The organism is Streptomyces sp. SCSIO 30461, from assembly GCF_037023745.1.
GTDB lineage: Bacteria > Actinomycetota > Actinomycetes > Streptomycetales > Streptomycetaceae > Streptomyces.
This window is the reverse complement of the sequence record NZ_CP146101.1, coordinates 5,640,687-5,697,162: the sequence shown is the minus strand read 5'-3', so window position 1 is coordinate 5,697,162 and position 56,476 is coordinate 5,640,687. Positions and strand designations below refer to the sequence as shown.

General features: G+C 66.3%; 61 protein-coding genes (2 of these 61 only partly in view). 51 read left to right on the top strand and 10 right to left on the bottom strand.

All coding sequences use genetic code 11. The features are described from left to right. From V1460_RS25550 to V1460_RS25430, 25 genes are all read left to right on the top strand, one after another. Window positions 1-31 carry the end of a hypothetical protein gene (locus V1460_RS25550; RefSeq protein WP_338675960.1) on the top strand. 107 nt of this gene lie to the left of the window's left edge, so 31 of the gene's 138 nt are visible here — the last part of the coding sequence; its start codon lies beyond the left edge, outside the window; its stop codon occupies window positions 29-31. Window positions 32-94: 63 nt separating this feature from the next. After that, a complete protein-coding gene (locus V1460_RS25545) occupies window positions 95-646 on the top strand; it encodes a hypothetical protein (protein WP_338675959.1) in 552 nt (183 codons plus the stop codon). Window positions 647-734: 88 nt separating this feature from the next. Beyond that, window positions 735-1,193, top strand: coding sequence for a hypothetical protein (locus V1460_RS25540; protein ID WP_338675958.1), 459 nt, complete (start codon window positions 735-737; stop codon window positions 1,191-1,193). Next, window positions 1,190-1,498, top strand: a complete 309-nt coding sequence (locus tag V1460_RS25535; protein ID WP_338675957.1) for a hypothetical protein — start codon at window positions 1,190-1,192, stop codon at window positions 1,496-1,498. Before V1460_RS25540 ends, V1460_RS25535 begins: the two co-directional genes overlap by 4 nt. Before the next feature lie 88 nt (window positions 1,499-1,586). Next, complete coding sequence (locus tag V1460_RS25530) at window positions 1,587-1,883, top strand: hypothetical protein (RefSeq protein ID WP_338675956.1); 297 nt, start codon at window positions 1,587-1,589, stop codon at window positions 1,881-1,883. A gap of 75 nt (window positions 1,884-1,958) precedes the next feature. Then, complete coding sequence (locus V1460_RS25525; protein ID WP_338675955.1) at window positions 1,959-2,165, top strand: hypothetical protein; 207 nt, start codon at window positions 1,959-1,961, stop codon at window positions 2,163-2,165. After that, complete coding sequence (locus V1460_RS25520) at window positions 2,162-2,689, top strand: hypothetical protein (RefSeq protein WP_338675954.1); 528 nt, start codon at window positions 2,162-2,164, stop codon at window positions 2,687-2,689. The genes V1460_RS25525 and V1460_RS25520 overlap by 4 nt, the downstream gene beginning before the upstream one ends. Then, entirely contained in the window at window positions 2,686-3,033 is a 348-nt protein-coding gene (locus V1460_RS25515) for a hypothetical protein (RefSeq protein WP_338675953.1), read from the top strand. The genes V1460_RS25520 and V1460_RS25515 overlap by 4 nt, the downstream gene beginning before the upstream one ends. A 55-nt stretch (window positions 3,034-3,088) precedes the next feature. Next, a complete protein-coding gene (locus V1460_RS25510) occupies window positions 3,089-3,997 on the top strand; it encodes a hypothetical protein (RefSeq protein ID WP_338675952.1) in 909 nt (302 codons plus the stop codon). Window positions 3,998-4,150: 153 nt separating this feature from the next. Further along, window positions 4,151-4,642, top strand: coding sequence for a hypothetical protein (locus V1460_RS25505; RefSeq protein ID WP_338675951.1), 492 nt, complete (start codon window positions 4,151-4,153; stop codon window positions 4,640-4,642). Window positions 4,643-5,518: 876 nt separating this feature from the next. Then, window positions 5,519-6,763 (top strand): MFS transporter, encoded by a 1,245-nt coding sequence (locus tag V1460_RS25500; RefSeq protein ID WP_338675950.1) that lies wholly within the window; start codon window positions 5,519-5,521, stop codon window positions 6,761-6,763. A gap of 191 nt (window positions 6,764-6,954) precedes the next feature. Further along, the gene (locus V1460_RS25495; RefSeq protein WP_338675949.1) at window positions 6,955-7,359 is read left to right on the top strand and encodes a hypothetical protein; all 405 of its coding nucleotides are present in this window, start codon (window positions 6,955-6,957) and stop codon (window positions 7,357-7,359) included. Between the two features lie 107 nt (window positions 7,360-7,466). Continuing rightward, entirely contained in the window at window positions 7,467-8,252 is a 786-nt protein-coding gene (locus V1460_RS25490) for a hypothetical protein (protein ID WP_338675948.1), read from the top strand. Between the two features lie 734 nt (window positions 8,253-8,986). Further along, complete coding sequence (locus V1460_RS25485) at window positions 8,987-9,769, top strand: hypothetical protein (RefSeq protein ID WP_338675947.1); 783 nt, start codon at window positions 8,987-8,989, stop codon at window positions 9,767-9,769. 95 nt (window positions 9,770-9,864) lie between these two features. Next, on the top strand, window positions 9,865-10,938 hold the full coding sequence (locus V1460_RS25480) for a hypothetical protein (protein ID WP_338675946.1): 1,074 nt from the start codon (window positions 9,865-9,867) through the stop codon (window positions 10,936-10,938). 15 nt (window positions 10,939-10,953) lie between these two features. Then, a complete protein-coding gene (locus V1460_RS25475; protein ID WP_338675945.1) occupies window positions 10,954-11,868 on the top strand; it encodes a hypothetical protein in 915 nt (304 codons plus the stop codon). A gap of 351 nt (window positions 11,869-12,219) precedes the next feature. Continuing rightward, window positions 12,220-12,774: a hypothetical protein gene (locus V1460_RS25470; RefSeq protein ID WP_338675944.1), complete on the top strand. Its 555-nt coding sequence runs from the start codon at window positions 12,220-12,222 to the stop codon at window positions 12,772-12,774. After that, window positions 12,771-13,040, top strand: a complete 270-nt coding sequence (locus V1460_RS25465) for a hypothetical protein (protein WP_338675943.1) — start codon at window positions 12,771-12,773, stop codon at window positions 13,038-13,040. Before V1460_RS25470 ends, V1460_RS25465 begins: the two co-directional genes overlap by 4 nt. A gap of 55 nt (window positions 13,041-13,095) precedes the next feature. After that, window positions 13,096-13,233, top strand: coding sequence for a hypothetical protein (locus V1460_RS25460; protein ID WP_338675942.1), 138 nt, complete (start codon window positions 13,096-13,098; stop codon window positions 13,231-13,233). Further along, a complete protein-coding gene (locus V1460_RS25455; protein ID WP_338675941.1) occupies window positions 13,230-13,436 on the top strand; it encodes a hypothetical protein in 207 nt (68 codons plus the stop codon). The genes V1460_RS25460 and V1460_RS25455 overlap by 4 nt, the downstream gene beginning before the upstream one ends. 166 nt (window positions 13,437-13,602) lie before the next feature. Beyond that, on the top strand, window positions 13,603-13,830 hold the full coding sequence (locus V1460_RS25450; RefSeq protein ID WP_338675940.1) for a hypothetical protein: 228 nt from the start codon (window positions 13,603-13,605) through the stop codon (window positions 13,828-13,830). Window positions 13,831-13,875: 45 nt separating this feature from the next. Continuing rightward, window positions 13,876-14,088, top strand: coding sequence for a hypothetical protein (locus V1460_RS25445; RefSeq protein ID WP_338675939.1), 213 nt, complete (start codon window positions 13,876-13,878; stop codon window positions 14,086-14,088). A 205-nt stretch (window positions 14,089-14,293) separates the two neighbouring features. Next, window positions 14,294-15,013, top strand: a complete 720-nt coding sequence (locus tag V1460_RS25440) for a hypothetical protein (RefSeq protein ID WP_338675938.1) — start codon at window positions 14,294-14,296, stop codon at window positions 15,011-15,013. Window positions 15,014-15,147: 134 nt separating this feature from the next. Beyond that, entirely contained in the window at window positions 15,148-16,827 is a 1,680-nt protein-coding gene (locus V1460_RS25435; protein ID WP_338675937.1) for a hypothetical protein, read from the top strand. Between the two features lie 185 nt (window positions 16,828-17,012). After that, window positions 17,013-17,477, top strand: a complete 465-nt coding sequence (locus V1460_RS25430) for an NADAR family protein (RefSeq protein ID WP_338675936.1) — start codon at window positions 17,013-17,015, stop codon at window positions 17,475-17,477. Window positions 17,478-17,645: 168 nt separating this feature from the next. On the opposite strand, the gene V1460_RS25425 is transcribed toward V1460_RS25430, so the two are convergent. The 6 genes from V1460_RS25425 to V1460_RS25400 form a co-directional block, all read right to left on the bottom strand. Next, the gene (locus tag V1460_RS25425; RefSeq protein ID WP_338675935.1) at window positions 17,646-17,855 is read right to left on the bottom strand and encodes a hypothetical protein; all 210 of its coding nucleotides are present in this window, start codon (window positions 17,853-17,855) and stop codon (window positions 17,646-17,648) included. A gap of 85 nt (window positions 17,856-17,940) precedes the next feature. Beyond that, window positions 17,941-20,478, bottom strand: coding sequence for a hypothetical protein (locus tag V1460_RS25420; protein ID WP_338675934.1), 2,538 nt, complete (start codon window positions 20,476-20,478; stop codon window positions 17,941-17,943). Beyond that, a complete protein-coding gene (locus V1460_RS25415) occupies window positions 20,475-21,233 on the bottom strand; it encodes an N-6 DNA methylase (RefSeq protein WP_338675933.1) in 759 nt (252 codons plus the stop codon). The genes V1460_RS25420 and V1460_RS25415 overlap by 4 nt, the downstream gene beginning before the upstream one ends. After that, window positions 21,230-21,526 carry a hypothetical protein gene (locus V1460_RS25410; RefSeq protein WP_338675932.1) on the bottom strand — a complete coding sequence of 99 codons (297 nt, stop codon included), beginning with the start codon at window positions 21,524-21,526 and terminating at the stop codon, window positions 21,230-21,232. Before V1460_RS25410 ends, V1460_RS25415 begins: the two co-directional genes overlap by 4 nt. Window positions 21,527-21,537: 11 nt before the next feature. Then, complete coding sequence (locus V1460_RS25405) at window positions 21,538-22,824, bottom strand: ParM/StbA family protein (RefSeq protein WP_338675931.1); 1,287 nt, start codon at window positions 22,822-22,824, stop codon at window positions 21,538-21,540. A 58-nt stretch (window positions 22,825-22,882) separates the two neighbouring features. Then, the gene (locus V1460_RS25400; RefSeq protein WP_338675930.1) at window positions 22,883-23,347 is read right to left on the bottom strand and encodes a hypothetical protein; all 465 of its coding nucleotides are present in this window, start codon (window positions 23,345-23,347) and stop codon (window positions 22,883-22,885) included. A 2,074-nt stretch (window positions 23,348-25,421) separates the two neighbouring features. Here V1460_RS25400 and V1460_RS25395 point away from each other — a divergent pair. After that, complete coding sequence (locus tag V1460_RS25395) at window positions 25,422-25,727, top strand: hypothetical protein (RefSeq protein ID WP_338675929.1); 306 nt, start codon at window positions 25,422-25,424, stop codon at window positions 25,725-25,727. 9 nt (window positions 25,728-25,736) lie between these two features. Continuing rightward, window positions 25,737-26,480 carry an SLOG family protein gene (locus V1460_RS36495; RefSeq protein ID WP_407077525.1) on the top strand — a complete coding sequence of 248 codons (744 nt, stop codon included), beginning with the start codon at window positions 25,737-25,739 and terminating at the stop codon, window positions 26,478-26,480. Here the strand turns inward: V1460_RS36495 and V1460_RS25385 are convergent. Further along, a complete protein-coding gene (locus V1460_RS25385; RefSeq protein ID WP_338675927.1) occupies window positions 26,434-26,769 on the bottom strand; it encodes an Lsr2 family protein in 336 nt (111 codons plus the stop codon). The two genes, V1460_RS36495 and V1460_RS25385, sit on opposite strands and share 47 nt — an antisense overlap. Window positions 26,770-26,976: 207 nt before the next feature. Between V1460_RS25385 and V1460_RS25380 the strand changes: the two genes are divergently transcribed. The 10 genes from V1460_RS25380 (at window position 26,977) to V1460_RS25335 (ending at window position 39,042) form a co-directional block, all read left to right on the top strand. Beyond that, a complete protein-coding gene (locus V1460_RS25380; protein ID WP_338675926.1) occupies window positions 26,977-28,830 on the top strand; it encodes a DHH family phosphoesterase in 1,854 nt (617 codons plus the stop codon). 20 nt (window positions 28,831-28,850) lie between these two features. After that, window positions 28,851-29,654: a CPBP family intramembrane glutamic endopeptidase gene (locus V1460_RS25375; RefSeq protein ID WP_338675925.1), complete on the top strand. Its 804-nt coding sequence runs from the start codon at window positions 28,851-28,853 to the stop codon at window positions 29,652-29,654. A gap of 182 nt (window positions 29,655-29,836) precedes the next feature. After that, on the top strand, window positions 29,837-30,229 hold the full coding sequence (locus tag V1460_RS25370) for a hypothetical protein (protein ID WP_338675924.1): 393 nt from the start codon (window positions 29,837-29,839) through the stop codon (window positions 30,227-30,229). A gap of 1,361 nt (window positions 30,230-31,590) precedes the next feature. Next, window positions 31,591-33,411 carry a phage/plasmid primase, P4 family gene (locus V1460_RS25365; protein WP_338675923.1) on the top strand — a complete coding sequence of 607 codons (1,821 nt, stop codon included), beginning with the start codon at window positions 31,591-31,593 and terminating at the stop codon, window positions 33,409-33,411. A 7-nt stretch (window positions 33,412-33,418) separates the two neighbouring features. Next, entirely contained in the window at window positions 33,419-33,652 is a 234-nt protein-coding gene (locus tag V1460_RS25360) for a hypothetical protein (protein ID WP_338675922.1), read from the top strand. Between the two features lie 66 nt (window positions 33,653-33,718). After that, on the top strand, window positions 33,719-36,892 hold the full coding sequence (locus tag V1460_RS25355) for a hypothetical protein (RefSeq protein WP_338675921.1): 3,174 nt from the start codon (window positions 33,719-33,721) through the stop codon (window positions 36,890-36,892). A gap of 282 nt (window positions 36,893-37,174) precedes the next feature. Then, complete coding sequence (locus V1460_RS25350; RefSeq protein ID WP_338675920.1) at window positions 37,175-37,576, top strand: hypothetical protein; 402 nt, start codon at window positions 37,175-37,177, stop codon at window positions 37,574-37,576. Beyond that, window positions 37,576-37,929, top strand: coding sequence for a VRR-NUC domain-containing protein (locus tag V1460_RS25345; protein WP_338675919.1), 354 nt, complete (start codon window positions 37,576-37,578; stop codon window positions 37,927-37,929). Before V1460_RS25350 ends, V1460_RS25345 begins: the two co-directional genes overlap by 1 nt. A 19-nt stretch (window positions 37,930-37,948) precedes the next feature. Then, the gene (locus tag V1460_RS25340; protein WP_338675918.1) at window positions 37,949-38,128 is read left to right on the top strand and encodes a hypothetical protein; all 180 of its coding nucleotides are present in this window, start codon (window positions 37,949-37,951) and stop codon (window positions 38,126-38,128) included. Beyond that, window positions 38,125-39,042, top strand: coding sequence for a hypothetical protein (locus V1460_RS25335; RefSeq protein ID WP_338675917.1), 918 nt, complete (start codon window positions 38,125-38,127; stop codon window positions 39,040-39,042). Before V1460_RS25340 ends, V1460_RS25335 begins: the two co-directional genes overlap by 4 nt. Before the next feature lie 39 nt (window positions 39,043-39,081). On the opposite strand, the gene V1460_RS25330 is transcribed toward V1460_RS25335, so the two are convergent. Beyond that, window positions 39,082-39,228 carry a hypothetical protein gene (locus V1460_RS25330; RefSeq protein WP_338675916.1) on the bottom strand — a complete coding sequence of 49 codons (147 nt, stop codon included), beginning with the start codon at window positions 39,226-39,228 and terminating at the stop codon, window positions 39,082-39,084. A 340-nt stretch (window positions 39,229-39,568) separates the two neighbouring features. Between V1460_RS25330 and V1460_RS25325 the strand changes: the two genes are divergently transcribed. The 4 genes from V1460_RS25325 to V1460_RS25310 all read left to right on the top strand — a co-directional run bounded on the left by V1460_RS25325 (window position 39,569) and on the right by V1460_RS25310 (window position 43,632). Next, complete coding sequence (locus V1460_RS25325) at window positions 39,569-41,422, top strand: DEAD/DEAH box helicase (protein WP_338675915.1); 1,854 nt, start codon at window positions 39,569-39,571, stop codon at window positions 41,420-41,422. A 64-nt stretch (window positions 41,423-41,486) separates the two neighbouring features. Continuing rightward, complete coding sequence (locus V1460_RS25320) at window positions 41,487-41,837, top strand: hypothetical protein (protein ID WP_338675914.1); 351 nt, start codon at window positions 41,487-41,489, stop codon at window positions 41,835-41,837. 733 nt (window positions 41,838-42,570) lie between these two features. Next, complete coding sequence (locus V1460_RS25315; protein ID WP_338675913.1) at window positions 42,571-43,068, top strand: hypothetical protein; 498 nt, start codon at window positions 42,571-42,573, stop codon at window positions 43,066-43,068. A gap of 264 nt (window positions 43,069-43,332) precedes the next feature. After that, window positions 43,333-43,632, top strand: coding sequence for a hypothetical protein (locus V1460_RS25310; protein WP_338675912.1), 300 nt, complete (start codon window positions 43,333-43,335; stop codon window positions 43,630-43,632). Between the two features lie 387 nt (window positions 43,633-44,019). Here the strand turns inward: V1460_RS25310 and V1460_RS25305 are convergent, their stop codons facing one another. Continuing rightward, window positions 44,020-45,081, bottom strand: coding sequence for a LuxR C-terminal-related transcriptional regulator (locus V1460_RS25305; protein WP_338675911.1), 1,062 nt, complete (start codon window positions 45,079-45,081; stop codon window positions 44,020-44,022). Window positions 45,082-45,196: 115 nt separating this feature from the next. On the opposite strand from V1460_RS25305, the gene V1460_RS25300 reads away from it, so the two are divergent. The 4 genes from V1460_RS25300 (at window position 45,197) to V1460_RS25285 (ending at window position 47,733) form a co-directional block, all read left to right on the top strand. Beyond that, window positions 45,197-45,397, top strand: coding sequence for a hypothetical protein (locus V1460_RS25300; protein ID WP_338675910.1), 201 nt, complete (start codon window positions 45,197-45,199; stop codon window positions 45,395-45,397). A gap of 1,010 nt (window positions 45,398-46,407) precedes the next feature. Beyond that, on the top strand, window positions 46,408-46,926 hold the full coding sequence (locus V1460_RS25295; protein ID WP_338675909.1) for a hypothetical protein: 519 nt from the start codon (window positions 46,408-46,410) through the stop codon (window positions 46,924-46,926). A 265-nt stretch (window positions 46,927-47,191) separates the two neighbouring features. After that, window positions 47,192-47,503: a hypothetical protein gene (locus tag V1460_RS25290; protein WP_338675908.1), complete on the top strand. Its 312-nt coding sequence runs from the start codon at window positions 47,192-47,194 to the stop codon at window positions 47,501-47,503. Next, complete coding sequence (locus V1460_RS25285; RefSeq protein WP_338675907.1) at window positions 47,500-47,733, top strand: hypothetical protein; 234 nt, start codon at window positions 47,500-47,502, stop codon at window positions 47,731-47,733. Before V1460_RS25290 ends, V1460_RS25285 begins: the two co-directional genes overlap by 4 nt. An 84-nt stretch (window positions 47,734-47,817) precedes the next feature. Here V1460_RS25285 and V1460_RS25280 read toward each other — a convergent pair whose 3' ends face one another. After that, window positions 47,818-48,288, bottom strand: coding sequence for a LysM peptidoglycan-binding domain-containing protein (locus V1460_RS25280; protein ID WP_338675906.1), 471 nt, complete (start codon window positions 48,286-48,288; stop codon window positions 47,818-47,820). A gap of 272 nt (window positions 48,289-48,560) precedes the next feature. On the opposite strand from V1460_RS25280, the gene V1460_RS25275 reads away from it, so the two are divergent. From V1460_RS25275 to V1460_RS25250, 6 genes are all read left to right on the top strand, one after another. Then, a complete protein-coding gene (locus V1460_RS25275; protein WP_338675905.1) occupies window positions 48,561-49,502 on the top strand; it encodes a hypothetical protein in 942 nt (313 codons plus the stop codon). A gap of 96 nt (window positions 49,503-49,598) precedes the next feature. Further along, window positions 49,599-50,657, top strand: a complete 1,059-nt coding sequence (locus tag V1460_RS25270; protein ID WP_338675904.1) for a hypothetical protein — start codon at window positions 49,599-49,601, stop codon at window positions 50,655-50,657. A gap of 333 nt (window positions 50,658-50,990) precedes the next feature. After that, entirely contained in the window at window positions 50,991-52,232 is a 1,242-nt protein-coding gene (locus V1460_RS25265) for a MoxR family ATPase (protein WP_338675903.1), read from the top strand. A 110-nt stretch (window positions 52,233-52,342) separates the two neighbouring features. After that, window positions 52,343-54,028: a hypothetical protein gene (locus tag V1460_RS25260; RefSeq protein WP_338675902.1), complete on the top strand. Its 1,686-nt coding sequence runs from the start codon at window positions 52,343-52,345 to the stop codon at window positions 54,026-54,028. Between the two features lie 131 nt (window positions 54,029-54,159). Continuing rightward, the gene (locus V1460_RS25255) at window positions 54,160-55,113 is read left to right on the top strand and encodes a methyltransferase (RefSeq protein ID WP_338675901.1); all 954 of its coding nucleotides are present in this window, start codon (window positions 54,160-54,162) and stop codon (window positions 55,111-55,113) included. A gap of 151 nt (window positions 55,114-55,264) precedes the next feature. Then, window positions 55,265-56,476, top strand: the 5' portion of a protein-coding gene (locus V1460_RS25250) for an AAA family ATPase (RefSeq protein WP_338675900.1). 696 nt of this gene lie beyond the right edge of the window; only the first 1,212 of its 1,908 coding nucleotides appear in the window; it begins with the start codon at window positions 55,265-55,267; its stop codon lies off the right edge, out of view.

Sequence of the window (56,476 nt, the reverse complement as noted above, 5' to 3'; positions counted from 1 at the left end):
CGGCTACGTGTGGGTGAAGCCCCGAGGCTGAGCGTTCCTCCCTTACACCCAGTACCCCTGAACGAGCCGATCCTGGGGCCCGTCGACGGGCGCGATGGAGGTCCGCTACACAGGCGGCCTGCACATCGAGATGACCCCGGCCGAGCAGAACAACTGGAAGCCGGTGATCGAACTCGCGGCGTCCGGCCGCACCCTCACGCGGATCACCACCAAGTGGCTGATGGGCCGCTGCAACGGCTGGGAGCTGGCCGTCTTTGAGGCCCTCGGAGTCACCGGTGTCTCCCAGGACTCCGACCCCGCGCGCACCGCCTGGGTGCAGAAGCACCGGCCGCCGTACGGCAAGGAGTGCATCGTCGGGAACTGGCAGGAGTGGATCTACGAGGCCATGCGCAATGGCTGGCAATCCGGCCGCATGAACGAATGGACGGACCTCGGCGGCTACGAGCGTCCCGTCGGCAGCCACCCCCCCCTGGCACACGCAGCGCACCGACGCGGACTGCAAGCGGTGGAACTTCACCTGGAACGGCGCGCCGTACGCCTATGTCTACAGCCCGGACCTCGGCAAGCCCCTTCCGAAGAAGGACTACCTCTGGGTGCTCCGGCCCCAGACGCAGTCCGGGCACCAGGACGTCTTCGAGTGGCTTGAGCAGCACGCCGATGAATGGGCCAACAACCGGCTCACCCCCGAAAGCTAGTTGAGGCCCAGCCGAAAAATTCACCCAAGGGAGTACAACATGAGTCTGATGGGCACGCAGCGCGTCGAGGTGACGTGGGTGTTCTACCCGGCGATCAAGAATGGGCTGTCGTACGACGAGATGCCGCGTGCGGTCGACGAGGTCGTTCTCGTCGATCACGCCTCGGAGCCGATCACCTCGCTGAACAATCAGCAGGACATCGAGCGGATCCTGTACCGGCAGCGTAGCCCCAAGGGGGTCGCGGGACGCCCGATCGTGGAGAAGGTCGTCCCGCTGTGCGACTGCACCATGACCGCCGAGGTCTGCCGGTACGCCGCACAGTTCGACGGGCTTCGGTTCCGGCTGACCGGCGGCGAGCGGATCGGACACTCGCGGGTGTACGAAAACATCCCGGACCCTGCGGAGGGCTACCCCGACCGCAAGCTCATCGGCGAGATCAGGACCGAGTTCGCAGATGAACTCCTGTTCCTAGTGCGTGAGATGAAGGGGCACCGGTGAGCGACGTGCAGGAGCATCTGGCGAGGATGCTGCGGATCATCGGCATCGAGAAGATCACCGCGCGGAACATCGAGAACGTGTGGGTCCGCATCCGGATGTGGGAGGTCGCCGTCCGGTGCTCTCGCTGGGACGCTGACGCCGACGATCAGCGGTTCACAACGCTCGAGGAAGTCCGCGAGAACATCGGCGTGGCCGCAGCCGACGGCACGAAGAAGCTGACGGACGTACAGTTCGACAGGCAGCTCGCCCACAACGTTCGGGTCGAGGCCGAGAAGTCGTACGCGTCCCTCACCTGCCGCAACTGAGTACGTGCTCAGGGAAGACGAGACCTTCGTCCAGGAGAACGGGCGCGTCTTCATCTTCGAGAGGAACACCTGACCAACGAAGATCGCTATGGTCAGCTCGACCGCGCTGCTCACCACGCCGTGGGGAAGCCTCCACCACATGCCGCTTCCCGCACCGAGCGACTTGGCCCAGGATCTCGTGCGGTCCTACCGCCTGATCGGACGACTACAGCAGACACAACAGGCAGAAGGCAGCGCAGAAGAGTGGCAGTCCGCAATGAGGATCATCAGGGACGCAGCCGCAGCACGGGCCAGGACCAGCTCCAGCTATATCGAGAAGATCCGGCAGCTCGCTGCCGACAAGACGTACCTCATCGACAACGGGCTCTGTCACGAAGAACAGTAGACCCGAGGACGCCACAACGACTCAGCGGCTCACCCAATTCTGGTGGGCCGCTCTTCGCTTCCCGGGAGGCAACTCATGAGCCATACGGCGTTCGAACCGAAGATGACGTTTCACTACTGCGGGGAGTCCCGTGGCCGTGTGCTGCGTCCCGGCGACAAGTTCTACCTGGAGGGCCTGCTGGTGACCTTCCGGGGGATCGATGGAGACCGGCTGCTCCTGGCAGACCGGCTCGGTGAGTGGGAGAAGGCTGTCCTGACGAGCATCGCCGGGGTGAAGCCGTGACGGGCGCGATGAAGCCGGGCCCGGAGGGCATCGAGGTCGGCGACGTCTTCCAGGACCCCTACAGCCAGCGGTGGTTGTTCACCGGCTTCAACGACGTCGCCGGCGAGCCGTTCGCGCTAGCCCGGGACGGCTGGCCGGTCCTCGCCTCGGAGCTGATCCGGCACGGCGAATACCGGCACCGCAAGTCGGCGCACCCGGTCACGCCGGTCCTGATCGAGCGGCGTGACTTCGTGGGGTCCGGGATCGGCACCGCGGACTCGTGGCCGCGTGACCCGGACGGCTGGTGCGACAGCTGGCACATCATCAAGCTCCACCGCGGCCTGCGGGTCGCCTGGCTGGTCCACACCGCCCTGTACCGGCCGGCGACCGGCGAGCAGAAGCCCGACCGGCAGCACTGGACCGACCGCAAGCACCTAGTGCTGCACTCGGCGCACTTCGGGACGCTGCAACGGCTGACGCTCTGGTACGAGCACGACCACACCGATGTCTACCGGCACCGCGACAAGGAAGGACGCTGGACGTGAAGAAGGACGAACTCGAGGCGGCTCGCGCGGCCGCAGCCGAGGGCCTGCGCCAGGAGTGGAAGGTCACCTTCTACGAGGCCGACGAGGACGGCACACGGAAGCTGGACGGGCAGGCGTTCACGCGGTTCATCACGACGAGCCCGTTCGGGTCGACTCGACCGACCGCGCACACGGTGTTCATGCACCTGCACGGCGACCCGAACGTGCCCGAGGTGGACATGGTCGATTACGACATCGAGAAGACGGCCCTCGTCACGGAGGAAGCGGAGCACCGCCGGGACCGTCTGGACGCGGAGAAGCAGGCCGTGGCACGCGAGCAGGACCGGAAGGCGGGCGGTCTGTGAGCAAGGAGATCACCCCGGACCCGGAGGAAGACTTCGCCCCGACGGCGGCTCGTTCATGTTCACGTACATCAATGACTACGCCCCATGCCGCGGCGAGTACTCCCACCTCGTCAACGACAACGAGGCCATGGTCACCGCGAACGGGGCCTTCATCGACGGCAACGAGGAAGGCCCGGCCGACTGGCGGATCAAGTCCATCGACTCAAAACGAAGGCGTCGAGCCGCTGTACCCGAACCGCGGCGCGCACCTGACCGGCTTCTCCTCGAAGTGCCGGATCGACGGACGCTGGCTCTACATCCCGACCGTCACCCCCTACACCGCGATCAAGGAGAGCTGACCATGCGGGAGCCGAAGTTCAACCCACCCTACGGTGGCGCCATCAGCCACGTCACCGATCCCGCCGAGCACCACGGCTACCTGCACATGGTCGCCTGGGCCGTAGAAATCGGGTCGCACGCCGAGTACATCAAGGACTGGTGCGCGAAGGCGAAGTCCGCGGGCGCCCCGCTGGACACCCTCTACGAGCGTTCCGGCCCCTGCGGGATCGGTACCGGGGAGTGGGTGCGGTTCAGCGACATCGATACCACCGGCCACGACTCGGCCCGCGGATTCGTGCGCATCGAGCAGTACGTGAAGGAGCTGGTGCGCTACCAGCACGCCGTTACTCAGTACCGCAAATGGCACAGGAAGGCACCGGCGCTCAAGACCTTCACGGTCACGATCACGGCTCCGATCACCACCACTGTCCGGGCGCTGGACGAGGAGGACGCGCGCCGCACAGCGCTGGCCGGATGGGCGCAGAACCCGGACAGCACCGCAACGGCTCGCCTGACCGGACCGCCCGGAGCGTGGCTCGCGACTCTCAACGGCATCCCGAACGTCATCGAGGTGCGCAAGCACGAGTCTGATCGGCAAAGCCGATTCGGGACTCGAAATGACAAAGCATTCGATCAGCGCAGCTGATTCGGAAGAAGTACGGGAAGAGGACATCATCTGATCAGCGAAGCTGATCCGGATGGTGGCATGACAGACAACTGAACATCTCAGCAACCCACCTACTGCGCGCGGACGATGACATCGATCCGGGCGCTGCGCTGTATTCAAGGAGAATCCATCATGGCGAACCCGAACAGCACTGCTTCCGTCATCGGCCGCCTGGCGAACGACCCGAAGGTCTTCGAGAACAGGGACGGCTCCAAGAAGGTCATGCTCACCGCCTTCGTCGACCGCGACTACACCGACCGTCAGGGCAACCGCATCTCGGACGCGCTGCCCTTCGAGGCCTTCGTCCGTGCAGAGACGCAGGGCACCGGGCCGTTCGCCCACGTGCACAAGGGTGACCTGGTGGCTCTCAGCTACGAGCCCCGCCTGAACTGCTACACCAAGAACGGTGCCGAGGTCTTCGAGCTCAAGCTCGAGATCCAGAACATCTCGTTTCTAGAATCCCGCGCCACCACCCAGGCCCGCCTGGCCAAGCGCGTCACCAAGGCCGAGGGCCAGAACCAGAACCTGCGGGCCCAGGCTCCCGCCCCGGTCGCCGCTGCAGCGCCCGCGGCTGCGTACGCCAGTGCCGTGCAGGACGAGCAGTTGCCCTTCACGACCGCTTGATGGTCTGTAGAGCTTCACCCCGCCGACGAGCTTGTACGGGCGCATAGAACCGATCCTCGAACCTTCACCAAGAGCGCCACATGCCCAAGTCTCTGTCCGCGGACCCGCGTCCGCATCAATCTCACCGACAAGCAGGAAGAGACCACCGTCACCCGCAACATCGGTATCCTGCGGCGCGTCCCTGGAGATCTCCGCGGATCCGGCTTCCCCAGCACCCCGGTGCGCGCTCTGCCTTCGGGCAGCAGCGGCGCCGGGGTGCTGTGTTTTTTCTTCTTCGTGGCTCACCTTGCTTGCCTCGTGAAGGCGGTGAGTGCAAGGGATCAGCGGAGCTGATCCGGGTCTGGCATTGAAGAACATCCTCGTCATGCCAGGAGTCGAGCCATGAACTGCCCGAACTGTGCCAGCGACATGGAGTCGAGCGCCTGTGGTGTCCGCTCTGACCAGAGGGTCACGCACACGTGCTACGAGTGCGGCTACAGCGAGACACGCTGAGCCGCTGTTCCCTGCCCTTCGACTGCGGTCTCGCAGGATCCCTCGCTCTTCGTTGAGGTGTCCAAGGGCGCATCCCCCGGAACTCCTCATCTCCTCTGCCACCGCATCGGACGTGACCTGCTGACAGGCAGCAAGGGCACGTGCACTCCGGTCGTCGGCGGCCTCTTCGCCGGGCGCGACCTACGGCCGATCGCGCCGCGCCCTTCCGTGGCCGGCGTCGTCGGCTCACGCATCCTCCGCCGCTCGCTGCGGCACCTGACCAGACCGATGTTCCGACAGCCGCCGCCGACGCCTGGATTGCGGTCTTCATCCGCCTTTCGAGGATCTGACCTTGGCCTGGCACGGCCACGCCCGAGAGGGACCCTGAACACAGATGGAGCACCAATGCCTTCTGCCGTTGCTATGCCGCAGACCGACCCCGAACCCGATACCAAGGCGCGCCGCTGGCCGCCCATCATCTGGGCGGCATTCATCGGAACCTTCACCATCCGCGCCTTCGGCTTCGCCTACCCCTTCCTCCCTTACCACGCCAACAACCTCGGCTTCTCCTCCCATATGACCGGCTGGATCGTGGCCAGCTTCGGCGCCGGCTGGCTCGCAGGACAGGTCGGGTGCGGATGGTTGTCCGACCGATTCGGCCCACGCGCGACGCTTGGCTACGCCATGGGAGCAGCTACCGTGACGCTGCCGGTGCTTGCTGAAGTGCGGTCTCCAGTGGCACTCCTCGTATCGGCATTCCTCACCGGAGTGGTATATGACGCAGCACGGCCGGTGATCACGGCACTCATCGACGACACCTTTCCCTCCAAAGCGCAGCAGATACTCGTAAGCGGGTGGCGCCACTTCTGCGTCAACATCGGAGCCGCGCTGACTGGATCACTGGGTGGGTACCTCGCTGCCACAGCAGGACTGCCGACGCTGTTCTGGATCAACGCTTGCGCCTGCGCACTGTTCGGGCTCGCCGCGGTGCTCCTGCTCCCACCCCCGCCCCGAAGCCGAAGAGCCGGCCCGGGCCTGGACTGCAGCCCTCCGAGCTACCTCGACGCCCTGCGTGACAGCCGCCTGTGGTTGCTCTGCCTGGCCAGCCTCTGTGCTCTCACCTGCGCCGGCAGTGTGTTCACGGCACTGCCGATGCTTATGAGCTCGGACGGCCTCGACGCGACCGCGTACGGGTGGACGCAGGTGGCAAACGCAGCCGCCGTACTCCTTCTTTCCCCCTTCTTGACCCCTTGGCTCAGTAGACGCGCTGCACAAGGCGGCCCCATGACCGGCTTGCTCGCCGCCAGCTCCCTCCTCCTCGGCATCGGCATGGGACTCTCCGGCCTGGCCGACTCCACGGTCGGATACTGCTTTGCCGCTGCCGCTGCTGTACCCGGGGAGATCATCCTCTTCATCGCGGCAGGAGATCTTGTCAGCCATCTTGCCCCGCCTGGAGCACACGGACGGTACGCCGGCCTGTGGGGCAGCAACCTCGCGCTGGCCGTCGTCACCGCGCCTCTCCTCGCCGCGTGGTCGCTCAACCATGGCGGGGGTATCACCGCGACTTGGGTTATCTGCGGTGCTGGCGCGCTCGGGGCTGTCCTGTGCTGGCCCTTGCACTCCAGGATCCGCACCCCGGAACGGCACTGACCACGCCGGGGTGTTCCTCCGCTGGCTGGTGACGAAGCCAGACGGCCCCGTTCACCAGGAACCCACCGATCTGGCGGCTGCACGCATCTACAGCGTGTGCCGCGATCCCGACGAGCCCGTCTTCGTTCGAACCCATGCAGGCGGCCCACCCCCAGCCCCAGTACAAGCGCTGACCAGGAGCACTGACCACCATGAGTTTCCTCAGCCGCATCGGCTTCATCGAGACCGAAGAGCAGGAGCGGACCCGGCTGGCCCAGGCCCCCGAAAGCTCTCTGAACCACTACCTGTCCACCCTTTCCGTGACCATCGAAGAGTGGCCCAAGGACCTGCTCGTCGAGCTGCCCTGGGAGCCGCCGCGCACGAACCAGTCATACCGCGTCGTCGTGGTGCCGATCGAGTTCCGGAAGGACGCTCTGCCCGACGGCGTCGAAGAAGAGCCGCTGCCGCACAAGCTCCACTCCGGGTCCTGGACCTGCGCCGTCGTGTACTCCGACCACCCGAGCTACCCAGTCGGCGGCTACCGCATCATCGTCCCGGCCGCCGAGCTGGCCCGCGGCCGGAAGATCGACCTCGCTGGGACTCTGGCCCAGGACTGACCCCACGAGCGCGACACATCTGCACCATCAGCCCCGCAGAGATCACGCCGTGCGGGGGCTCCTCGTCCTCGCCCCCACTCGACTGAAACGCCGTCCACCGGCTGAGCATGATGTCCGAGCGGCACCCCGAGCTGGAGCGCAGCGTGGCGGACGCCCGGCTCGGGCTCGCTGCCACCATTCTCGCCATGGACGCCGTGGAGGAACGCATCCAGGTCGGCGCGAAGATCCACTCGCTCAGGAGCAGGCGGCCGTCGAATTGGCGAAGAACGCCTATGCCCAGGCTCTGGCGGACCTCCTGCGGGGCGAGTGCTGAGCCGCACGCGCTCGTGCCCGCAACCACCACCGAACCACCCATAGGAGGCTCCGTCATGCCCGATGCACCCGAATACACGCCCCGTAGCATCTACACGCTGGAACCGCACGCTGATCTTGTGACCGCCGAGAACGGATACATTCCGATCGAGGCCATCGCCGAGCGCGTCTACGGCAAGCCGTATAGCTCGCTGTGTGGATGCCAGCGGGACGACGAGCACATCGGCAATGACAGCGTGAAGCTGTACGAACTCACCTCCGACGATGACTACCTGGAAGCGCTCGATGCGTTTGACGGCACCGAGCTGTATCTGGGCTGGGACTCCCGTACCCGCGAGAGCGTCCGCAAGACCGGCATGACTGAGCTGGACTACTGGCTGAGTATCCGGATCGCCGACGAGAACACCCCGGCCACCGTCGAGGCGAATCCGCCGGCGACGCAAGACCTTGAGAACGCCGTGTTCGAGGACCGGTTCTTCGCCGATCGCGCCTTCTCGCCGTCGCTGCAGCTGGTCCTGGCCGATCTGATCCGCCGCGGTGAACTGCCTCGCGGCGACTACCTGTTCCGGCACTGGTGGTGATCGAAGGGGAGCGAAGGTTGGAACCATCGCTCAGTCTCAGACATCCGTCTTCGACGTCGCCGAGTACATCCTGTTGAGGCACGCCGCGGCCGAGCCCGATCGGCCGGTGATGACCGCGATGAAGCTCCAGAAGCTCGTCTACTACTGCCAGGCCTGGCACCTCGCATAGGAGGGCAGAGCCTTCTTCCCGGAAGCGATCCGAGCCGGGGCCTCCAGGCACGTCTGCCCTGAGTGAGCTCTATGAGCTTCACCAGAGCCGCTTCACCGTCCACGTCGGCTTCTTCGCCAAATGGCTGGGCGTGCGCATCGACGACGAAAACACCTGCACCACGCCCTGCAAGACAACTCGAATCACGACGGCAACACCCCGATGCCCCGGCCCCGGTGGAGTACACAACGGCGAGGGCGGCACCCTCGGTCAGACGGAGGGCCGCGCCGTTCGACGCGGAGGCCACCCAGGAGTAGGAGACGGCCGAGACCGCGCGCACGGAGGCGACCGAGGACACGGCAGCCGCGTGACCGGCGCCGCTCCGGCCACGCAGCCCCCGAAGCCGTGCCGCGTGCAGCGTGACCAGGGCGCGCGGTGTGCGCCCGGGTCGCCGCCGGACTGACCCCGGCGAGCACCGCCGACAACGGCGTCCCGCTCTTCTGATCCCTTCCCCACGGGGTGCACTGCACCTGGGCGGAACGTCCACGGCCACGTAACCCGAACCAACCCGAGGAGGAACCCCCGCATGTCCACGCTCACCGCGCGCCTCAGCCTCACCAAGACGCACCCCGCGTATGACGGCCACACCGGCGCCATGCTCCGTGACGCGCTCGAAGCACTCGGAATCGTGCACCACGTAATCCAGCCGCGGCATGAGCTGCCTACGGAGTACCTGGTGTGCAGCGTGCCGGGGCGTACGCGGGTGTGGATCCACTGTGTGGCCGATCCGTCCGCCCGCAGTGGATCTGACCCGTTCGCCCACACCTTGGAGGGCCGTCGGTTCGCCGATCACTACGACCTGCCAGCGGTCGTGCTATGGGCCGTGGTCGCCATGGCCATCGACGACGAGTCAACCCAGTGCGTGTTCGACGGCCACGGCGACGAGCACAAGCCCATGGCGAGCGCCGGTATGCAGGCCGGGCAGTGTGCTGCCGCCGTGGCCAACCACTTCGGGCTGACGGTGGTGCCGGAGCCTGAGTACACCTGTCTGCACTGCGCATGGGCTATCGAGTGGATCGAGGCCGACGGGCAAGGCGCTTGGCACGACTCGTTCAACGGGATCGTGTGCGTGGACGGTGAGGACCAACACACCCCGGAGCCTCTGTGCGGCTGGTGCCAGGACTACGGGCTGATCGAGGTCTTTGACGACTCCACCGACGCCCTGAAGGGGCACACCACGTGCGACAACGCGCCATGTGTCGCCCGGCGCATCATGCGCAGCGATCAGGCCGAGCGCGAGCGCCAGGCCGCGCAGGCGCAGGCCGCCGCGCACGAGTGCACCGGCCCCCTGTGCTGCCCCCCGTTCTAGCCCTCATGGTGCCCCCGTTCCTGCGACGAACGCGGGCGGGTCGGGGGCACTCAGCACACACCCGACCACGGCAGCAACCTGAGAGGTAACCCAACATGACCACGCAGGCTCGCAGCATCGTCCGGGAGATTGTCACCCGCGCCTATCTCCGGTACACCCCGACCAACGGCCGTGCGCCGGAGGGCACCGAATACGGAGTAGACGGCTGGCTGTTCGACCTTCCCAGTGAGACGCTCAACGGCCGCCGGTTTCCACCGTGCACCTATGCCGCGTACCAGGTAACCAGGAACGCGGAGTTGGTTTGGATGGTGCGCGAAGTCGGCGGCGAGCGGCGGCAGGTCGGCATCCACAGCACCACCCGCAAAGACGCGCTCGCCCTGGCGGTCGGCGCGGTTGCCCACGAGCGGGAGAAGGCCGCCACGGGCGGCGAGCTTTCCCAGGTGTCGGCCGCCATGACCGAGCGGCTGGAGCGGATGCGTGCCGGCCAACTCGCCGCTCTGCCGACCGTCGCGGAAATCCGGATGGCGTACCCGCTCGCCGGTGGGGGCGCCACGCTGCGGCTCATGACCGCCGAGGGCAGCACGAGCGAACGCCACATGATCCCGCTTACGGAGCGGGGGGCGGCCGGGCGGGAGAACGACCCCGCCGGGATCTACCTGGACACCATCAGCGACGGCGCGAACACGGAAGGGCTGAAGATCGCCGCCGGGTGGCACCTGATGAGGCTCGGCTTCAATTACGCGCACGGCGCGGCCTGGGCGCCGTACACCGGCAGAGCGAGCAGCGAGGCGCAGTGCAAGGAGTGGGCGCCGATGCTGCCCGAAGCGCACCGGTGGCCGCACACGGTGCGCGTCGCCATCACGGCGACGGCCGAACACCTCGCCTACATAGACCGCGCGTACGGTCCCGCGCCGGAACTGCCGGACCTTCCGGTCGGTGTGAGCGCGCACCCATCCGGCCCGCGTTCCTGGCAGATCTGCTACGCCAACCGCCGGTTCTGGCAGCTCTCCTACTGGCCCCGGATGGGCGGCGACGTGTGGACCCTGTACGCCGACCCGGCCCGTACCAAGTCCCTCGCCAGGGCCGCGAGCCCCGGCGAACTCCTCGCCACGATCCCCGCCCGTGACGCCGAAGCGCAGGCCCGCGCGGCGGCCCGCAAGGGTTACTGAGACGTTAGGACACCGATGGCCACCGTCGAATTCACCCCGAAGGACATCCCCGCCTTGCGCCGGGCCGCGAAGTTCCTGCGCCGCACGGAACTAAACCTGCCGGACACGGCCGACTCCAAGACCCACGACGCCATCCTCATCTCCGCTCTGCGGCTGGACGACCAGGCCGACGAGCTGGGCGGGAAGGCCCCGGATCCGACTGTGAACGGGACCCGGCGCCCCATCTTCAACCAACTCGTCGCCCCCGAGGCTGGTGGGCCCATGTTCCACGAGGAGGCGAATGCGCTCCTCGACGCCCACGAGGACGCGGTCCGGGCCGCCGCGGTGGGCGCGCTCCGCCTCCAGGGCGCGATGCTCGCCCTGCACCCGAAGACGGTCAACCCCCGGCACGGGTGCTGCGCGACGCCGAAGGTCTGCAAGGGGACGCACCGGGCGGAGTGCCGGAGCAGTGAGCACACGATCGGCGGTCAGGTGCCGTGGCCGTGCAAGTCGCTGCGCGCCGTCGGGATCCGCACCGACGCCGACGCCGACGCCGACGCCGTACGCCAGGCCCTGGCCAAACTGGAGCGGGATACCGGACGTGATGGCTACCCGAGCCGGAAGAAGGCGAACCGCGGCTACGCCGTCCACGCCACCAGGCAGATGGACGGCGGCATCGGCGACACCGGCGCATGCGGCGTGTACTTTCCGCAGGACGCGGAGAGCAGCCTCGAGGCCCCCGGAACCGACGTGTCGTGCCTGGCCTGCGTGAAGGCACTCGTCAGCAAGCGCGAGGAGGCCGAGGCCGCGGCCGCCGCAGAGGCCACGCACCGCTGCACCCTGCCGCCGAACCGGTTCCTGCCCTGCGGCTGCTGCCCGCACCAGGTCTGCGAAGACTGTGAGCGCTGCGCCCATACGTGCGAGTGCGGCACCGGCGGAACTCCCGCCTAGCCCCGCCCGCAGTGCTCCGAGAGCGACGCGATCGAGGCCAGCATGGGCCTGCGCTGAACCCTGCCCCACGGCCTGCGCCGACTGGCGGGGGCGGGGCCGTTGGCCTGCTCTGGCAGGACGGGCTCGGTGTGCCACGCCGGGGCGCACCGAGCAGCAAGGACGGCGCCGTAACGCCCCCGTCCCTGGTGCAGGCCGACCCGAACGGCCGGCCGCCCGCCGGTTCCTTGAACTCCGCGCAGCCCCCGCCTGCTGAGCATCACGCTCGCTGGGCGGGGGTCTCTCTTTGTCTGATCAGCGGAGCTGATCCGGTCTGGTCTTCGAAAGATCACGTCCAGCGTCAGGAGTACAGCCATGAGCCAGCCCCTCGAATCCACTGATTCCCGACAGCCGGAGCGCACGCGCTGCGACTGCGTTCCGGATCTGGGGCCCGCGCATTGCCACCTGTGCTCCGAGATGAGGGGGCGAGACGAGGTCTCCCCGGGACCGTACTACCCGACGTGCGCCGTCGAGGCCGCCAAGGTCGCCTTCGAGGTGGCGGCCGGCTACGAGCACGCCGCGCCGGTGGTCCTGCACGCCAGCGAGTTCGCTGATGTTCATGGCGCAGTGAGTGCCGCGTTGCACGCACGCTCAGAGCAGATGCCGGAGTTGCCGCGGCACACGGTGCCCATCGCGGCGAGCTACAGCATCCGTGGCGCACACGCGGAGCTCGACGGCGTGACGTTCCCGTCTGCTGCCGGCCTCACCACCGCCGTGATCACCATCCGCGCGGCCCACCCGATCGACCGGCTGACGCTGATCCCCGTGATCAGCCAGGTCTCCCATGAAGTCGAGAGCGCAGCCGAGGAGAAGGACGACGCCTACGTCGCCGAGAAGATCTACATCATCGAGGAAGGACCCCGCGCATGAACACCACCACCAGCACCGCGGGTTCGACGTGGCGCGACCGCATCGTCAAGACGATCGGCCGGGTGCTCCTCACCCTCATGATCGCGACGAATGTGATCGTCCTCGCACCGGCGGCAGTCTTCTGTGTCATGACCGGCCAGTACACGCCGATCATCGTCAGCTTCGCCTTCAGCGGTGTGTGCTGGTGGATTCTCCTGCGTACCCTGCGGGCTCTTGCCGAGAAGCGTCGCGCGAAAAAGGCGCTCATGAGCGCGACCCAGAACTGAGACCGCAGTCCAGATTCGATCCGAAGGAAGCAAAGCGCCACGAGCGTCCTGCGCCGTGTCAAGGACGTCGTGGTGGCCGCCCCGCCCACGGCACCACCACTACGAGCGCACGGTCGTCCAGGACCACAGCAGCGTCACCGCGACCACGCGCGGCATGATCGCCCGCACCGACAACGACCTCCGCTGGCGGTGACGGCCGCCCCCCTGGACGACGCCACCCTCGCCCGGGCCACGATCACCGTGGGCCTGGACCGGCTGCGCGAACTCGCCCTCGGCGGCGCTGCCGACACCGAGGACACGGCCGGCGCACTGCTGGCCCTGCACCACGCGGCGACTCCCGCGGCAGCACGCGGGACATCCTCGCCGACCTGTTCGACGACATCGCGGCTCGCTTGATCGGGCAGCAGCCCCAAAGGCAGCCCCCGCCGGTACGCCGAGCCCCACGGTCACCATCCAGCCCGGCGCCCGCTCCGGCCAGGAGACGCAGAAGCGACCGGCTCTGCCGTCACCGTCAGCCACGGCAGCAACTTCTTCGGCGTCGACGAGCGTCTCTGTCCAGATCGTGCGCGAGCTCGGCGAGTACGTGCGCGGCATCCTCCCGGCCGCCGACCGGCAGCCGCTCGCCCGGCTCCTGGAGACCGACGGCGAAGCCGATCGGCACATCGACTCCGACCAGGCCGCGCTGCTCGCCGTCCTGCTGCGCCGCACCGCCGCGGCGAAGGGCCTGAAGAAGAAGTACGCCGAGATCGGCCGCCCGGCTCGGTATCGCGGCCGCCAATTCCGTCGCTGACGCCGAGCTGCGGACCTGGACGCTGACCGACGAGGAGCCCGGCTCGTGAGCGACCTTGACGTGCGTCTGGACGCCGAAATGCCCACCGCCTTTGCCGAGTGCGCGGACGGACGGCAGTCCGGCGTCCTGCCCACCTCGTTTTGCCTGCCGCTCGCGGCCGCCGTACTGGTCTGCGCCGGGGGCATCGGCCTGGTCGCCGCGATGCTCCTGGTCGTCCGCCCCCGCCTGGCCCGCGCGGCGCGCGGCAGCTTCCTCTAGGTCCGAGTGCCCCCGAGGCCCTGCTGGAGGAACTGCAGAACTCCGGCGACCACACCGCCCGCGCTGCGCACGTCATTCACCTCTCGCATTTGGTGCGCGCCGTAAATACCGGGGCCTGCGCCTCACCGGGGACGTCACCGCCGCTTCGCTTGTCGCTCTCGCGGCCGCCCTGCTCGTTGCTCTCATCTGACCGAAGGAGACCGCCGTGCTCGTCGGCGCACGCATCGAACTCACCGCCCGGATCGACGCCCTGGGCTTCACCGCCCACCCGGGCGAGCAGGGCGTCATCCAGGAGATCCACACCGGCGGCCTCTACACCGTCCGCATGGACAACGGCCGCACCCAGTTCCCCCACCGTAACGAGATCACCTCGCCCGGCAGCCGCGACTCCCAGCTCCTGGGTCGGGCCCGCGCCGCGCTCGCGCAGCTCGGCGAAGGCCCGACCACCCCTGGTCGCCCCCACGGCAGCGACCTCAACGAGTGGTCCACCGGCACCCCCGAGGTCGACCGCACCACCCTGGCGTGGGCCGCCGCCTTCACCCTGCTCGCCGACCACCAGCCCGACGCCCAGCTGCGCGCCCACGTCGCCGGCGCCGACGCGGTGCTGCGCGAGGAGGGCGTGCGCGGCATCGCCACCCTGCAGAGCAGCCTCGGTGGCGGCGCCCCGGTCGACCACCGGTTCACACGTTGCGCGTACTGCGGCGGCCACGGAGACGACCCCACATTCCCGACCTGCGAGGAGCGCGGCTGCCTTCCCGAGTACGAGTTTGTCGGGCACGACCACGGCTGCCCAGTCTGCGGCGGCGCGATGTGGGAGCCCGACTGGTACGGCGATCAGCAGATCCGCTACTGCGACGGACTGCTCGCCGGCGCACTGCCGCCCGCCCCACCAGGCCGCCTCGCCCGGCTCCTGCGCCGGGCCTGACCGCTACCGAAAACACCCTGACCAACGCCTGTCAGGCCCGTTGGAACCAACAGGCCCAACCCGGGCAGTGCGCTGCAAAGCAGCGCCGGAGGTCTCACTGCCGAATCCATCCCACCTCCCCGGGGAAGATCGCCATGTCCGAGCGTACCGAGCACGCCCTGCTCTACATCAAGTATGTCGATGACGCAGCCGCCGAGCAGGGTGTCACCGCAGTCGAAGGTGTGACCTCGGGCATCAGCCTGAGGATCCTGGCGCGGGCTCTCCCTGACGGCCGGACGTCCGTCGCCGTCTCGCTCTACAGGCGCGTGCACCGCATGCGCGCCTCAGGGAAGGCATTCCACTACTGGACCTCCGAAAAGCTCACGTCGATGGCGCGCACGAAGAAGGACCTCGTCGTCCTGCGCGAGATCGACCGCCGCGCCGGCAAATCCGCCACCCGCCATGTCTTCTCCGAGACCGTGGTCGAGGGCTGGATCCACGAGCTGTCCGGGACACTGCAGCAGTGGATGCGCAGCAACCCGCAGGCCCGACGGCTCGAAGGACCGGAGCCTGAGGGAATCGACGACGCCGTGGACCAAACGATCGCCGCGATCCGCGAACACATCGGCGAGCTGCCGAACTGGAACGACCGCTTCCCGCTGCTCAAGGACAGCCGGCAGGGTCGCCAGGCCTCCGCCTACCTGCCCTATCTTGATGCCCATGACCATGCGCAGGTCGCGAAGAACCTCTTCGGCGTGCGCGCCTACCGTCGGCCGCTGGCCCGCGAGGTGGAGCGTCTGGACATCAGCACCCTGGGCTGGTTTGCCCTGTTCCGCGGGCTGGTGCCCGTGGACTGGCTCATCGACGCAATGCGCGCCACGCAAACAGCTGGCGGCCACGACCTGATGCGCCAACCGTCGCTCATATCCCTGCAGCAGCGAGGCATCCGCTCGATCCTGCGCCGGACTCCGCAGCCAGTGCTGCGGCGGATCCTCAAGGAACCCGTCCACCAGGCGCGGCGCGCGCTGGCCGATGCAGCCAAATACACGGCGCATCGTTTGGCCGTCACCCGTGACCTCGACCTACTTCCCGAGAGTATCGCTGCCCGCGGGCAGCGCCGGGTCCGCGGCTCCCGTGACCTCGAGCACCTGGTCCGGGACCTGCCCGAAATCGAGCGCTGGCACAATCCCCGGGGCCGGACGGCCGTGCGCGTCGTACTGGAGGAGATCCAGGCCCTTCGGGAGATGGAGCATTACAACCGCGAGATCCGGCTGCTTCCCGAGGGCACGGCCCAGGTCGCTGAATGGGACCTCTGGAAGGACGAGGCCTTCAGGGCGAAGGCGTTGGGTCTGATCGAGGACCGTCGGCGCGAGTTGATGGCTGCACGTGATCGTGAGCGCTACGAACGCGAGGAGGCCCGCCGCCTCGAGCGGGTCGCGAAGCAGGTCCAGCGCCACCAATGGGCACTGCAGACGGCTGCGCTACTGGATGGTCGGGAAGTAGCTCCCGGTCTGAGCCTCGTCGTCGCTCGTGATGCCGAGACGCTCTCCCGCTGGGGCGCGATACTCAACAACTGCATCGGCGGGTACGCCGGCGAGCTGGAGTTGGATGTGTTCGCTGCGGTCTGCGAAGCGGGCGGCCACGTGCGTTTGAACCTTCAGATCACGCAGTCGTACGGCGTGGAGCAGATCCTCGGCAAGTATAATCGCGACGCCGTGCGTGAGCTCGGCGAAGCGGCCCAGCAGGTCGTCGACGGGCTGGTCGCCATGGGGATCAGCTTCCACTCGGGTGCTCTGGGCATGGACGGGCTGCCGCTGCCCCAGAGGACTCACTGACGCTATCTCTACAAGGACCCCGACCTGATGCTCCGGCATCAGGTCGGGGTTCTTCTCTTGATACCCGGAATTCTGGAGGAGCACGTGGACTGCAGAGAATCTTTTCTCTGCGCTTCTACTGTTCTGCGATCAGCACAGCTGATCCGGGAGACGACTCGCAGGTATGAGTCCATGAGATGTCAGGAGTGACCACCGTGGCCCAATACAGTCAGATGCCCATGTTCACCGACACCCTCGGATTCCTCTCGAACTTCGAAGAGGTGCCCTTCTTCGTCCCGCAGTTGGGGCGTGAAGCTGCCTCCGGTGAACACGCATTCAACGCGCTGAAGACCCTCGATCCGGCTGAGCAGAACCACGTGCTCAGTGCTCCGACTCCAGGTGAAAGCAAGCGGCGGGGCCGCCGGGTGACGCTGCGCCCCGGCTGGAACACCGGAATGCGCGTCTGGGCCATGCAGCGTGTGCTCATGGCCAAGTTCGCTGTCCCCGGCTTGAACCAGGGGCTCGTCGCCACCGGTGACCTGATGCTCGTCGAGACGAATCACTGGCATGACCAGTTCTGGGGCTCGTGCTTCTGTCCGAAGCACGAGCAGGTCCCAGGCGCGAACATGCTCGGTGAGTTGCTGATGGCCATTCGCGCACACCACAGCTGATGGTCAGTGTCACACCGGAAGCCCTCCCCAGTAGAGCGTCATGCTGCGCTTCGGGAGGGCTTCTTTTTCACTTCCCGCTCTGATGCTGCAGACAGTGCAGCGAAGAGCCCACCGCCCGGAGCAAGTGCTCCGGGCGGTGGGTCTCTTTTTCCGCGGCTCTGCGTTTTCCTACGTTCTGAGTCCCATGAACGACGGCAAAACGATCTCCCCCATGAGCAGCGCGCCGAGCAGAAAGGACAGCACCGAGACACCCATGACACCGAAGGCGAAGACCGTCGGCTTCTCCCTGTACAGGGTCTTCGCCCGGGCAATGAGGCCCGCGCTCTTCTTGTACTCGTACTTGCCGTCGTGTGGGCTGATCGCATTCTCGTCGCGCACGATGCTGTTCCTCCTGGAACCATCGTGTCGGGTTGGTCTGGTCTGGCTTCAACGGCCGCGGATGTGAGCTTGCTGATTTCCATGCTCAGTTCTCTACCCTTTCCTCCGCATGGTCCTCGACCTGGGAGGCCCTGTCGGGGAGTTCGGCCGCCTCTTCGACCTGGTTGTCCTTGACGGGGTATACGCGCCCGTCAGCGGAGCGGTACAGCGACCCGGCCTCGATCAGCGGCAGCACCCGCGCGGGGCTGACCATGCGTGCGGCGTGCGCGAACTTGTCGCCGTCGCGCTGCCACAGCAGACCAGCGGTGGCAATCTCGATGATCTCGGCATCGGTTCCCGGCTTTGCGATGGGTATGAACTCGCGGGAGACATGAAGGGGTTCGGAGCCGTCGGCCTGGTCGTCGTTCTCATCGGGGGTGACGTCGTCGCCCGCGAACATCACAGCGTCGAATACCCACGCGCGGGCCTCGGGCATCGTCTTGAGCTCGGTTCGGTCCCCCTTGCCGTCGAGCGTGCCGCCCGTGGAGAACTCCCAGCCTTCCGGCGTCCACTTCCACAGCATCCGCACGACCCGGCCGCGCTCCTTGTTCACGTCGTGGACTTGCACCACGGCTGCACTCGCGGGGTGGACCAGGGTGCGCGCGGTCCACCGGCCGGACTTCTCGGCCTGGGAGATCAGCGCGACCGCTTCCACCGGGAGCCGTTTGGACTCCATATCGAGGCGGGCCGTCTTCTCCTCGGCCGCTGCCTTCTCGGCCTTCTCGGCCTCCTCGTCCACAAGGGTTTCCCCCGGCCAGTACTGACGAGCGGACAGCAGCCGGTACGGCTGCCGCTTCACGTCGTCGTGGGCGGTGTCAGTCTCCGGTTCGGTCACGGCCTCGGCCTTCATCACCCGGGACCACAGGCGGTAAGCCCGCTCCCCGTCCTCCGTGAGGCCGAAGGCGCGCACGCCAGGCGCCACGGCGAACACCTTCACGTAGCCGGCCGACCACAGCGCCGGGACACGATCCCGCCTGATTCGGGCCGACACGTCGGCACGGTCCGGGCTGACGTCGAACGCCTTGAACCCGCCGCGCGTCTCCTGGACCTTGCCCTCACGAATCCAGCCCAGCGCCCGCCACTGGTCGCGGGAGAAGCGTAGGACGGCGGCCTGCTCGATCTCGACCGGTGTGACCACGCTCTCATCCCGGCGCGCGTGGTCGTCGGCGTGCAGATGGGCGGCGTGCTCGGCGTCGGCCCGGTTGTCGAACTGCATGGCCGCTCCCTCGTACTCGGTTCCGTCGCCGAACTTGTCCACCCACACCGTCACTGGGGCGTGCCGGGTGCACTCGACACCCCAACGGGTCTCCGACAGGTCGAACGCGGCGGCTCGGGCGAACGCCTCACCGGTGTACGCCTCACCAACGGCCATCGGCTCGGCGTCGTTATCATCGTCGGTCACGGCCGGCTCGGGGGTGGAGGTCGCGACCGGGGCGGCCACCGGCTCACCGTCGGCGTGCGCCCTGACAATGTCGCGGACGTCCTCAGCGAAAAACTCGCCGTCGACCTCGGACGGGCTACCGATCCGGTCGCCGTTCGGGGCAACGATCACCCACGGCCACACCTCGCGCTCCTCATGAACCACCGTGTACACCTCGCCGCGCGTGATCGCGTGCCACAGGCCGTCAGTGATCCGCTTCACCGTGATCCGCCGCTTACCCGCCATGCCCCCGAGCCTTTCTGTGTCGCTGCAGTTCTGCTGTGTGTTCGTGCTGCCTGCCGGGAGAGCGGGGAAGTCCTCGATTCCCCGTGCTGCCAGTTCCCGGCACTCCCCGCACCGCCACTCCAGCGGCCACACCCCCCGGCAGCACCGGCGCGGCGCGGTGCGCTCGGCCTCCCGTGCTGCCTGGCGGCGGGCCTCCCGGCGGTCCCGGATCCGCGCCCGCCGCATCAGCGACCCGGTGCGCTTGCGCGTCTTCTCCGCCTCGACGGCCGCCCGCTCCGCGCCCTTCCGGGCGGCGGCCAGGCGGCGGCGTTCCTCACCGCCCCCGGGAAGCACCGGCAAGGCGTGCGCGTCCTGGCCAGCGTGGCCGTCCCATTGGCGGGCGCGGCGAGCCTTGCGAACCGACGCCATGACGTCGGCCTCATCGCGCAGCACGCCTGGCCCGGCAGCCTCGGCGAGCCTGAGCGCCTCGTGTCCGTCCTCCGTCGCCACGACCAGGCCCGAGGCGTGACGCGCGAGGTATCCGCAGCGGACGAGTAGCCGCACCCGCTCACCCTTGACCCGCCGCCCCGTACGGCCGTCCGCGTCTACCGCGCGGAACCCGGAACCGTCGCTCTTCAGGCCACCGGCGACAGCCAGCCGCACCGTGTCCACGAACGCGGCGCACCAGCCGAGAGCGGCCATGGTGCGGGCCGCGTCGCTATCCGGGCCCTGCGAGCCGGCCGCGACCTGGGGGCCAGCGACCAGCGCCAGCCGGGGCAGGGCGGCCACCTCGCGCGCATAGTGCCGAATGAGCTTCCGGCCGCCGGCCGTGCCGTGGGCGTGCCCGATGATCGGCGCGGAGACCGCCGACCCGCGCCAGGCCGGAGCGTCGTCGCTCTCGACGTCAGTGAGATCGGTTCGTTCCTGCGTGATGGTCATCGCTGCACCTCCAGAGCAGCAGCGGGTTTTTCGGTGGTCTCCTGAGGTGACACGATGATCAGCCGCCGTGATCCATTGACCTCCCGGGCCAGCCTGAGCTTCCGGCCCCAACCGCCCAGGACACGAGCGAGAGTGGGCCACGACTCGAAGGTCTCCAGCGTGAGGACGTCGCGACGGCGCACCACCGCGGGGATGTGCAGCAACGTCAGATGGACGTAGATCATGTGCATGGCCTGCGGCGCTATGTCCTCCGCCGTCACGTGTAGCTGCATCTGCGGATTCAGGCCGTGCGCCAGCATCGCCTGCGACAGGGCGACGATGAACGCGCCCGCGCCGCAGGCAGGCTCGTACACATTGGCGAAGCCGTCCCTCTGCACCCGCTCGACCACCGAGTCGATCTGCATCTCGGCCATCAGCTGGGCGATGTCGTAGGGCGTGTAGTACTGGCCGAGCCGCTCGTTGCCGAGCTCCAACTCCATGTAAAGGCGGCCAAGCACGTCACAGGGATCGCGCTGCATCTCCGTGGTCACCAGTGCCAGGGCGTGCGCGAAGCGGTCCAGCTCTGTTCTGCTGTAGCGGCCGGCGATCTGGAGGTACTGCCCTTCGCGCACTTCCCAGGCCTCGCTCCCATGGACGTCCACGGCGTTGCGCAGAGCCAGCGCCGCCATCTCGACGAAGTTGTCGAAGACTTCGCTCATCCGCTTCGCGCCGGTGTTCGCCACCAGCAGTTTCACGATCTCGCGGTAGCCGCTCATGCGCTCGGCTTCCGCCGGGCCTGCTCATGAAGCAGAACCAACGGAGACGCAGCGTCGCCGTGCTCGCGCAGCAGGGCGTAGCGGCGCTCGAACGACTGGTTCGCCTCGTCCCAGATCGACGCACCCGTCGCATCGAGGTAGACCATCCCGCCCAGGCACAGCGACTCGGACCGGCAGTACGCGTCCTTGACCCCATCGCGGGTGAACGCGCGCATGATCTCGTCCGACAACTCGATGCGGCTGCTGATCTCTTCGACCTCGGCCTTCGAGGTCGCATCCAGTGCCCCACACATCAGACCACCTCCTAACTGCGCTTGCCCGCGGGCTTCGCAGCGAGGGCTTGCTGCTCGACGTGGCGCGCCGCGATGTACAGGCCCTCGCGGTTCAGGTGCCGCGAGTAGCTGGAGTCGAGGTAGAGCACGGGCACATCGCCGGCGGCCTTCAGCAGCGCCGGGTGCAGCAGGTGCTTGATCGGGCCCGAGCCACCGCCGTAGACGTAGACGACCTCGGTTGTCGCACCGGCCTGGGAGAGGACGTCGCCGAAGGAGGAGACGATCTCGTCGACCAGGTAGCTGGCCTCGTCCTCGACGAAGCCGGCGGCGCGCTGGTGACGGTTCTTCACCAGCACCGACGGCTCCGCGTGGAGGAAGTCGGCCAGCTGCTTGCGCGAGGAGAACTGCAGCGTGGCGTCCGACTCGCTCATGCGCTCCATGGCGTTCATCAGCGCGGTGCCGTAGCCCTCGTCGAGGGTGTCGGCCGCCTCGGGGTTGAACCGGCCGTCGGTGAAAACCGGGAAGTTCACGGTGCCCTCGCCGACGTCGACGCCGATGGTGTTCTGCACCGCCACCAGATCGGAGGCAGAGACACCGTCCACGATGGACGCGTCACGGGCGCGCAGATCATCGAGCAGAGCCTGTGCGAGCGGCTCGCCCTTGTCGGTGACGGCGAACTGCGCGGAGGCACCCTCGGCCATCACCTGGACGTCGACGAACTGCAGACGCACCGAGACGGGAGTGCTGAAGTTCTTGATCGTCACCAGGTGCACCGTCGGATCCGCGCCGCCCAGCAGGCCGATGAACTCGGCGGCGTAGGCGTGACGGCGCGCGACGAACTCGGAGATCGGCAGCGCCAGGCCGGCGCGCACCTGCACGCGCAGCTCGTGATCGGGCAGTGCGCCGTTCTCGCGGACGTAGTCGCGCAGGGCCTTCGCGGCGAAGACGCCCAGGACCAAGACCTTGCTCAGCTCCTGATCGGCCTTGGAGTGCTTGCCCAGCACCTCGAACTCGGTGAACTTCGAGCCACGCACAGACAGCGCCGCCCGGCCGAAGATCCGGCGGTCCGACGCCGCCACCAGGGGAGTGGTGAGCGAGCAGTCGATCTGGTTGTAGAAGTCGCCGGCCAGCACGGAGGCCGCATCCACGTCGGGGAGCGGCACCTTCGGCGAGGTACGGGAAGTCGAGACGACCGCGCTGGGCAGATCGATCTCGTCGAAAGTCTCCTGCTTCGTGTTCTGGATGACGCCCTTGACGTAGCCGTTGCCAACATCGATGCCGCCGGTGAGAGTGATGGTGTCGTTGCTGTTGGCGCTCATGAATTCGGTCCCTCGGTGTCTGTGTTGTCTGCCTGGAAAATGAAATTCACCGCGTCACTCAGCGCCGAGTACTCGCCATGATTTCGTCGATGGATGCCTGCTTGGGCGGCTCCGGCGGTGCGCTGGGGGCGCTTGCCGCGGGCTCCTCGGCCGTCTCAACCGGTGCGGGAACCGGCTCGGGTCGGGCGGCCAACGCTGGCGCTGTCTTCTCGACGACAGCGTCGGCCTGGTCGGTGACCACGGGCTGCGGCGGAACCGGCCTGGCGGCCGGACGCCGCTCGGCTGTGGCCTCGTCGTCCTCGCGTTGCTCAATGTTCTCCAGTGGCGGCCGGCCGCGACGCGGCAGCTGCTCGACGGGCTTGTAGTAGACGTCGACGTATCCGTCGCGCTGAATGGACTCGCGAATGAGCAGTCGCAGCGACTGCGAGATGTTCTCCTGCTGGTCGAGCCACTCGATCACCGAGGTGTCGGCAGCGGGCACGGTCCAGCGGACCTTGCGAGGTTCACCCGACTGATGCGCCATTGCACTCACCTTGCCCCGACACTCGCTTCTGCACTTCATTCGGTCGTTCGCCGGATGTCTCTCGCTCTGTCACATGGACTCACCGCCCTTCGCGCTTTCTCTCGAATGCGAATCCACTCTAGTGTCCCTATTGAGCCCTATGCAAGTCCCATTCGATACACGAGTTAGGTGCCAATGGTGTCCCTATCGAGTGCTGGCGGGGACACCTACGAGACACCTCTGCGCCTCCACCTGGGGCGACCGCGCGCGGGCCGCCGAAGCCATGCGCTTCTGCGCCCCACCTGCGACACCATGGGTGCTCACGCTGGACGCCTCCGAGACGCCCGCCGTACCGGCAGTGATCCAAGAAGGCCGCATTGGAGTACCTACGGCGTCCCGTCTGTGTCTCTTGGGAGACGCCACCCGGCACCCCCGCACAGGCGAGTCCTCAAAGAGCACCGGGGGCGACGCCGGAGCGGCACAGCCGGAGCGCGGGCGAGACGCCAGGGGGACACGCACGGGACTCTAAGTAGCTCACCGCAACCAGTCGGTGTCTTATCGGCGTCCCTGTCGCGTCTCGGGAGTGTCCCGATGATGTGCCTCAGAGACACGGGGGAGACGCCGTTTCACGACTGCCGCATGAGGCCGGGAAGCCTGACTGCACCCCCTTGTCGAAGCCCGCTGGCGGGCATGGCGAACCAGCCGCGGACAACCGGCGGAGCGAGACCGGAACCGTCGGCGGCGCGCCACCGGAGCAATGCTGTTGCGACGGTCGGTGCAGGGGCGTCATCGGGCCGTCGTGGTCACGCGGAGGGGAGTGGACCCCGCATGCAGCGAGTGGGCGAGGACCGGCTTGCTTCCGGGGGTAAAGGCCCGTGAGGCAGAGGCCTTTACCCCCAAGGAAGCAGCGCCTGGAGGAAACTCACAACGGCCCGATGACGCTGAAGCTGTTCGGCTCGCTCGTATCGATGAGCGGCTGGTCGCAGCAGGTGGGCTCTCTTCTTCTGATGCGTCCACGGGGGAGTGCCCCGGGCTCGCCGCGCAAGCGCGAGACGCGAAATGGAACACAGCCCGGGGCCGGGACCGTGCGTCGACAGGGTAGAGCCGAACGCCCGCCTCGGACGCGGTGCGTGAGGTGCTGGCACGCTGCCGCGGCAGCACCGGAGCGAGGCGAATCCACGCCGGTGCAGCCAGCACAACGCGATGGTGCGAGGCCGGCTGCGCCGTCCGCAGCGAGCGGTGGAGCAGAGTGGTATCCACAGCCGGAGCGACAGGCGTCGTGAGAGGACGCATCCGCCGCGCGGCGAGGGCTGCGCCGCCTGCGGCAGCAGGGCGATGAACCGGGGCTGCGCCCCGTCGGGAGCAGACCCGTACCCCCGCCTTGCTCGTGCCTCACGAGGACGGATCAGCGTGGGGGTACGGCCGTATCACGGACGGCAAAACAGCAGTACAGCCAGAAGATGCGATGACCAGGCGAAACAGCCAGACCCGTACCCCCGCTGTGCGGAAGGAGGGAGGGGTACGGGTCGAGAGGGTACGGAACGTTTGCCCTGATGTTCCAGGCTTCCGCTAACGCTCCAGCCGTGGAACAGCGAGGATGACGGCAAGGAAGCGAAAAAGGGCATAAGGGAACCTGATAACACGTGTCCTGCGGACCCTCGCTTCGCTCGGCCTCTTTGCTGCGCTCCGAGGACGTGTTAGTCGGCATAGCCGACGGGTTCCACCGCTCGCTTCGCTCGCCGGTCTGTCGGTCGCTGGCGCTCCCTCCGGCTATGCCCAGCGCTGTGCTTGAGAGAGGAGTCCCCACCACTGCCCCGCTGCAGTTGTCCACAAGTGTGGCCGTCGCACCAAGGGGTGCAGCAGTGGTGGATCGCCTGGCGCTGCGCGCCTGGCTCAGGCGAGAAGTGACGACGCGTGCGACGGCTCGCCACGCGATCCGTCCGGAAGCAGATCGTGCCAGCCGGATCTTCCGAGTCGTCAGCCAGCGCAGCTGGCACGGGAGCTGGGTCGAACATCGAGATCGCATGGACCCCACCGGGGTCCATGCGATCTCGATGGTCGACACCCGCACCCGAGTCCACGAAGAGACGCCACCATGACGCAGTCCCAGCCTGAACTCTCGCCCTACGACACCGGAGCCCGTTGCGAGCCGAAGTTGTGGCAACCGAACAGCAAAGCCGTCGCCAAGGTGATGCGCTCCGGCGAAGCCGAGGACATCGGCAACGTGGACTTCACCAACGACGAGGGCAGCACAGTCGTCACCGTGCACGTCTCCCGCAGCGACGACGGGCTGTACACCGTCCACCTCATACCGGCGTGTGATGACGATCAGATCCGAGTCGAGTTCCACGGCGAGAAGAGTCCGGTCATGATCGAGCCCGGTACCGGCCGGCCCGCATGAGCCAGCGGCATGCAGGTCGCTACACATGACCCGACATCATGGCCACAGCTTTCGACTCCAGCTGTGGAGACCCCCGAGTCACAAGGAGAGGAGAATCGAATGATTGCTGAAATGATTTCCGAATCGTTCACGCACGTCGTCCTCGTCACCGGTTCCCGCAGCTGGAGCGACGAGAAGAGCATGCGTGAGACGTTCAACGACGCCTGGCGCGCCTGGGGTACTGAGAGCGTCACCCGGCCGGTGCTCATCTCGGGACATTGTCCCGAGGATCATTGCTCCGAGGGCGCCGACGCCATGGCCGAGCGCCTGTGGCGGGCCGCCGGCTTCGAGGTCATCACCTTCCCTGCCGACTGGTCGGCTCATGGGAAGCGGGCCGGCTTTCAGCGCAACCAGGAGATGGTCGACGCCGTCCAGGTCTTCCGCGAGGCCGGGGCTCAGGTGCTGTGCACGGCCTTCCTCGACCTCTGCCGGAAGCCCGGATGCCCGCAACGAGACCGGGAGCAGCTCATGCCGCATACGCCAGGGCACTTCTCGCACGGCACCATCCACTGCAGGGCTCGCGCGAGCCGCGGGGATCAAGACGACCACCGTGCTCCATCCGTCGCTGCCGCCGTTCTGAGACGCGCGAAGGGCCCCGCAGCGTGCTGCGGGGCCCTTCAAGGATGGATAGGAGGAATCGGCCGGGAGGCGAACACCAGGCTCAGCGCTACTTGCTCCGATCGATGCCGTGTGCCTCGTCATAGGCCTTCATGACCGTCTTCGGGATGCGTCCCCGTTCCGCGAACTCATGGCCCTCCTTCTTGGCCCACTCACGGATCCTGTCGCGCTCCTCGGCAGTCGTCTCGGGCACGAATCGCTTCTTAGGTGCTGTCTTCGCGGCTTTCCGGCTGGCCTTCAGGTACGGCTTCAGCACTTCCTCAAGCTTCTTCTGCTCGTCAGCGGTGAGATCGATTTCGTACCAGGTGTCACCCAAGCCGAACGTCGCCGTAGCCGCATCCGGCTTACCACTCAGATCTGACTCGACAATGCTTCGAATGGCCATACCGGCGAGAGTAGCCGATGCGTAAGGACCTTGGAAAGTCTGTCGCGGTCATTCGAGATAAGTGTGCCATTTGGAACCCGAATGAGGCCAAGGGGCACTGCTGAATGAGCAGCAAATGTGAATGGAGCTGCTAAAATCGCAGTATCGAAACGGGGGTCCCGTACCCGTTCGCCACCGACCAACAACCCCGATCGCGAGGCATCCACCATGTCCACGCTCCACACCGGCGACGACCATTCGCTCACCGACGAGGACATCGACCTCTTCGCGCTGCTGTGCCAGCGCAGGGGTTGGTCGGATCAGTACCTGAAGGAGATCGAGTCCGCCGAGCACGATGAGCTCCTGGACCTGGCCGAGATGGTCGAGGCCCTTCATGACGCCCGGACCACGGGCAAGAAGATCACCATCGCCCCCGACTTCGACATGGACGGCATCTCCTCCGGCGTCCTCGGCTACGCCGGTCTGTCCGAGCTCGGCTTCGACGTCGAGCTGCACCTGCCCGACTACCGCCGCGGTCACGAGCTCACGCCCGAGGACATCGCCGAGATCCACGCGAAGTGGCCCGACACCCGGGTCCTGCTCACCTGCGACGGGGGAGTGAACTCCCACCGCGGTATCGCCGCCGCGCGTGCCCTGGGTTGGACGACGCTGGTGACCGATCACCACGAGGAGCTCGCGCCGGGCTCGACCGCGGACATCACCGTCGACCCGTGCCGCATCGACGAGACCTACGCCCATACCGGGATCTGCGGTGCCCACGTGCTCTACCAGGTGATCGAGGCCTACACCCGCGTGCACCGGTCCGAGAAGCTCTGGGAGATCCACCTGCTGCGCCTGTTCGCCGGCCTCGGCACCCTCGCCGACGTCATGCCCGTGCTGTACGAGAACCGTCAGCTGGTGCGCGACGCCATCTCGATCGCCCGCCTGCTGCGCGTCGCCGCGCCGAAGACGATCCCCAGTCCCTGGGGTGGGTTCGACGCTGATCCCGATACCATCGACGTCGAGCAGTCGATCCTGATGCAGATGCTGCGCACCGAGCCACACCATCCGGTCTTCCTCCGGGCCTTCGAGGGCTTCGCGATCGTGCTCAAGGCCTTCGCGCAGAACGGCAAGATACGAGACGTCGACGACCTCGACGAGGGCTTCTTCGGCTTCTACCTCGCCCCTGCGATGAACAGCCCGCGCCGCACGGGGGCCTCGCTGGAGCCGTGCTTCGCGGTCTTCACGGCCGCCGGTGCTGACGTCAAGCTCAAGGTCGTCCACCAGGTGATCGAGAGCAACGAGCTGCGCAAGCAGCTGGTCATCGAACACATGCAAGAACTCACCACCGGACAGCAGCCGTTGGCCCCGTGGGTGTACTTCTCGGGCGCCTACCCGGGCATGTACGGGCTGCTGGCCAACCGAATGATGGAGCTCAACGGCCACCCGGTCGTCGTCGTCAACCGGCCCGTCAGTCCCGACGATTTCGTCAGTGGCTCCGGTCGCGCGCCGGGCTGGTTCGACATCATCACCAGCCTGGAACCGCACGACGGACTCAGCGCCATCGGACATCAGCAGGCCTGCGGCGTCCGCGTCGCGAAAGCCGAGAAGCTCGGCGACCTTGTCGCCGTGCTGCAGGAAGCCACTCAGGTCGCCCTGCTCGCCGTCAGCGCCGACGGACCGAACGGTGATCTCGTGCTCGGCGCGGACGCCGACTGCGACGCCGGCCTCGAGGACCTGCAGCCGTTGTTCGAGCTGGTGCGTCGTACCGAGGGGCTCAAGCCCTTCGGGCATGGTTTCACCTCGCCGGTCGTCGAGATCGCGATCGAGCCCCTGGGCCTGCGTGTGGACCGGATCGGATCCGCATCGCAGCACCTGCGCCTGGTCACCCGGTCCGGCCTGTCCTGCCTGTGGTGGAACGTCGCCGAGGAGAAGTTCGACATGCTCCGGGGCCTCGTGCAGCGGGCCAGCCGCACCGAACTCGGGACGCTGCGCTTCACGGCGACGCTGCAGCTGAACACCTTCCGCGGCGACACCCGTGTCCAGGCCGTCATCAACGAGCAGATCACCACGGCTGCTTGAACCCCGTAAAGGAGGGGACCTTGACGACGTCACCGATCACCTCGCGTCTGCTCCGCATCGGGTGGTGCGTCCTCGTGCCGTTCGCCGCCGTCGCGGTCTACCTCAGCTTCGGCACCGTCGCAATCCACCTCATCAAAGAGCCGATCATTGCGACCGCCGTCCTGAGCATGCTCGTCGTCGTCCTGGTCGGTTCGATGAGGATCCAGCGGCCCCGGTGGCTCGCGCATGCGCCGGGGCCGCGGCCGAGGCTGGAGACCCCGCTCTTCGGGTGGACCGTCCTCGGTTGCGCGGTCCTGGCCTTCCTCGCCGGCCAGTCGCTGGCCTTGTGGATCTACGTCACGGTCGGATCCGCCAACTTCGACGCCTCGAACCAGACCAGGCACGCGGCCGGGGCACTGGCGACCCTGTTGCTCACCCTGGTCGCGGCTCCCGTGGGGGAGGAGACCCTGTTCCGAGGGCTGATCTACCCGTTGCTGCGCAAGCGGGTGAGCGTCCTCGTCTCAACACTGGTCACCGCCGTGGTGTTCGGCCTGGTCCACGGCAGCGCCGTGCAGTTCGCCTCGACTCTGCCGCTGGCGGTGCTCCTGGCCCTGGTCTACGAACGCACGCGCGTGCTGTGGCCCTGCGTGCTCCTGCACCTGGGCTTCAACCTCGCCGCGGCTCTCGTCCCGGCGCAGACGCTCGGCGCTCTGGCGAACCCGGTTTCCTCGGTGTTCCTGTGCCTGGCCTTTGCTGGTTGTGTCTTGGGGCTCTACCGGCGGGTCGCCGGCTGGTCCGCCCCAGGCGCAGACCCTGGCGCGGGAGGCGAGTCCGCGATGCGGTGATCGAGGTACTCAGCCTCTTCTGAAAGAACGATGGTGCCCTCCCTGCGGGACCTGGCGGCCTTTCAGCCGCCGGTCCCTCGTGCGGAGGGCATGCTCGTGGTGACCGGGGTGATCCGGTCACTGGGGGTGTGACTGAAGGTAACTATTCAGTCATACTCATCAGGAGAGGAGAGGATCTCATCATGGCTATCGTCAGCACCTGCACGTACGACTCGCGAGGAAAGCTCGTCCGCCCCGACGCGCTCGACATCAGCCGTGCGAAGATCCGTCTGGACCTCGACACTGGTGAGAAGCCCACCTTCGATCGCGGTCACACGCATGTCTTCGTCGTCTCCGACATGGGTGTCACGGCCGAACAGGCCTGTGAGCGCGTGAACTCGAGGTTGCGCCGGTTCTTCGATCGCGCTGAGGCCGTTCGCGGCTTCCGCAAGATCACGATGGAGAAGAGTCAGAGCAAGAACCTGCTCAACCTCAACACCACGATTTCCTACGAGATCCTCTACGTCGTCGAAGCGGACGAGCGATCCCGTAGCCGCAGTTCCGAGTCCCCCAATGCGGGATACCGGCGAGGCTGAAGCATGGTCACCCCTGGGTGATTCGCGCCATCCACGCCTCGCGTTCATCAGTACATACAGAGAGGCCGGAGAGCTCCCTTCCCACGGGGATGCTCTCCGGCCTCTCTGTTTCCACGTTCCAGCGCAACATCGATCACCTGGCGTCGACGATAGCAGCTGTCGCGCATCACTCGCAATGAGCGGCGAATGTCAGTCAAATGCCCTCTCGCTTCCAGTGGGGCCTCATTGGTGGACGACTCAGGCAGAGTTCCGACTCGCGATCGAGGGGCGCGTCAGGAGTCTTCTGTGAGTCTCGGGACGCCGAGGGCTGTCCCATGAGGCTCCAGTCCCGCTGAGGCTCGGCCGCGCCGCCTGAGGGTCGCACGGCGACTCGGCGCGGGAGTCCGTCTGCCTCGACTTGGTCGCCAGGAGGGGTATCGAGCTGCCAGCTGTACCACGTCTCGTGGTACACCCCAGAAACCGTGTCTGACCTGGGTAAACGCCTGTACCGCGTGGCTCTTTCCGTATCGGGTGTACCACGTGGGATCGCCGACGTGGTACGACGTTTCGCCTGGTCAAACAGCGCTTCCCGCCCAGGTACCACGAGTACCACGTTTTTTTGACCGTTTACATAGGGGGTGCGTTCGGGAGCGATCCAGGCGGCTCCAGCCGCAGCTCGCCAGTCTGCTCTCTTATCCCCCCTGCGCGTGTATCTAGTCTCCATTTCCTGGTACAAGTGGTACGGGGGGTATATAAACACCTCCCGACCTGGGGAAACACCTGTACCACGTAGAAAATGCCACGTGGTACAGCTTGCTCTTGAACTCCCGGAATCCTCGCTCTGACCTGGGAAAACAGGTGTACCACGTCAAGTGGTACACGCTCGGTTACCCCTAGAGGGTATGCGGGCATGCCGTTCTCGGGATCCTCCCGGAGAGCGTCCGGTCGATGCTCTGGTGGCGGCTGGCCCGACCGGTCAGAAGAACTCCTCCGAGCCTCGACTGCGGCCCGGGCGGCTCACGCCGCCCGCGGGTGCGTGGTCGAGCATGAGAGGCCGGTGACTCTGTGGGACATGTGCCCGACGGAGCCGCCGGCTTCTCGCGTCCTACCCGGGCTCGCGACGCGTGTGGCATGGCCGTGGCGGCCGTGCGCTCCCTCCAGTCCCTGTCGGTGACCCTTTCGGCCCTCCATTGATCACCATTCGGAACCTCGGTTGACTCTCTTGTTGACTGGCGACTCAATCGTTGCAAAGTGGCACTCGGATGACGTAGGGTCAAGATCGCGTTCCATTCGATTACGAGTCCAATCGGCTTCCCACTCATCGCCGGCAGGAACTCGATCACGATCGAGAAAGCAGCAACATGACGCCTCCTGATGCCCTCATGTCCGTACCTGCCGCCGGTTCCAACGCCGGACCGCGCACCAACCCCGTCGCCGACGTCCTCGCCAGCGTCATGGGGTACTTCGCCAACCGCGACGACATGGCTCCGCAGAACGAGATCGTCACCTACGTCACCGCCGCCTACCTCGACCAGATCGACCCGACCGATCCTCCGACGCCCCGCGTGCTGGAGAAGGAACTACTGGCGATCGTGGGCGGCGTTATCAAGGCCGAGAACTCCAAGGCGGCCGTGGCCGCCGAGAAGTACCCCCTGCCCAGATATCTGACGTACTGGCAGGTCGCGCAGATCCTCCTGCGTCTGCACCACGTCATCCGGATCGCGCCCAATGCCAAGGACACCGACCGCGAGTACGACCTGCTGGCGATGTACCAGGCCGCGGGCGGCGCGCGGGGGACGTACACCACCAGCGAGGACGACATCCGCACCACGGCGCGCATGTACAACACCCAGCTGACCCTCAAGGAGTTCGCTGAGGTCCTGGCCGTTTTGCGCGAGGACAGCCCGCGCCGGCACCAGAGCACGAACCGCGACTTCATCGCCGCGCGCAACGGCATCGTCTTCTACGGCACCGAGTCGCTGGACGTAAGGATCTTCGGCAAAGACTTCCACTTCGAGCCCAAGCAGGTCCACCCCTTCGACCCCGCCATCGTGCTGCTGACCAAGAACGACGTCGACTACGTGGACGCCGCTCCGCAGCAGGTCATCACGCACCCTGAGAACGGAGATTGGGAAGTCGTCGCCTGGGTCGAAGAGCTCTTCGACCAGCCCGGTGACGAGGGCCTCGCCGACCTGATCTGGGAGATCATCGGCGCGATCATCCGGCCGCACGTGCGCTGGGGCAAGACCGCCTGGTTCTACTCCGAGCAGGGCAACAACGGTAAGGGCACGCTCTGCGCGCTCATGCGCAACCTCGTCGGCAGCGGCGCGCATACCTCGATCCCGCTCTCGGACTTCGGCAAGGACTTCGCGCTCGAACCGCTGGTGCGCGCCAACGCGATCATCGTCGACGAGAACGATGTCGGCACCTTCATCGACAAGGCAGCCAACCTGAAGGCGATCGTGACCAACGACGTCATCCAGATCAACCGCAAGTACCGGATGCCGATCGCCTACCAGTTCTTCGGCTTCATGGTCCAGTGCCTGAACGAGTTCCCGCGCGTGAAAGACAAGTCAGAGTCGTTCTACCGCCGGCAGCTCTTCGTGCCCTTCACCAAGAGCTTCACCGGAGCCGAGAAGAAGTACATCAAGGACGACTACCTCCAGCGCCGCGAGGTCCTGGAGTACGTCTTCTGGTACGCGATTAACCGCGCCGGCGCGTCATCTCCAGGTGACTACTACCAGCTCTCAGAGCCGGTGGCCACCAAGGCGGTCCTGGCCGAGTACAAGGAGGCCAACGACCCCGTGCGCGCCTTCTGGGAAGAGTTCCGCGGGCGGCTGGTCTGGGACCTGGCACCGTTCACGTTCCTCTACGACCTGTACAAGGCATGGTTCGCCGACGTCTCGCCGTCGGGCTCGCCGGTGAGCAACAAGCAGTTCATCACTGACCTCGTGGCGATCGTCCGGCCGGATGCCCTGTGGCACTGCCCGGACAAGAACCGCAAGATCCGGCCCGGCCAGATGATGCACACCCCCGAGGTGCTCATCGCCGAGTACGAGCTGAAGAAGTGGATGCACCCGAGCTACACCGGCAGCGACCCGAAGAAGAAGTCCCAGCCGACGCTGCAGGCCAGCTACCGCGGACTGCTCCGGCAGACGGGCGCCTCCGCCCCGACCGACGACGCCACTGACGGACAGGACTGATGCACCCATGGCTAAAACTGCCCGCGCACTCGGCGAACTCACCCAGGCCGTACGCGAACTCGCCCGCCGTCAGAGCCGCCTGATCACGGCGATGTCCGACGTCGGGTGCGAGCAGCGGATCACCAACCTCATCGTCCGCTCGCAGATCACGACGGACCCCGCGGAGAAAGCCCGGCTCATAAGTGAAGCCTCCCGGCGCATGTCTGCCCCACGCAGGTGCTCTCCCCATGACTCCGTCTGAGACCACGCGCGCCTCCTCCCCAGACACCGGCCGTGATGGTCGGACCGACGAAAGGAGATCTCCACCATGACCACACAGCGAACATCCGTCACGGCCTCGAAGGCACGCTTCACCTTCTACGACATCGAGTCGTTGCCGGACGTCTTCACCCTGTGCGCCTACACCCCGCGGCCCGGCAGAGCCGTCGACGACCTGGAGATCTTCTTCCTCGCCGACAAGCAGCAGCTCTCCGACGCCGTGGACCCGCAGGCACTCTATGAAGCCGTGGTGCGCTCCAATCCGGGCCTGCCCGCGGTGAGCGTCCAGCTGTGGAACCTGCGCGGCGAGCGGGGCAACCTCCGCCTCGCCGAGTTGATGGGCCTCTCGAACGCGGACCAGGTCAACGACCGCGGCGAGGTCGCGTCCTATCCGGCGAACCTGCGCCCGGTCTGCGACACGGATCCCGAGTACGACCCGCTGAAGCACCCGTTCCTGGCCGGGTACAACTCGCTGAACTACGACATGACCATGCTCGCGCTGTACCTGATGGAGACCTTCCCGGCTCCGCACTCCGGTCGTCTTGTCCAGCCGACCACCGCACGCGAGATGCGCGAGCACAACGACAAGCTGTTCAACGAGCACACCGATTACATGCCCGGCTACCTCGGCTGGAACGGCCCGGCCGCCAAGATTCGCCGCGCCATGATGCACTCGGGCCGGCACCTGGACGTCGCCCGTCTCAACGAGCTGCAGACCAAGGTGAGCCTCAAGCGCCTGCTCGGGATACTCGGCCGCCAGATCAAGGAGTCCGAAAAGCTCAGCCACGACACCTCGATCGCCGCTATCGAAGACCTCTACGAGTTGCTGGCCTACAACGTCTCCGACTGCCTGGGCCTGGCACAGCTCTTCCAGCACCCGGCCTACGCCAGCAACTTCGACCTCAAGGCCAGCCTGCTGGCGCAGTACTCCGAGACCGTCTACGCCAAGAACGGCTCGGTGCGCCGGGACCGCCTGACCATCGACTCGTCCTCGGCGAAGTTCGTCAGCCGCATCCTCGCGCCGTACACCTCGCTGAACGACATCGAGGCCGTGTCGTTCCTCTATCCCGCCAAGGAGGTGGCCCACGAGCAGGGCATCTCCCAGGTGAACGTGCTCGACGAGTGCGTGCGCTTCTTCGAGGACAACGTGGCGCCCGACCCTGCCAAGGACCCAGCCGCGACGCCGGCACAGGCGAAGGCCCACCGCCAGTTCATGCAGGTCGTGAATTACTACCGCTCGATCGAGGGACAGAACTTCAACGACTCCGAGGAGTACCGCGACCTGTTCGGCCTCCCGGCCAAGTCCTTGCGCGAGCTGCCGAAGACACCGAACAACGTGCCCTACTTCCACCCTGACGCCTCTCCGTCGTCGTGCTTCGCCACGTTCAGCACAGGCGGCATCCACGGAGCCGAGGCAGACATGACAGTCTTCGACGCCGACTCCTCCGAGCATCGAGAACAGGCAGCCATGATCGGCCTCGCCAAGCTCTTCTACCCGGACGCGAAGGACTTCGTCGCCGAGGCCAAGCGCCAGCACAACCTGCTCGCGCTGCCCGACGGCACAGCCGTCGACAAACGACTCGTGCTGCGGGGCTCGGACCCGAAAAGGGTGAAGTACCGCAAGCCGAAGAAGGACGACCCGGACCAGGCCGAGCAGCTCGCGCGTGCGCAGGCCCAAGTACCGGATCCAGCAGAGCTGCTGGACACTCAGCGCCCGGACACCGAGGCGATGCACGTGCGCCTGGCCGACGGGACCGTGCTCGACGGCAAGGTCGTCCTGGCCATCACCTCGGCAGCCAAGGCCGTCTATCGCGATGAACCGGCGAGGAAGGCCCCCACGCTGTTCACTGCAAAGGCCGACAAATCCACCAAGCTGCACCCGAAGTTCGCACGGACCTCGGCAGGCCTCGTCATCCACGAGGACTTCACGAGCTACTACCCGAACCTGCTGCGCAACATGAGGGCGTTCTACAACCCCGAGCTGGGCGAGGACCGCTACACGACGATCTTCTTCGAGAAGGAGCGCTTGGGCTTCGAAATGAAGAAGTCGGGGATCTCCGCCGAGGAAAAGGCCCGGCTCACGACCCTGCGCAACGGTACGAAGCTGATCCTCAACTCGGCCTCTGGAGCTGCTGACGCCGCGCACCGGACCCCGATCAGGATGAACAACCGCACCATCTCGATGCGGATCATCGGCCAGCTGTTCAGCTGGCGGATCGGGCAGGCCCAGACGCTGGCGGGCGCCCGGATCATCTCGACGAACACCGACGGCCTCTACTCCGTCGTCGGCGACGAGAACGGCTTCGACGAGACGACCAACAACCGGGTGCTCACCGAGCAGCAGGCCGCCATCGGCATCGACATCGAACCGGAGCTGATGTTCCTCATCAGCAAAGACTCGAACAACCGGCTCGAGCTGGAGTCACCCAGTGACGACCGGAGCGTCGCCGACAGCCCGATCATCACCGCCTCCGGCGGGACACTGGCCTGCCACGCGGGTCCTACCCCGACGAAGTCGCTGGCCCACCCGGCCGTGATCGACTTCGCCCTGGCCCGCTACCTGCAGACCGTCGCCAGCAGGGGAGAAGAGGCTCTCGCCGAGCCGTTCGATCCCGTGCTGGGCCGGAAGATGATCGAGGAGGCGATCGACCCGGCCGATCCCGTGCGGACGCTGCTGCTGTTCCAGAACGTCCTCGCCGCCTCGCGCGGATCAATCACCTACCCGTTCGCCGCCGACCCGGTCGGCGTCGGGCCCGATCGTGACGACACCGAGGAGGCCGACGTGCGGTTGGTGAACCCGCGGGCCCTGCAGATGGTCAACCGGGTCTTCATCGTCCACGACGGCACCGATGGTGCCGTGAGCCTGCACAACGCCGGCGCATGGAAGGTGAACCCGGCCAGCCAGAGCAAACGGCGCGAGTCCGGCAGCGCAGGGGTGCGACGTGACCCGATCGCGCTGGAGATCCTGCGCCACCACGGGTGGGCGAAGAACCGCAGCGAGGCCAGCACCTCCGACGGTCTCACCCTGCTGCCCGATGACCAGGACGTCGTGATCCGCCGGATCAACGGCATCGACCCGCACTGGTCGGTGATCGTCGTCAACGACGACCTCCGTGTGCTACCGGCCGCCCGAATCGAGCAGCTCATCGGGGCGCTCGATCTCGACATCTACACCCGGATGCTCGACGAGACGTTCACCAAGAACTGGAAGAACGCTGCATGATCAGCGCCTGCATCACCCAAGTCATTCATTTCGAGTTCTAATTGGAATTGAAGGTGAGTTTGATGCGTCGAATAAAGCGAGTTGAGGGGCGATGAGCGCCTATACCGTGAAGAAAGAATGCAACTTCAAGCAATGTCGACAGTCCTTCATGGTGGGTAGCCGATGGGACAACCAAAGAGCCCAGAATCTTGGATGGTTTTTCCAGCGAAACGGTGACGTGTGGTGCCCCGTACATGTTCCTGACTGGGTTGCCGGTTGGCGATCCAAAAACAAGGAGAAATAATGGCGTACGAAGAACTCGGCAAGGACGGTCAGATCCGACGTCTGACGGCCGAAGTCGAATCGCCCCTGAAGAAGTTCGTGCCCGCTGCTGTGCCCACCAGCACCTCAGCCCAGGGTGATGACGCCCAGGTTCAGCAGGAGAAGAACACGACCCGCGAGGGAATCCTGGTTCGCCGGGGGCAGATCTGGGAGCGCCTCCACACCCGGCAGAGCAACCGCCACGTCGTCATCGAGTCCGTCGCGGACGGAGAGGCCCAGGTCCGGGACCACTACGGCACGAAGCGCTCCGTCCTCAGCGTCTCCCAGATGCACAGGCATTCCACGGGCTTCCGGCTCGTAGAGCCTGGTGAGCTGAAGTACGGCGTGCCGACGGTCCCCTCGGACGAGACGGCGCGGCGCTGATGCCTCGCACGCGCGAGAGGACCATCGAGGACTACCTCCTCAGCCAGTGCCGGGCGCACGGCTTCCTGTGCCTGAAATTCGTCTCACCGGCCCGCAGGGGAGTACCCGACCGGATCGTCGTTGCCCCCAGCAGCACCGTGTTCGTCGAGGTCAAGCGCCCCGGCGGCCGACTGCGGAAGCTGCAACAGCTCACGCACGCGAAGCTGCGCCGCCACGGGGCCGAGGTCCACGTAGTCGACGACAAGCCGAGCGTCGACGCGTTCATCGCGTACCTCTTTGAGTCCCCATCCGATCAGCGGATATCAGCACCATGGTCCAGAGGCGGCCGGCCGGAGCCAACCGGCACTGCGTGAGACCAGGTTGATATTCCGCTTGCGCCATTCGGCCGATGACCAGCTCGACGAGACACACGCCACCGTCGAGCTGGTCATCGGCCGGGATTACGCCCTGGCCCAGCCTGGCCGTCGCACCCGCACCCGCATCCACCTCGACCGGCTCCGTCCGACCAACACCGGGTACCTGTACATCGCCACGGAGGAGACCTGCCCGTGATCCGTGAAGAGCGCGTCCCACTGGCCGACCTGACGGAAAACCAGCTCGACGCCCTATATGCCCACATTGACTCCCTCACGAACACCCCAGTGCTCCGCACCTGCCTGGTGCCCGGGTGTCTGCGCCAATTCGACGCCATGGCGACGATGGCCGGCTCGCCCATGCGCCCTGAGTGGTCGGGGGAAGGCTGGTGCACGCTCGGCGCGGGCAGCATCTTCCCCGCGGGCGGCCACATCTGCCCCGACCACAAGGACCTCGTCATCAGCCACTGGCCGCGCCGCCTCAAACTGCCGTCCGGCCGTTGGTCCGTGGCCTGCCCGTGCGGCTGGTCCCCCGTCCCGCAGCGCTGGCACCGTCTCCTCGCAGTCCTATGGGAGCAGCACCTCCTCACCGAAAGCGGTGCGCTGCCGGCCGCCCCGCCCGTCACCGACCCCGAACACCGACTCCCCTTGGCCGAACACACCGAGGAGTCCCTCGCAGAGTTGTACGACCGGCTCTGGGACGCCGAAGCCGACGTGCCCGAGCTCCGCAGCCTGGCCCGCGCCTGCTCCGTGGGTTATAGCCTCTCAGTGCCCGCCCTCCTCGGAGCGAAGACCGCCCTCGAAAACCTCCGCACCCGCATCACCCTTGACTCCCGCGACTGGGCCGCCGACAAGCTGGACGCCCTGCTCTGGGCCGTCCTCGTCGGCTGGAACTGCGAAAACCCCGACTCCGACCATGTCCACAACGACGTCGACTGTGCCGGCGGCCAGGCCCTGTGGAGCATCGCCGACCAGCACAACATTCCCACTGACCAGACCATGCAGGTCAGCCAGCACCGCTGGTGGATCGCCAACGCCATCAAGGCCGCACAGCAGATCGAGGGAAACAGCATCGTCACAGAGGATCAGCAACCGCCGCCGCGCGTCTGCTAGCCCCTGCCCTGCATGTGGTGCCAGCGGAGACCTGAGCCGCTACTCGGCCACGAATCCCCGGGCGACGGCCTGGCCCGCACCCTGCAGCTCCTCGCCACCGCCGACGGGCACCCCGATCCGGCTGAGTGGATCGTCACCGGGCCCCTTCTCCAGGTCGTTGAGACAGTCCCCGGCGGGTGACCCCATTTCAAAGAGCGGTATGCCTTTCCTCGGAACACCAGAGCGACGAAATTGTCGCGCTCACGCTTGCTCGACGTGGTCCGTATCGACCGTGGCCAGTTGCGACCGGACGCATGACCGGACCAGCAAGGTCGTCGCCCGCGCCTGTCGGACCTTGATCCGGGAACGCACCCACACCTTCCAACATTGCGCAGCCTTGCGTGCGGACTGCCCCGGCGGCCTCCAGACCCGAACGCTATACGACAAAGCGACCGCTTGGTCGCACCACGCGCACCTGCATGTTGCTTGACCTCACACGACATGGGGCGTCTGACCACCTACCCGAAGAGAAGGGATGACCAGCGACATGACTACGGCTACTGCTCCGTCCCCGATCTCGCTGATGCCGCATCAGCAGCAGATCCACGACTTTCTCGTTGACCATCCCTTCGCCGGTGCTTGGCTCGGCGTGGGGGCCGGCAAGACGCTCACGACCCTCAGCGTCCTGCAGACGGTCCGCCCAATAGGCCACATCCTCGTCGTCGCGCCTGTGGCGATCGCCCGCTCCACCTGGATCGACGAGATCGAGAAGTGGGGCTTCCCCATTCGGACGAAGTCGCTCATCGTCGACGAGAACGACAGGAAGCTCTCCAAGGACAAACGACTGAAGCGCTTCCGGGAGGTCGCCACCGATCCGCCGACGATGTACTTCATCAACCAGGAGCTGCTGACTCAGCAACCCCAGGAGACGAAGCTGATCACGCCGGTGCCGGGCGCAGCGGCTGTCCCGACCATCTCACCGGAGGCGACAGCGATCCTGGGTCTGCTCCAGGCGCGGGGGCCGCTGGACCGAGACGAGGTGATCGACGAGTACCGTGCTCTGGTCGCCGGCAACGCCAACAACCGGGTACCCGCCAAGGTCAAGATCCGTGCCTGGATCCAGGAGTTGCTTAAGTCGACCCTGGTGACGTGGGAAGCCTATGACTGCCGAACCTGCTCCGGCGCAGGCTGCACTCAGTGCCGCTTCGGTCTGGTCGACCAGATGCCGGTCCAGAACATCAATGGCCAGAACACCGTCATCTGGCCCTTCCAGACGGTCATCATCGACGAGTCCCAGGGGTTCAAGTCGCATGACTCGCAGCGCTTCCTGGCTCTGGCAACGGTACGGCCGGCGATGAACCGAGTAATCGAGATGACGGGAACGCCCAGCCCCAACGGTCTCCACGACTTGTGGAGCCAGGTCTACCTGCTCGACCAAGGGCAGACGCTGGGTCAGAACATCACCGCGTACCGCGACCGCTGGTTCACGCCTAAGATGGTGCCCGGCACCACGACGCCGGCGAAGTGGATCCCCACGGCGAACGCCGAGGCTGAGATCCATCACGCCATTTCGCACCTGGTGATGAGCGCGCAGAACACGAACCTGCAGCTCCCGGCGCTCACCATCCAGGACGTCAACGTCACGCTCCCGCCGTACCTGCTCCAGGCCTACAAGGACTTCAAGCGCGACCTGGTCCTGGACATCGTGCAGACCTACACCGACGATGGGAAGCTGACGCAGAGCGTCGAGTCGATCGTTGCCGCGAACCAGGCAGTGCTCACCAGCAAGCTGATGCAGTTCGCCTCGGGCACGCTCTACACCGCGGATCCTGACGACCCGGCCACGAAGGGCCGGTACGAGGTCATCCACGACAAGAAGATCGAGATGACCGAGTATCTGGTGCGGAACAACGGCGGCGAGCCCGTGCTCATCGCCTATCACTTCAAGTCCGACAAGGAGCAGCTGCTCACGCGGCTCCGGAGGGTCGGCACCGACGCGCAGGCCTTCGACGGCTCGCGCGACATGGTCCGCCGGTGGAATGCCAAGCAGATCCAGGTGATGCTGCTCCACCCTGCCGCCGCGGGGCACGGCCTGAACCTGCAGCACGGCGGCTCGACGCTGATCTGGTACACGCTGCCGTTCTCGCTCGAGCACTACCTCCAGACCAACGGCCGGCTCTTCCGCACGGGCCAGACGAAGCCGGTGACCATCCACCGGCTCATCGCCAAGGGCACGCAGGACGAGCGGATGCCCTCGGTGCTCGCAGGCAAGCAGCAGGTCCAGGACGACCTCATCGAGGCCGTCTCCGGGGACTTCAACGCCGAGCAGGCGCTTCTCGCCGCCCTGGAAGAAGAGATCCGAGAGGACCTCAAGGACCTCTGGGCTTCCGAGCGGGTCTAACCCACACCCATCCGACGACGGCCCCGCTCCCGGCGGCCCCCACCCCGCATCCGAAGGGACCGACATGCCCCAGCCCCCGAGTACCACCAGCACCCGTGACCAGGAGCACACCGTGGACGTTGTACGCGTCGTCGTTCGGCTGCGTGGCGAACAGGAGCCGGAGGACCCGACCTACGTAACCTTCGAGCTCGATCTCCTCGGAGCACCGCTACCGCAGGACAGCGATGTGATCTGCCTCGGCAGCTACCACTTCCAGGTGCGAAGCAGGCGCTACCACGTATCGACCGCCCAACACGAGCCCCCGAAGGTGGTGCTTCACGTAGGGATCACGAACCGCCGCCCGGCGGACCTCGTCACTGCTGCGGCACTCACACGAGACCTCAAGGCATACCCCTCAGTCGCTTCGATCCACTGAACAGCTCCGCCCACGGCCCCGCGCCCGGACACCCGTCCCGGCCCGGGGCCGTCCCCGTACCCCGCTGCGCTTTACCGGATAACCCGTACCCATCCGACGACCGCCCGGTTGTGAACCCACAGCCGGGCGGTCACTGCGGCGACCGCTCACTGAACACGCATGATCGAGAAGAGGACTCCCCCATGAAGAAGATCACCGCCCTCCGGTGGAACAAGCACTTCGCGTCACGTTCCGAGGGGTAACAGCGTGCCCCCCCTCGGCTTCGCGCCCTACCGGCGCTGGCCTCGGGGGTCTGGGTCGGCATAGCCGACCCGGGTGCGGGATCGACACCGGAACGGGCCGGGCGTTCGTATGTCCCGCCCGTTCCCCCTTGATGCGTCGGCGTTCACGTTCATGGGCATCCCCGGGTTCCGGTGGTGTCCCCGAGGAAACGCTTTGCTGCCACCGGCCGGACTCGACAACGACGTTGATCGCCGAAGCCCCGAGCAAGACACCGATGAGACCCGTCAATGCACCAGCCGGGACACGTATCGGCCTCTAACCAGACCCCTGACGGCCTCTCACGAGCGCGCCCTGACGACGGGTCTGGCCATGGACACGAAGGAACAGTGCGCCTCCATCCTCTGCGTCAAGGGCAGCGCCTTCCTCTACGTCATGAGGGGGAGGCCAATCGGAGCGGGACGGCCGTGTCCCGGTTCCCCGAGCAGGACCCGATCTTCAAGGACCAGGAGTGATGAAGCACAACAAGACCACAGAGATCGTCGACGCCACGATCCAACTGTTCGCCGAACTCGACGACATGGTGGGCCTGATCTCACGTGTGCTCGCGAAGTTCCCCGCTGAGACGGTGCCCCAGCGGCTCAAGCCGTTCCTCGGCACGCCGCGCGTCGCCTTCGCGCGACCGTCCACGAAAGGCGACGGCGGGATCTTGCTCCAGCTCCAGCGCGGAATGCTGTCCCACGTGCAAGCCCAGGTCCCCGGTGCGTGGCTGATGATGCACCAATCCGAACTGACGGCCGCCCTGCGTGAGATCTACTGGGGCGACAGAGAGCACAGCCTCCGCTGCGAGCTCACCCGACTTGAGAAGTCGATCGGGGACCACAACCGACAGGCTGAGTATCACCGTGCCAAAGCGAGCGACAGTCTTCGAGAACACAACCGTATCGCCGCTAGCATCCGCCGGCTCTCGGCCCGCAAGAGCCGTGTCGCCGAGGGAGACTCCGGTAGCTGACTCGACGGACCCCGCAAGATGTCCCAGCGGGAGCTGGAGGAGTACCTCGAGGCCCTGGTCCACGCAGAAATAGAGGACTGAATCGCCCCGGGTTCCGGCCTGCCTTCAGAGGCTGGGAAAGAGCAAGCTCTTTCAGAGCGACCACTGATCGGGTGACGGGCTGACGCCCCACAACGCACGAGGCGCCTACGCAGAGGGGTGTGCTGCCCTGGCCCGGGCGGCGCGATGACGACAAGACGATGACGACAAGAAGAGGACAACTGCATGAGTCAGGACCTGAGCAGCGAAGAGATCGCCCGCCACCTCACATCGCCGGACGGCAATGACTGGATCGGACGGGCCCAGTACGTGGCGGCCGACGCCGAGGGCCGCGCGGAGATCCGAGGCCTCGTCGCCGACCACATCAAGACCCTGCTCGTCACCGGCATCGGCGGCAGCTTCACCGAAGGCGCCGTCACCGCTGAGAACCTCTGCAACGCGATGCGGCACCTGATGGCCGAGTCCGACCAGGAGGACGAACTGGCGCGCACCGAGGACCCGATCACGGAGAACGCCGGTGCCTGATACCGAACCCGCCACCGCCTGACTGGACCGCAAGCTCGAAGCCGAGTGCATAGCTCTCGGGGCCGCTCGCCAGGTCTGGGCAGACCAGTTCGGCCGCGTCGGTGCCACTGACAACCTCAGTGACCGCGATGGGTAGTTCGAAGACCGTCGACGCGGAAACCAGCGATCAGTCGTCGAACGCTGCTCGCAAGATGGCTGCGACGTCACCATTCCCGGGCGCGCATGGTGCTGCATCAAGTCCGGCCGATTCTTCCAGCAGAACGGCAGCCAAAACTGCCCCGAGTACACCCCCCGAATGGGTCGCCGAGCGGTGTTGCATACGACCTGAGCTGCATAGATAGCGGAAAGTAGCGAGAAGTCCTGGAGGTGCAACTTCATGTAACGGTCTCACGGTGACTGATGTGGGACGCCATACGGGCCGCGCTGACGCCCGAGTTCGTACGTCAGCTGCTCATTCGTTTTCGCCTGGAAACGGTTGCGAAGATCTGTCATGTAGGTGGAGTAGGTGCGCCTGCTGATTTCGAGCGTCCGGGAGATGGCGTCACGGGTGTGGCCCTCACAGAGCATCTGTAGGATGTCACGTTCGATGAGTTCACGATCGGTGGGGGCGCCTGCCGGCACGGGGAACCAGCGGTCCGAGCCTTCCCAGTGCAGCTCGAACTCGTCCCTCAGCCACGCGAGCAGTGCCGGGTCACGGATGACGATGGCGGGCTCCCCGCTGCCCTCGCCCACGCGGCGGTCGGAGATCATTCCCAGTGTGTCGGTGACGATCATGCGAGGGAACCGACGGGAAGCCGTCCTGCTCTCGGAGAATCCGGTCTCGGCTGTCGCCCTTGCGTAGGCAGTCTCAGGATCACGGGTCCGGGCACCCGTCGGATACAAGTTGCGGTAGCGGACGGTCCCTCGGTTCTTCTCCAGGATCGCGACGTCTCTGACGGTCGATGCAGCCATTCGTTCTGCGTGCCTCGGTTGGGTTTGGGACGACCAGACTTCGGTGGAGTTCTCGATCGCGGCGTGGAGGACGTGGTGGGCAGCGGCGGTGCCGGTGACGATCTCAATGCCGCTCGTGGTGGCCGGGGCATTGACGGCGGTCGGGTCCAAGGTGTCCAGCAACTGGGGGATCTGCCTGAGGTGACGAAGTCGTTCCTCGAGTTCGTCAAGTTCCCGGCCAAGCAGCTCGCGCTCGACCTGCCGCAGGTGCCTTGCGCTGGGTCTCCCGGTGAGTGGTTCGGTGAAGACGATGCCGACCCTTCGAAGGGTTTCCAGCCGAGGGTCGTCCGCCCGCACTCCGTCGTCTGCGCGTCGAATCTGCCAGTAGAGCTGCACGTCTTCATCGGAGAGGCTGAGGCTTTCGACCTCGTGCGTCGTTTCGCGGCTTTCGTTCACGGTCCCCCCCTGCCCACTTGCGCAATGCGCCGATGGGCGTCCTTGATTCCTTGCGATCGCCAAGCTGATACGGGAGCCTAACTCTCCGTGAGTTGATGAAGCCATGGAGAATGAGCGGGCAGGACAGAGCGTCAGTGCATGCTGTGTACAGAGTGACTCAACCGAAGGAGATTGCATCATGCGAACCATGATGAGCAGGGTGATACCCAGGCTTGTCGGCGCCGCTGCCCTTGCCGCCTTGGCGGTGGGATCGGAGGTGGTCGTACACGCCGCGGAGCACAGCCCGCAGTCGGTGGTATCCGCGGAGCCGGACTGGGGTGCGCCGATCGCGGCGATGCTGACCGAGTCGGCGACGACCGAAGAGCCTGACTGGGGCTGATCGTCCCGCGGGGTCAACGCCGTGGGCGTGCTAGAGCTTCCGTCCACGGCACGTCTCGCTACATCGCAAGCACCGCACGGCCATGCTGCAACGCCCGCACCTCTCTTCTGGAGGGTTCACGGCGTTGACCGCGCACGCCCGGATGCGCCGCACGCAAGTCTTGGCGGGACGGGATTGAAGAATCCATTTCATCCGCCGCTACGAAACGAGCACAGCTGTGTCCTCCGACGGAGAGAGTTCGTCCCTACGACCCGCTTGAGTCTGTACCACCAGTGCAGCAGTCGACCTACCGCAGGGGTGACGGGGCGGCGTGTTGTGGTTATGCCAGCCCCAGGGTGGCCCCGAGCACTGCAACGGGTGGAGTGCACCTTGACGCTGCCAGCGAACTGGGAGGTCAGAGCGCGCCGCGTGACCTGTAGTTTGCGCATTCAGATCAGATGCTGCACCGAGACAGGGGGAAGAAGCGAAGGTGAAGTCAAGACTAGCGACTAGGCGGGTCAACTCGAGTTCTTCTAGTGCACTTCACGGAAGACCCGATTCATGGCGACGCCCCGTATGCTTCGCAACTCCACGTCGCGTGCCTGCACAGGTCCCTGGTGCATCGGGGCCAGGCTCATGAACGTGAGGCGCCTGACAAGTCCGACGGAACGGCACATTGCTCTGCCAGCACGCATTTGCGGACTCCAGGCAACGCTGATTCGTATAGCAGGACCGATCTGCATTGAGAGCCGCGACACAGGAGAGTCTGGCGGCTTGCAGCCGCCAGCGCTCGTCGGCGTCGTTTGAGCTGGTCACGAACTACCTGGCCCGTGAAGGCCTTCCAGCGGGGGAGACCGTTTACTCCCCTGGTGAGCGACGTGTGGCAGGGGCGATGCGAGATCCCGGCTCCTGCTCTTGCCGTGCGCCGCAGTGAAGAGTAGTTGAGGCTCGCAGCTTCGAGGTAGGCGGTGTGGCCAAAACGCCCCGTGTACCGCAAACCTCCCGGGTCTCGCATATGAAGGAGCGCACTGATGATCCAACCTCACCCAGAAGCGTCCAACTCTGATGAGTTCAAGGGCTTCGACGAAGCCCGGCGCATCATGTGGTGCCATGACGCTCGTGCTCGCGTGTACGAGCGGTTCGAGCAGACGAGCTTCATCGGTGACACGAATATTGCAGCGGTCCACGTCGACAACACCCGCAGGGCAGACCGTGTGTCTCTCGTGGCATTCGACAAGGCCGGCCAGCAGGTCGGCGTCGACACGCTCTACATCGACGAGCCGCATCAACACCTGGACATCGCGCCGGAGTTTGACCACGACTTCACCGGCATGGACGTCATACCCGACTCCCCGCTTAAGCAGGCCATCTCCCGTGAGAACGGCTGGGTCGTCAACATGAAGGTACTGCGCGAGTACGAGCCCTTGGTCGATCGCCGGTCCACGCAGCGCGCGGTGTTCCTGGCACATCTGCAGGACATGATGAAGAACGGCGAGGTCCGCGGATTTCTGTTTGGCCGGGGTGAGTCCGATGACACTGATGCGGCGTGAGAGACCACGGCCTCGCGCCTCAGACGACCCCGTCGGCCAGACTGCCGGCGGGGTCGTCTGATCTCTGACGCCGTTACAGTGCCGCATTCTCGCAACAGGGGGAGGGGATCAGCTGCGCTGATCCGGGCGTCGAACCCGGGCCGAGCGCTTTGCGGGGAGACATGCCGTGGACCGGCTCACGCCGGTCCCGGGTGACGCCTCGCGGTGAGCCCTACGGGGCCACGCAGTTCGTCTTCGGCACCTTCGACGTCCAGGAGCAGCAACCATGAGTAAACCGCTGAGTATGGAGGGCCTCACGGTCAAGTTCCACAGCAGTCGTGTCGGCGTCCACCGCGGCGAGACCACGATCTGGCAGGCCCCTGAGGAAAGACTCTACCGCGTCGTCCAGAGTCTGGACCCGGCCGAGTTCGAGATCGCGACCCTCGTCCCCACCGGGTGGGTCACGCTTCTGGCCCTGCACAAAGAAGCAGACGGCATCGCCGACCAGGATGAAGCGATGAACCGCTGGCTGGACATCCAGAACCATCCCCCGACCTCGAGCAGCGACTCGGTGCCAGCGTCGAGGATCGAAGCATGACCGCCTCCGCCGATTCCGGGCTCACGCTGGACGATGTCCTCGATCTGGGCACAGCGCTCGATCTCGTCGATGCGAAGATCGAGCTGCTCAGTGAGTACAAGCTCGAATACCTGCAGGACTACGCGCCGGATGACATCCGGTCCATGAACGACGAGGTCGAGCAGCTGCAGCAGCTGCGCACGCGACTGATGGACGTGCAGGCCCGCCGGGAAGCAGAGTCCTCCGCCTGAGAAGACGACGATGCCCTGACCGCCTCGTGGCGTTCAGGGCATCGAATCAGGCTCGGTAGGCGGCAGTGCCACCCTGCCGGGTCGTCACACCGGCGGGATGAGCAGCGAGGCCCCCGCGTAGATGAGATCCGGATTCTGGATCTTGTTCGTCTCGACCAGGATGCCGATCGGCACCCCCGTCGTCCCCGAGATCGCGGTGAGCGTATCGCCTGGCCTGATGGTGTACGGCGTTGCCTTCGGCGCTGGCTTCGCCTCGGCCGGTGCGCCCGATCCGTTGGGCTTGTCCTCGTCGCCGCGACCCGGCGTCGGATCCTGACTCGCCCCGTTCTCGTGCTGCTTCCCCGTGCCGCCCTCGCTCGACTGCTGGGCGCTGCCGTCTCCGGCGTTCTTCTCGCCGGGATTCACCGGTGCCTCGACCGGGGCGTGATGGCCCTGCAGTGCCTGGATGAAGCCGCCGTCGGATGTCGCGAGCTGCATCAGGCCCCATCCGGTGAAGAGCGCCGCTCCGCCCACCATGACGCTGGCGGCGATGACGGGCCCGTTGCCGAAGCCCATCGGGCCGGCGTGACCCCCGGCAGCTGCTCTCGTCTGCGCCGACGGCTTCAACGCCGTCCCCACTGGCCTCTGAATCGTAGCCGCCATCCCTCTCCCCACTCCTCTGTGAATAGCACGTATAGCCATTCATGCCCGGCATTGGCATTCTACTCATAGTCGAACCAAAGTTGATAGAATGGGAGATTGAATGGCAGTCCGAATCCTGTCCGATAGCCCCCTCAATGGATCCCTGAGTCACTGACCGCCAGACCGAACGAAGGAACCGCATCACCATGGCCAGCTACTCCATCTCCGCCAGGAAGATCGCCGAGGGCAAGAACGTCTTCATCCGCGGGAAGCTCGGCTTCGCCGTACTCGCCCGCCTCATCGAAGGCGCGGAGCTCGTTGCCAGCGACCAGCGTAAGACGAAGAACGGCATGAGCCCCGTCGGCAAGCCGCACACCACCGCGACGATCATTCACGCCGAGGTCCAGTTCGCCGATCCGAGCAACCCCACGCTCGAAGAGCAGTTCGTCTCCGAGCGCCGCTACGACTCTTCGAAGCATCCCGAAACCGGACCCAACTACTCCATCGACTCCAAGGGCAGTACCCTGCCGGTCATCGCGATCCCTTCTTCGAAGGGCGACGGCACCTACGACCAGGACGAGTCCGGCCAGGAGCTCGCGCAGGGCCTCGATGTCACGCTTGTGCTGCGCACCTACAAGCCGAAGAACTTCGAAAACCGCGGCCTGGCCCTCGAACAGGTGATCGTCCACGAGGCGCCGCGCTACTACAATGCCGGCGGCATCGACCAGGCTGAGCTGGCTGCGCGTGGCATCGTGCTCAACGACACGCCGCGCCCCGTTCGGGCCACTCCTGCCCCTGCCGCCGCCGTCCCCGTGGCGACCGAGGTGGAAGACGGCCTGTCCTTCCCGGCCCCGCAGCCGGCGTCCGCACCTGTGGCCGTGACCGCGCAGTCTCCGGTTCAGGCTCAGGCCCCGGCGACCGCCGTGGCTGCGCCCGTCGCTGCCCCTCCGGCTCCGGTTGCTGTTGCGGCCGCAGCTCCTGCTCCGGCTTCTGCCCGGCAGGAGACTCTGGAGCAGAAGCTCGCGCGCCTGGAGGCCGAGAACGCCTCCCTCAAGGACGCCGGTTCGGCGGTGGGCTCGCCCGTGGCCACCGGCCCCTGGAACGGCTCCGGCCCGGCGCAGCAGGCGGGGATCACCTACCAGGGCTGATCCACGCTGACCATCGATGAGACCCCCCGTGCTCGCATCCGTGCAGTGCGGGGGTCCTGTCTTTTTCTTCCACGCCTGACGCCTCCGATCGAAAGCGTGCGTCCCACGATGACTCCAGCCGACCCCCATGCCTGGTTCCCGCAGTTCTACGGCAACCCCGCGATCCGTACCCTCGCCAGTGCCTGTCGGTGGACCATCTCCGGACGGATAGGGGAAGAGACCCCTGACGATCCAGCCAGGCCTCCGAAGCGCAAGGCCCCGATCGACGTACGGCACCTGCTCGCCGGCTGCACCTCTAGCTGCAAGCACGTCGGCCCACTACGCGGAGCCTTCGCCCTGGATGAGACCTGCCTGCTCACCCTCGATGAACTCACCGCAGCGATACCGGACGCCGCGAACACCGCCTTCTACCTCCAAGCCCAGACTGACGGGCTGCTCGTCCTCGATATCGAGGCAGACTGCCCGCCAGGCGTGGCCACAGACCTGCTGCGGCTGCCGGGCGTCCTCTACTCGGAGCTGTCGATGTCCGGGCAGGGCTTCCATCTCGTCATGCCGCTGCCGGAGAACTTCCATGACTTCCCCGTGGCAGCCGGCAAGCGCGTCCTGCGTGAGGAACACGGCTGGTACGAGCTGCTCCTGGACCACTGGTCGACCTTCACCCGCCAGCCGGTGCCCGATCGCATCGTCGCTCACGTCAACACAGCAACTAGCGCGCTGGCTTTCGCCTCCATCGAGGACCTCTACGCACAGCTGGCCGTGAACGCCATCGAGAGCTCCGGTGCTTCGGCATCAGATGTCGACACCGCCGAGGACATGCCCGACATCCCGTACTCGCAGGTGATCGTCGAGCAGACCCTGGCCAGCGCACGCCATCAGCTCCGGGATCCCGGCGACTTCAACCACGACATGTCCCGCTGGGAGTTCTCGGTTCTCGCGTCGCTCTACGGCTGGATGCGGACACAACTGCGCGCCTACAGCGCCCTCGGCGTCGAGTACTCGACGGGCGACACCGCGTGGTTGCTCTACAAGGCGGCGGTCGATGTCATCCCTGCGCGCCCCAAACACAGCGAGCGGCGCAACGGCCGGCCCTTCCTCCTCGACCGGGCGGCTGCGCTCGTGGCCGACCGCGAGGCCCGTTCCTCGTCGACCAACTGACGCTCTGTGCCTGTTCCTGCTTCTGCTTCTGCTCCTGGTTCATCTGCTGCCTCCGGCAGCGGGAGGGGTGGGTGACAGGTGCTGCGGCGGGGCCGAGCGCAGGTGGGAGACAGTGCTGGATCGCGCGGAGCGCGATCGGGTGGCGATGTGCAGCGGAGCTCCATCGCCACCAATGGCGGGGGTGCAGGTCTCCGCCAGGCTCCGACGGCGCGGCCCGCGCCAGGACCGTCCACGGCCTATGCAGCCTCGGCGACGCCGAGATCAGCAGCGCCGTCCTCCGACATCTCTTGTCTTTCTCTCTCTTCCTCGCCCACCTACAGAAAAGACGTCGACATGAAGTTCAACGACACCCTGACGACCCTCATCAAGCAGTCCCTTGAGGTCGGCGCGACGCCCGCTCTCATGGGCGAACCCGGCATCGGCAAGTCCAGCTTCGTCGAGGACCTGGCCTACTCCATGGGCACGCAGGCTTTCACGCTGCCGTGCAACCAGCTCGCCGACAAGGCCGACCTCACCGGCGCGCGCCTGGTGCCGTACACCAAGGACGACGGCACGCAGAGCTACAAGCAGGTCTTCTACCCGCACCAGGTGATCCAGGAGTGCATCGACTACGCCGAGAAGAACCCGCGCGAGTGGCCGATCCTCTTCCTCGACGAGATCAACCGCACCACCTCCGACGTCACCTCCGGCGCGCTGACCCTGGTCACGCTGCGCCGCATGGGGTACGTCGAGCTGCCCAAGAACGTCCGCATCGTCGTGGCCGGCAACGACAGGGGCAACGTCACCTCGCTCGACGAGGCAAGCCTGTCCCGCTTCGCGATCTTTCACGTCGAGCCCGACGCCGCCACCCTCATGTCCGTCCTCGGCGACAACATCAACCCCTGGGTGAAGACGGTGCTCACGCAGTACCCCGGGCTCATCTTCCAGAAGTCGACGCCCGAGGCCATCGTCGCCGACGGCCAGGACGACGACGACAACGGCAACGTCACGATGGCCGATCTGTTCGACGGCGGCGAGGAGATGAACCAGCTCACCACGCCGCGCACCATCGACAACCTGTCGAAGTGGCTTAATGCGGCCGACCCGCAGCAGCTGGCGCAGTACCTGGCCACCCCGATCCAGATCGGCGACCGCGAGACCTCGCTGCTGAACGAGGCCATCGAGGCCTACGTCGGGGACACCATGTTCACCACGCAGCTCGTGGCCACCATCGCCCAGGACCTGGCGAACAACGTCGGCGGCGTGCAGCAGAACCGGGTGAACGTCCCGAAGCCGAACTGCTACCAGAGCCTGAAGGCCGCAGCGACCATGACCGACATCGCCGCGGTCATCGTGACGCTGACCGACAACGAGAAGTCCGGGTCGCTGCTGTACGCGCTCAAGGAGAGCAAGGACAACGCGCGCCTCATCGAGCAGCTGGCCCAGGCCATCACCCAGATCGAGCCGGAGCACACGCGCACGCTCATCGAGATGGTGACCAGCCAGCAGATCGACCGCCAGAACCTCGAGGCCTTCATGGAGATCGACGCTCCGATCGTCAACCAGGCCAAGCCGGTCCTCTCGGCCTTCCTCTGATCGCTCGCTCACCGGTGGTGGGGACTGCGGCGGGCTGCCGTCCTTGCTGCAACTCCCCACCGTCGGCGGCGCTCTGCCGCTGCCTTGTCCTCAGAAGGAGACCACGACCCATGACGATCACCGTCACGAACCAGAAGCCGGCCGTACTCGACGCACTGCACACCATCTCGTGCACCGGTGATTACGACCCGATGCCGGCGATCCGGCAGACCCTCATCGACCCGCTGCTGGAGCCGTTGAACCCCAACGCCCCGGCGAGCATCACCGACGCCCAGGGCGCTGATCTGACGGGGGACATCCCGGATCTGGTTCTGAGCTGCCTCGGCGACACGCTGAACGTGGCCAGCGAGCAGACCGTCAAGGAGCTGCTCGGGCAGACCCTGATCAATTTCGACCAGGGCACGCCGCTGCCGGTCGCCGAGCTCTTCGCCGTCCAGGCCGGGCAGCAGAACAAGATGCCCGCGCCCTCCCCGCGGGTGCTCTACACCGCGCAGGCTGACGTCCTCCCGGCCGCGAAGGCTCTGCTGGCGGGGACCGGCGACGAGAGCGCCTTCTTCGCCTCGATCGCCTACACCTTCAACCCCGACACCCTCGGGTTCTGGTTCCAGTCCTCCGCGGCCTTCGACGACTTCAAGATCTGGCTGGCCCAGCAGACTCAGACGATGGCCAGTGCGTTGCCGCCGGCCACCACCAAGCTGCTCAACGACTTCACGGCCCTGTCCCTGAAGGGGCTCACCGAGTCGCTGCTGGTGCGCAAGGACGACTCTGACGCCAACGATGAGCACTCATTCGCCCGCGTGCTCGTGCACATGCTCATGAACTACGTCGAGCAGCAGCGGGCCCGGGCCAGCCAGCAGAACACCGCCCTGGACACCGGCGTCCTGCCGTTCACAGTCGGGGAGCTGTTCTGCCCGCGCTCCCTCGTCCTGGTCAACGTCGAGGCCCATGCCCGGGCCACCGCGGCGAAGATCACGGGGGAGTGGAACCTCATCAACCAGTCGCTGGCCTCGCCGGTGAAGGTCGTCTCGAACGCGTCGCTGTCCAAGCTCACCTCGCTGCCGCGGGCCGCAGCCCGGGCCGCCGCCATGGGAGCCAAACAGCAGTCGGGTCAACCCGGCAGCCGTAGCGCCCAGGTGGCGTTCCGCAAGCAGCCGCCGAGCAAGCTCGACCTGTTCAAGGACATCACCCGCGTGCTGCGCCGGATGGGCAAGGTCAACAAGTCACAGAACATCTTCCGCACGACGAGCGCGACCTTCCTCAAGGCCAACCGCCGGAACCCGGACGACTTCAACAAGCCCGGCCGGATCACCTCGGTGCAGTACATGCCCGACCTGCACATCTACATCGACACCTCCGGATCGATCTCCGAGGAGAACTACCAGGAGGCGGTCATGATGCTCATCCGGATCGCCAAGAAGCTCAACATCAACCTGTACTTCAACTCGTTCAGCCACTTCCTGTCCCAGGAGGTGATGCTGCGCACGGAGAACAAGTCGACGGCCCAGATCTGGAAGGAGTTCCGCAGGATCCCGAAGGTGTCGGGCGGAACCGAGTACACGCAGATCTGGCGGTACATCAATGCCAGCCGCGTGCGCCAGCGCAGGCTCTCGCTCATGGTCACCGACTTCGACTGGCTGCCGCCGTCCACGCGTCAGGATCACCCGAAGAACCTGTACTACGCACCGTGCTCCGCCATGGACTGGCCGTACATGGTGGACCTGGCAAAACGCTACGCCGATTCGATGCAGCACATCGATCCGAGCATCCGGCAGAGGCTCCTCGGCATGGTCGTCTGACCCTGCTGCCCCAAGAACCGCCAAGAGCGGTGCCGTGCAACCAACTCCCCTGGGCGGCACCGCTCTTGGCGACCCCTGACTTTCTCTCTCGTTCATCCAATCCCTGCTCGGCCGCACCAAAGGAACCCCCGATGCGAATCCCCGCGGATGTGCTCGCGGTTCTGTCAGACCGCACCAGGATTGACGGCCATCGCCTGGTGCTCGTCGGCCCCCGCTTGACTCCCGCCCTGTACCAGCGCGTCAACGAGGTCCTCGAAGCGGCCGGCGGTCGGTGGACGAAGACCGAGGGTGCGCACCTCTTCCCCGTCCACGCCGCCGAGGCGCTCGCCCCAGTGCTCGCCACTGGTGAAGTCGTGACCCTGGGGGAGAAACGCACCCTCGCTCAGTACTTCCCCACGCCCGACCCCGTTGTCGGCCGGCTCATCGCTATGGCCGCACTTGAGCCCGGCATGACGGTGCTGGAACCATCTGCTGGCTCCGGTGCCATAGCCACAGCCGTAGCAGCCCGCGGTGCGATCGTGGACTGCATCGAGCGGGACCCCGGGTACGCCACCGTCCTGTCGGATACGTATGTGGCGCGCCGGGTGCAGGTCGCTGACTTCCTCAGCATCCCTGCCGAACCTCGCTTCGACCGGGTGCTGATGAACCCACCGTTCACCCGTGGCACCGACATGGCCCACGTCACCCACGCCCTACGGTTCCTGAAACCGAATGGGCTGCTGGTGTCGGTCATGTCGTGGACCGTCACTGAACAGACTGGCAGCACCACAGCCTTCCGAAAGCTCGTGGAACAGCGCGGTGGTCTCGTCGAAGCACTTCCGGCCCGGGCGTTCTCCCAGTCCGGGACGACCGTCGACACCGTCCTCGTCACCATTCCTGCCACCCGTCCAGCCGACGCGCAGCCCACGATCTGGCCCGTGCGTGACCTCCCTGCGCAGGACGTGGAGGAACTCGGAAACCCGGCCGATATCGCCGCGGAGATCGTCGCTGATCTTCGCAAGGCGGTCGCCGCTTTCGAAGAGGTTGCCGCCGCGCTCACCAAGCCTGCGCCCACCACCGTGCCAGGCGATACCGAGGTCAGCTGACCATGCCACTCCTCGAAAACAGTCAAGAGCAGTGCCGCCTTTGACGACCCCTGACTTTCCCTCTCACTCATCCATATCCCTGCTCGGGACACCGTGGCGCGTCCACCCAGCGCGCCACCATGCCGAGCGACCCGCACCGAAGGAGGACCCGGTGGGTCTCAGCAACTTCACACCCGGCGGCTCCGACGACGACAAGGGCAACGGCGGTGGCGGCAGCTTTCCTCCGCAGTTCCCGTCTGTGGCCTTGCCGTCCAGCGGTGGCAGCGCCGATGACGTCAAGGAGCTCCTCGTCGACTACAACGAGAAGTTCAAGAGCGCCGATCCGACCATGTTCCGTGACACGCTCATCGGGCAGGTCCTCTCGGTCATCATCAGCAAGACCAAGCCCAACGCTCTGCTGGTCGGTTCCGCCGGCGTCGGCAAGACGAAGATCGTCGAGGACATTGCACGGCGTATCGCGCTCGGCGACGCCCTCATTCCCGACCAGCTCAAGGACTACACGATCTACGAGCTGCCCATCACCAACATCATCGCAGGGACCGGCATAGTCGGCTCGCTGGAGGAGAAGGTCAATGCGATCGTCGAGTTCGCCTCGGACCCCAAGAACAAGGCCATCCTGTTCATGGACGAGATCCACCAGATCACCGGAGGGTCCGGCAGTCATGGCGACGCCGTCGGCCGCAAGATCTCGCAGATCCTCAAGCCGGCCCTGGCCCGCGGTGACATGTCCGTCATCGGTGCGACCACCAGCACGGAGTCTCGTGCCTTCGATGAGGACCCTGCCTTCGCCCGTCGCTTCACCCGGCTCATCGTCGACGAGCTGAGCGTGGAGCAGACGCTGGCCGTGATGACCACGATCCGGCCCCGCCTGATGGCGCACTACCGTCACCAGATCGGGGTCTCCGATGACGTCCTGACCTCGGTGGTGCAGATCGCCGAAGCGAACTCCCGGGCTGGCCAGCACCGTCCGGACAATGCCATCACGCTGCTCGACCGGGCGATGGCTGACCGGGTCCTGGAGCAGAAGAAGCTCATCGTTCAGGCCGAGCTCGCCGGCGACACGGTACTCGCGCAGGCCTTGCGGTCCATCCCGCAGGTGCCGCTGACGAGCACCCGTGTGCTCGATGTGGCCAAGCGCCTGATGACCGGGAACGCCCAGCGCAAGGACCTCGACGTCGCCGCGCTGAGCGCCACGCTCACCAGCCGCCTGCAGGGCCAGGACGATGTACTCGCCAAGCTCACGGACCGTCTGGCCCGCGAAGAGCTCGACCTGTTCCCGACGAAGACGCCCACGACGTGGCTGTTCGCCGGGGCCTCGGGTGTGGGTAAGACCGAGGCGGTCAAGATCATCGCTGAGGAGACT

Excerpts from the sequence above, each read along its gene's own strand:
- V1460_RS25330 (WP_338675916.1), bottom strand. The coding sequence starts at position 39,228 with ATGGGGTCACCCGCCGGGGACTGTCTCAACGACCTGGAGAAGGGGCCC.
- V1460_RS25500 (WP_338675950.1), top strand. The coding sequence starts at position 5,519 with ATGCCTTCTGCCGTTGCTATGCCGCAGACCGACCCCGAACCCGATACC.
- V1460_RS25395 (WP_338675929.1), top strand. The coding sequence starts at position 25,422 with ATGACGCAGTCCCAGCCTGAACTCTCGCCCTACGACACCGGAGCCCGT.
- V1460_RS25490 (WP_338675948.1), top strand. The coding sequence starts at position 7,467 with ATGATGTCCGAGCGGCACCCCGAGCTGGAGCGCAGCGTGGCGGACGCC.
- V1460_RS25410 (WP_338675932.1), bottom strand. The coding sequence starts at position 21,526 with ATGTGTGGGGCACTGGATGCGACCTCGAAGGCCGAGGTCGAAGAGATC.
- V1460_RS25325 (WP_338675915.1), top strand. The coding sequence starts at position 39,569 with ATGACTACGGCTACTGCTCCGTCCCCGATCTCGCTGATGCCGCATCAG.
- V1460_RS25435 (WP_338675937.1), top strand. The coding sequence starts at position 15,148 with ATGTCCGAGCGTACCGAGCACGCCCTGCTCTACATCAAGTATGTCGAT.
- V1460_RS25380 (WP_338675926.1), top strand. The coding sequence starts at position 26,977 with ATGTCCACGCTCCACACCGGCGACGACCATTCGCTCACCGACGAGGAC.
- V1460_RS25485 (WP_338675947.1), top strand. The coding sequence starts at position 8,987 with ATGTCCACGCTCACCGCGCGCCTCAGCCTCACCAAGACGCACCCCGCG.
- V1460_RS25290 (WP_338675908.1), top strand. The coding sequence starts at position 47,192 with ATGAGTAAACCGCTGAGTATGGAGGGCCTCACGGTCAAGTTCCACAGC.
- V1460_RS25315 (WP_338675913.1), top strand. The coding sequence starts at position 42,571 with ATGAAGCACAACAAGACCACAGAGATCGTCGACGCCACGATCCAACTG.
- V1460_RS25365 (WP_338675923.1), top strand. The coding sequence starts at position 31,591 with ATGTCCGTACCTGCCGCCGGTTCCAACGCCGGACCGCGCACCAACCCC.
- V1460_RS25525 (WP_338675955.1), top strand. The coding sequence starts at position 1,959 with ATGAGCCATACGGCGTTCGAACCGAAGATGACGTTTCACTACTGCGGG.
- V1460_RS25260 (WP_338675902.1), top strand. The coding sequence starts at position 52,343 with ATGACGATCACCGTCACGAACCAGAAGCCGGCCGTACTCGACGCACTG.
- V1460_RS25280 (WP_338675906.1), bottom strand. The coding sequence starts at position 48,288 with ATGGGCTTCGGCAACGGGCCCGTCATCGCCGCCAGCGTCATGGTGGGC.
- V1460_RS36495 (WP_407077525.1), top strand. The coding sequence starts at position 25,737 with ATGCAGGTCGCTACACATGACCCGACATCATGGCCACAGCTTTCGACT.
- V1460_RS25505 (WP_338675951.1), top strand. The coding sequence starts at position 4,151 with ATGGCGAACCCGAACAGCACTGCTTCCGTCATCGGCCGCCTGGCGAAC.
- V1460_RS25265 (WP_338675903.1), top strand. The coding sequence starts at position 50,991 with ATGAAGTTCAACGACACCCTGACGACCCTCATCAAGCAGTCCCTTGAG.
- V1460_RS25405 (WP_338675931.1), bottom strand. The coding sequence starts at position 22,824 with ATGAGCGCCAACAGCAACGACACCATCACTCTCACCGGCGGCATCGAT.
- V1460_RS25385 (WP_338675927.1), bottom strand. The coding sequence starts at position 26,769 with ATGGCCATTCGAAGCATTGTCGAGTCAGATCTGAGTGGTAAGCCGGAT.
- V1460_RS25310 (WP_338675912.1), top strand. The coding sequence starts at position 43,333 with ATGAGTCAGGACCTGAGCAGCGAAGAGATCGCCCGCCACCTCACATCG.
- V1460_RS25480 (WP_338675946.1), top strand. The coding sequence starts at position 9,865 with ATGACCACGCAGGCTCGCAGCATCGTCCGGGAGATTGTCACCCGCGCC.
- V1460_RS25320 (WP_338675914.1), top strand. The coding sequence starts at position 41,487 with ATGCCCCAGCCCCCGAGTACCACCAGCACCCGTGACCAGGAGCACACC.
- V1460_RS25285 (WP_338675907.1), top strand. The coding sequence starts at position 47,500 with ATGACCGCCTCCGCCGATTCCGGGCTCACGCTGGACGATGTCCTCGAT.
- V1460_RS25345 (WP_338675919.1), top strand. The coding sequence starts at position 37,576 with ATGCCTCGCACGCGCGAGAGGACCATCGAGGACTACCTCCTCAGCCAG.
- V1460_RS25510 (WP_338675952.1), top strand. The coding sequence starts at position 3,089 with ATGTTCACGTACATCAATGACTACGCCCCATGCCGCGGCGAGTACTCC.
- V1460_RS25420 (WP_338675934.1), bottom strand. The coding sequence starts at position 20,478 with ATGACCATCACGCAGGAACGAACCGATCTCACTGACGTCGAGAGCGAC.
- V1460_RS25530 (WP_338675956.1), top strand. The coding sequence starts at position 1,587 with ATGGTCAGCTCGACCGCGCTGCTCACCACGCCGTGGGGAAGCCTCCAC.
- V1460_RS25540 (WP_338675958.1), top strand. The coding sequence starts at position 735 with ATGAGTCTGATGGGCACGCAGCGCGTCGAGGTGACGTGGGTGTTCTAC.
- V1460_RS25300 (WP_338675910.1), top strand. The coding sequence starts at position 45,197 with ATGCGAACCATGATGAGCAGGGTGATACCCAGGCTTGTCGGCGCCGCT.
- V1460_RS25360 (WP_338675922.1), top strand. The coding sequence starts at position 33,419 with ATGGCTAAAACTGCCCGCGCACTCGGCGAACTCACCCAGGCCGTACGC.
- V1460_RS25465 (WP_338675943.1), top strand. The coding sequence starts at position 12,771 with ATGAACACCACCACCAGCACCGCGGGTTCGACGTGGCGCGACCGCATC.
- V1460_RS25255 (WP_338675901.1), top strand. The coding sequence starts at position 54,160 with ATGCGAATCCCCGCGGATGTGCTCGCGGTTCTGTCAGACCGCACCAGG.
- V1460_RS25415 (WP_338675933.1), bottom strand. The coding sequence starts at position 21,233 with ATGAGCGGCTACCGCGAGATCGTGAAACTGCTGGTGGCGAACACCGGC.
- V1460_RS25470 (WP_338675944.1), top strand. The coding sequence starts at position 12,220 with ATGAGCCAGCCCCTCGAATCCACTGATTCCCGACAGCCGGAGCGCACG.
- V1460_RS25495 (WP_338675949.1), top strand. The coding sequence starts at position 6,955 with ATGAGTTTCCTCAGCCGCATCGGCTTCATCGAGACCGAAGAGCAGGAG.
- V1460_RS25400 (WP_338675930.1), bottom strand. The coding sequence starts at position 23,347 with ATGGCGCATCAGTCGGGTGAACCTCGCAAGGTCCGCTGGACCGTGCCC.
- V1460_RS25295 (WP_338675909.1), top strand. The coding sequence starts at position 46,408 with ATGATCCAACCTCACCCAGAAGCGTCCAACTCTGATGAGTTCAAGGGC.
- V1460_RS25355 (WP_338675921.1), top strand. The coding sequence starts at position 33,719 with ATGACCACACAGCGAACATCCGTCACGGCCTCGAAGGCACGCTTCACC.
- V1460_RS25350 (WP_338675920.1), top strand. The coding sequence starts at position 37,175 with ATGGCGTACGAAGAACTCGGCAAGGACGGTCAGATCCGACGTCTGACG.
- V1460_RS25475 (WP_338675945.1), top strand. The coding sequence starts at position 10,954 with ATGGCCACCGTCGAATTCACCCCGAAGGACATCCCCGCCTTGCGCCGG.
- V1460_RS25545 (WP_338675959.1), top strand. The coding sequence starts at position 95 with ATGGAGGTCCGCTACACAGGCGGCCTGCACATCGAGATGACCCCGGCC.
- V1460_RS25370 (WP_338675924.1), top strand. The coding sequence starts at position 29,837 with ATGGCTATCGTCAGCACCTGCACGTACGACTCGCGAGGAAAGCTCGTC.
- V1460_RS25275 (WP_338675905.1), top strand. The coding sequence starts at position 48,561 with ATGGCCAGCTACTCCATCTCCGCCAGGAAGATCGCCGAGGGCAAGAAC.